We start from the raw sequence: 43,139 nt of genomic DNA, 5'->3' as shown, positions 1-43,139 counted from the left end.
CAGGTAGTAGGCACGCTGATCCCGCAGGACAAGGAAAGCTTCGGCAGCGTTACATCGCACGAAGAAAATGCGATTTTCATTTTCGAGGAGTCTCGCACCCTGCTCTCCAATCAACTTGCACAAGGTGGTTCTTAAAAAAATGACCGGTCGATCCCGTATCAAGTCATGCTGCTTTTTTACCGATGATGAAATGCCATATATCCTCGAATACATTCGCCTGGTTCAAAGCTCGAATAACAACCAGAGTGACGGGTCCGATGATTAATCCGAGGAAACCGAATAACTTGAAACCTACGAATAAAGAGATTAATGTAGCAAGAGGGTCCAATCCTATGCTCGTAGATAGAATCTTAGGTTCCATAATTTGTCGCTGGATGATGACGACACCATATAAGATCGATAATCCGATCGTCAGGGTGAATTCTTCCATGACAAAGGAATAAATGATCCAGGGGACGAAAACGGCTCCCGTTCCAAGGTAAGGCAAGAGATCAACTATACCGATCAGAATAGCAATGGTAATAGCATAATCGACCCGTAAAATAAGAAGTCCTACCAGTACGATCCCCGCGGTTATCGATATAAGTGTCAATTGTGCTTTAATAAATCCGACGAGTGCTTTACGAAGCTCGATATAGACACTCCTGCCGCTTTCAACAGTTCGTTCGGGGGTTTTTCTCTCTAACCAGCCTTTGAACCGATACCAATCCTTACTGATGAAAAACGTAGCAAGTAAAGAAAAAATCATAACCGTTACAACATTAGGCAAGCTAAGTAAAAAGTTCTGCAATCCAATCAACACGGACTGGACAAACGCTTTAACGTTTTCAGTAATATTCTCACCAATTGATTGGATGTTACCGATGACAGTTTCACGTTGAGACGGGTCAAGGCTTTTAAACATTGCTACCAAATCATAGTAGATCGGTAGAATTTGTTGGGTGAAGTATGCTTGACCAAAATGGACTAATGTCTGGGTGTGCTGCGGGATCACTTCCGCAAGATAACCAAATCCGGTAATCATCTCACTGATCAACAAGGTCAAGAAACCGGCGATCAGTCCGATTAGTAGGATCAATATGATCATGACGGCAATTCCCCGAGGCATCTTTCCTTTCCGCTCCAGGAGATTAACGAGCGGATTGATCATCAAGGCTAAGAAAAAGGCAATGATGAATGGGTAGGTGACTTTTGCGGTGAGCAGCAGGGCATAAAAAGCAAAGATGATGATTGCAATGACTAATAGAAATCTTAAAAAGCTATATACATAATGAAGATTCAACTGCATCGATCCTTTCGCCAGGGTGGTAGGGTCGCCCTGTATATTAGTATTATTTTACAATTATAGGCGATAAGATTCAATGATAATCAGAGAGGGAGAAGAGAATGTTCGATCAACCAGCTTTATTTTTGTTAGTATTATTAGGCATTGCGCTTTGGGCAAAGAACAAGTCCTTATTGATTGCCGTTGTTTTTCTGCTCGTCATCAAATGGGTCGGTCTTGGCGATAAAGTCTTTCCAGCCTTTCAAAAAAAAGGGATTGAATGGGGTGTCACGATTATTACTATTGCCGTCCTTGTACCTATCGCCACTGGTGATATCGGCTTCAAACAGTTAGGAGAAGCACTGAAATCATCTTATGCCTGGATTGCTCTGGGATCAGGAATTGCAGTTGCATTAATTGCCGCAAACGGGATCCAGCTCCTTGCAGAGGACCCGCATATCACAACTGCACTTGTCTTTGGAACGATTCTAGCAGTAAGTCTCTTTAATGGTATCGCAGTCGGTCCTTTGATTGGAGCAGGAATTGCATATATGGTCATGAAAGTCGTAAACTACATTTCATGAGGATTTTATTTTGTAAAAGGCTGTTTTCGCAAACTTTGTTGCTCTTGCACTTAAAGAAAGTATAAAATACTTTCTTCAGTATAAGGGCAACTAAGGCTCGACCTACAAAAGGCTTGGTCTCGCCAAGTTTTCATTAAAAGTCGTTGATTTCCGCTCCAAGAGTCTCGCTTTCCGCGGGGCGTCCGGTGAGCCCCCTCGTCGCCTTGCGACCTCAGGAGTCTCCTTTTCAAGGAAGCATTTGTGCTCCTGCGTCTCCAAGAAAGTCCTGTCGAAGCGAGCTTCCTCGTCGCATGCCTTGCGAGGAGATTATTCAGGTAGTAGGCACGCTGATCCCGCAGGACAAGGAAAGCTTCGGCAGCGTTACATCGCACGAAGAAAATGTGATTTTCATTTTCGAGGAGTCTCGCACCTTGCTCTCCAATCAACTTGCACAAGGTGACTGTTTACCAAAATGAGCCAAAAGCAAATCTTTTAGAAAAGAACCTTGTTAAAAGTCGATATACATTTACACGAATTCCAAGACCCGGTAGCGAGGAATCTTGTGGATCGCCTGCTGAAAGTGAGTATATTTCCACGCCATAATATGGAATTGTGAAAAACAAAATCTTGCCTAAAGCAGCCTTTAATAAAGAGATTTGCGTTGATAGATTAAGGTTTTCGAGTCGTAGGCGTTCACAAAGTTCAGAAACTTGTTTATAATTAATATGTATGCGTTTTATCCTTCCTTAATTAATGTGTTTACTTCACGGTAAACATTTTCTTTGATACAAAAAGTTCGTCAAACTTTTTGGGCACGTGCTTTATTGTATTAAGAGAACAGAGAAATCAATTTTATTAAAAGGAGAGAGAGCCATGACCACAACTAGAGGTTTAGAAGGCATTGTAGCTACAACATCCTCGGTAAGTTCGATCATCGATGGTGTACTGACATACCGCGGCTACAATATTGACGATCTTGCAGATTATGCAAGTTTTGAAGAGGTTATTTACTTACTTTGGTATGGTAAACTACCGAACAAAAAAGAATTGGATGAATTCAATTCTGAATTATCCAAGCATTATGCTTTACCACAGCAAGTATTGGATATGATGAAAAGCTTTCCGCTTGATGAAATCCATCCAATGGCGGCGGTAAGAACTGCTGTATCTGCTTTAGGGTTATACGATAGTGAAGCAGATGAAATGAACGAGGAAGTGAATTTCACTAAAGCGATTCGACTACAAGCGAAGCTTGCATCCATCGTGGCAGCATTCTCTCGTTTACGTGATGGACAAGAAGTCATTCAACCAAATACAAAACTCAGCTATGCGGCAAACTTCTTGTACATGCTTAATGGAGAAGAACCTGATGAGATTTCCGAAAAAGCTGTCAATAAAGCATTAGTACTTCATGCTGATCATGAGCTCAACGCTTCAACATTTACAGCCCGCGTTTGTGTGGCGACACTATCCGATATCTATTCCGGTGTAACGGCAGCGATCGGGGCATTGAAAGGACCGCTTCATGGTGGAGCCAACGAAAGAGTAATGAAGATGCTTACTGAGATTGGTGAACCTGAAAACGTAGAATCATATTTGAAAGAAGCACTTGAACGTAAGGAAAAAATCATGGGATTCGGACATCGTGTATATAAAGATGGAGATCCACGTGCCAAGCATTTACGTGAAATGTCCAAGCAATTGACAGATATCACAGGTGAATCCAAATGGTATGAAATGTCTGTGAAGCTGGATGAATTGATGACGAAGGAAAAAGGATTATTACCAAATGTCGACTTCTATTCTGCTTCTGTCTACCACAGTCTAGGTCTCAAGCATGATCTTTTCACACCTATTTTCGCGCTGAGCAGAGTTTCAGGTTGGTTAGCACACATCCTAGAGCAGTATGAAAACAACCGGCTGATCCGTCCTCGTGCAGAATACATTGGACCTGATAAACAAAAGTATGTCTCAATTGAAAATCGCTAAATAAATGAACATGTCGACTCACTGCTAAAGTGTCGGATGAGATTCATCAAGATGGTTGATCCTCATCAGACGCTTTTTATGAGTCATTTGATAAAAAATTTGTTACGATAAAAAACGAAAATATGATTTTACGATCAGGAGGTAATTAACTTGTCAAACGGAGAACGTATTAAAGTTGATAATGGGGTACTGAACGTACCGAACAACCCGGTCATCCCTTATATTGAAGGTGACGGAATTGGACCAGACATTTGGGCTGCAGCATCTAAAGTATTGGAAGCTGCTGTTGAAAAAGCATATAACGGAGAAAAAGGAATTGTATGGAAGGAAGTCCTCGCTGGACAGAAAGCTTATGATCAAACAGGTGAATGGCTCCCAGCTGAAACGCTAGATGTGATTCGTGAATACATACTTGCGATCAAAGGGCCATTGACGACTCCTATTGGTGGCGGTATCCGTTCATTGAACGTAGCATTGCGTCAAGAATTGGACTTGTTTACTTGCTTACGTCCAGTTCGCTATTTCACTGGCGTACCATCTCCTCTTAAAAAGCCGGAAGATACTGATATGGTCATTTTCCGTGAGAACACTGAGGACATCTATGCTGGTATCGAATTTGCAAAAGGTTCTGATGAAGTCAAGAAAGTCATCAAGTTCTTACAAGAAGAAATGGGTGCAAATAAAATCCGTTTCCCTGAAACTTCTGGTATCGGGATCAAGCCTGTTTCAGAGGAAGGAACAAAACGCCTTGTACGTGCCGCAATCGAGTATGCACTGAATGAAGGACGTAAGAGCGTTACACTTGTCCATAAAGGAAACATCATGAAGTTTACAGAAGGTGCTTTCAAGAACTGGGGTTACGAAGTTGCTGAAGAAGAATTCGGAGATAAGGTATTCACTTGGGCTGAGTACGACCGTATCGTCGAAGCGGATGGCAAGGATGCTGCAAACAAAGCACAAGCTGATGCTGAAGCTGCTGGCAAGATCATCATCAAGGATTCGATCGCTGACATCTTCCTTCAACAAATCCTTACACGCCCAGCAGAGTTTGACGTTGTTGCAACAATGAACTTGAACGGTGACTATGTTTCAGATGCACTTGCTGCACAAGTAGGTGGAATCGGAATCGCTCCAGGAGCGAACATCAACTATGAAACTGGACATGCTATCTTTGAAGCAACTCATGGAACTGCTCCGAAATATGCAGGTTTGGATAAAGTTAACCCATCTTCGGTCATTCTTTCAGGGGTATTATTGTTAGAACACATCGGCTGGACCGAAGCAGCTGAATTAGTCATGAAGTCTATGGAAAAGACGATTGCAAGCAAAGTCGTGACATATGACTTCGCACGTCTTATGGACGGTGCCACTGAAGTTAAATGTTCAGAATTCGGTAACGAACTGATCAAAAATATGGCGTAAGGAGTGGTATACATGGGAAACAGACGTAATAAAATTTCTGTAATCGGCGGTGGCTTCACTGGAGCCACTACCGCATTCATCGCAGGTCAAAAAGAACTTGGTGATGTTGTCCTTGTAGATATTCCAGACATGGAAAACCCTACTAAAGGGAAAGCGCTGGATATGCTTGAATCAAGTCCTGTACAAGGATTTGATTCAAAAATTACTGGTACTGCAAACTATGAAGACACAGCAGGTTCTGACATCGTCGTTATCACTGCTGGTATCGCGCGAAAGCCAGGTATGAGCCGTGACGATCTCGTCAATACAAATGCAAAGATCATGAAGAGTGTGACACAGGAAATTGTGAAATACTCTCCAGAATGCACAATCATCGTTTTGACGAACCCGGTAGATGCAATGACTTACACAGTACTTAAAGAATCTGGTTTCCCTAAACACCGCGTGATCGGTCAGTCTGGTATTCTTGATACGGCTCGATTCTGTACATTCGTTGCAGAAGAATTGAACCTTTCAGTCAAGGATATCCGTGGATTTGTGCTTGGCGGCCATGGTGATGATATGGTGCCATTGATCCGCTACTCAAACGCCGGAGGAATTCCTCTAGATAAATTGATCAGCAAAGATCGTCTAGATGCAATCGTAGAGCGGACTCGTAAAGGCGGCGGAGAAATCGTACAGCTATTAGGAAATGGCAGTGCGTACTATGCACCAGCTGCTTCCCTTGTTGAAATGGTTGAAGCGATCCTTAAAGATCAACGCCGTGTCCTTCCTGCAATCGCTTATCTTGAAGGCGAATATGGATACGAAGGAATTTGCTTAGGTGTACCGACTGTCCTTGGTGGAAAAGGTCTTGAGGAAGTCATTGAGCTTGAATTGACAGAGGATGAAAAAGCTCAATTAGACAAATCAGCCGACTCCGTCCGAAATGTCATGAATGTTTTAACTTAATAATGGAACAATGTAGAAGGAGGAATTCGGGAACTTTTCTCGAATTCTTTCTTTACACTCGGCTTAGTTCATTTTTGTTGTTGAGTAATTTATCAACAAATATAACCAGCCTTTACATTAAGGCTCTTTTCTAAAAGATTGATTGTTGCTTTTGAGTTATTTTAAAAAACTCACCTTGTGCAAGTTGATTGGAGAGCAAGGTGCAAGACTCCTGTGGGCTCACCGCACGCCCCGCGGAAAGCGAGCATCCTGGAGCGGAAATCAACGACTTTTAAAGAAAACTTAGCGAGACCAAGCCTTTTGTAGGTCGAGCCTTAGTTGCCCTTATACTGAAGAAAGTATTTTATACTTTCTTTAAGTGCAAGAGCAACAAAGTTTGCGAAAACAGCCTACATTAAAGAGATTTGGCTAACTTAAGAACATATGCAGCCAATTTTCTTTTACACCAGAATGTCAGAATGTTTCTATTCATCTGGCATTTCTTTTTCGCAAATGGTGTAAACGCTTACTTCACGAGGAGGGAACTGACATGTTACTAGGGAAAAAACGAAAACTTGGCAGAAAAATCGATGAGATAAATGTGGGGGAAAAGCTAGAGATCACTGAGACGATCGAGGATAAAGATCTTCTGTTGTATCTTGGATTGACGGATGATAACAATCCCTTATATATCCAACATGATTATGCATCATTGACACCTTTCAATAAACCAGTGGTCCCGCAAATCATGCTGACTGGTTTCATTACTTCTGCTGTGAGTAAATATCTGCCTGGCCCGGGAAGTTCTATATTAAAACAAACAATTTCCTTTCCGAAGCCTGTCTATCACTATGCAACGATCATACTTAAATTTGAAATCACAAATGTCGATACGGAAAAGCATGTTGTGACTGTGATGATCAAGGGTTACGATGAGTCTGAGGCTCTGGTCATCGATGGTGAACTGGAAGTTTGTCCACCATATGCACCACGTTCGATCACGTCACGGACATTTGATAATTTTTAAGCCAGTGTAAAAATTCGGTAACAAAAGAGACGTTTTCGTCTTTTTTGTTTTTTTTTTCGCTTTTATGTGTAAAAATAAAATCAAAATCATGTCCATATAATGAGGTGGCGTTAAGATGAGAGAAAAAATCCTAGTAATCGAAGATGAAGAGTCTATCAATACATTATTGCAATTCAATTTGGAACAAGCAGGTTTTGAAGTGATTACCGCAATGGATGGTGTCACCGGATTAGAACTTGCGCGTGAAGAACAACCCGACTTGATTGTATTGGACTTGATGCTTCCAGAGATGGATGGTTTGGACGTATGTAAAAATCTGCGTCAATCGCAGCTTCTGATCCCGATACTCATGCTGACTGCTAAAGACGATGAGTTCGATAAGGTATTAGGTCTTGAGCTTGGAGCGGATGACTACCTGACAAAACCATTCAGTCCTCGTGAAGTTGTTGCACGTGTCAAAGCAATATTGAGAAGAAGCCAATATGTTACATCTCAAACAACTCAACCTGATGACCTAGAGTCTTTGAAGGTAGGGGAATTGAAAGTCTATCCAGATAATTATGAAGCATTTTTTGAAGGTGAATTGCTTGAACTAACCCCAAAAGAATTCGAACTGCTTGTCTATCTTATCAAAAACCGAGGACGTGTCCTTTCACGTGAGCAATTGCTCAATGCAATCTGGGATTATGATTTTGTCGGCGATACAAGGATCGTCGATGTCCACATCAGTCATTTGCGTGAAAAAATCGAACAGAATACAAGGAAACCGATTTATATCAAAACCATCCGTGGCCTAGGATATAAATTGGATGGACCTCAGTAAATGGTTAACTTTCGCGGCAGGATTTTAAATTCTTTCATCATTTTTGCAAGCGGCATATTCCTGTTGTTAAGTTTCGCTATTGCTAATCTCTCAATCGGCGCTATGGAGCGCGAGCAGTTTGATTCGTATGCCAAACAGCTCCAATTTGTTTCAAAGGCTATTGAACCTGGAAACACTGACCTTCAGGTGACGTTGAATCGCTATGAAGGTAGTACAGATGGAGAAATTTCGTACATTACACAAGATGGAGAGATTGCCGCAACAACATTTGAAAAACCGCCGTTTACGGAACAAGAAAGGTTCACACCATCTGAAAATGTGGAAAAAATCGAGCGTGATGGAAGAGTCGATTTTGTCCTGACCCTTTCACCTGGACAATCACCCTCTGATTATCTCGTCATATCTGCTGAAGAGAAAACACTAACCAATGAAGTGCGCCGCTATTGGATTCCTGTCTTACTTACTATTCTTTTAAGTTACGCATTATTGATTGCAGTTACCTTCCGACTGACTGGAAAGCTGGTAAAACCAGTTGATGATGCAATGCGTGTTGCAAAAGAACTAGCACGCGGTAATTTCAAGGCCAGGACACATGAATACCAGTTAAAAGAGACGGGGCAATTGAATCACTCCCTTAATGTGCTGGCTCGGAATCTCGAACAGATCACCGAGTTGAGAGAGGCAGAGCAAGAACGGATGTCAACGGTGATTGAAAATATGGATAGCGGATTGTTGCTGATCGACTCGAAAGGCTATATCAACTTGATGAACCGTGCCTATAGAACTCTCTTTGAAATTGATTCAGAGAACTGGAAAGAAGCGCTTTACCATGAGGTTATGCCGAACGAGGATGTTATCGAGCTGGTTGATGAAACATTTCTAACCGAAACAACTGTGAAGAAACAAGTTACGTTATCAATTGGCATCGACCGGAAACATTTTCATTTGACATGTGTTCCGATTTTGGGTCAAAAAGACAAGATAAAAGGAATTGTCCTTGTTTTTCATGACATCACAGAACTTAAAAACCTGGAGCAGATGCGAAAAGATTTCGTAGCAAATGTTTCGCATGAATTGCGTACACCTGTTACTTCGTTAAAAGGTTTTGCGGAGACCTTATTGGATGGAGCAATGGAAAGCAAAGAGCTTAGGGAGAAGTTTTTAACGATCATCTGGAAGGAAAGCGATCGGTTGCAAAATTTAATTCAGGACTTGCTAGAGTTTACGAAAATGGAACAATCCAATTTTCAATTGAATTGGCAGACGATCAATCTAGAAACCATTGTGAATGATGTGGTCACATTACTTGAACCACGAGCAGAACAAAAAGATATCGAGGTTTTGGTAGAGATTGAGGGAGACCTCAAAATAGAGGGTGACTCTGCTCGTATGAAACAAATCATGATCAATTTGTTAAATAATGCTTTATCCTACACGCCTAATAGCGGGAACGTATTGATTAAAGGAAAAGTGGTTGACGAAAAAATACAACTAGAAGTAAAGGATACTGGAATTGGAATTACAGAGGATGAAATTCCGCGTGTGTTCGAACGCTTCTACAGAGTTGATAAAGCCCGAAGCCGAAACTCAGGAGGCACTGGTCTTGGACTTGCAATCGTCAAGCATTTGGTCGAAGCCCATAAAGGGTCGGTTAAGGTGACGAGCCAAAAAGAGGTTGGAACGACGTTTACACTAACTTTTTTCAAAACGAGACAAGACTGAAAATTTACACAATATTAACACCTGGGATATTGGTTCTTCATAATCCGTTGCTAAACTGTACTTGAAAATCCTTTTCAAAAGGATCCCCTTATTGATGGCGAGAGTTCTCCTACGGCTCTCGTCTTTTTTTTTTGCGTTTTAAAGGGGCTGAGACAATAGAAGAAAACCCGAACAATTTGTGCGGGTTATCTTTAGAGAGTTAAAATGAAGGGTACCGCTTCGCCAACATCCTTCGCTTTCCGCGGGCACGGCCTCCGCCTCCTCAGAAAGCACAGACCGCTTTCTTCCGGGGTCTTCGACTCGTGCTGTTCCCGCAGGAGTCTACGGATGTAGCCTACGCTTTTCGTCTTTCATTTTATCTATTATATTTTATTGTTCGTCTTTTCTGTTTGTAGTTATAGTTTCGTACCAGCCTCTTCAATGTTGTACGATTCCATTCTAAAGTTGCACAATGGACCCTCAATAGGCTCTTTTCTAAAAGATGGTTGGTATTGAGTCATTTTAATAAAATCATCATGTGCAAGTTGATTGGAGAGCAAGGTGCGAGACTCCTCGAAAATGAAAATCGCATTTTCTTCGTGCGATGTAACGCTGCCGAAGCTTTCCTTGTCCTGCGGGATCAGCGTGCCTACTACCTGAATAATCTCCTCGCAAGGCATGCGACGAGGAAGCTCGCTTCGACAGGACTTTCTTGTAGACGCAGGAGCACAAATGCTTCCTTGATAAGGAGACTCCTGAGGTCGCAAGGCGACGAGTGGGTTCACCGAACGCCCCGTGGAAAGCGAGCACCCTGGAGCGGAAATCAACGACTTTTAAAGAAAACTTGGCGAGACCAAGCCTTTTGTAGGTCGAGCCTTAGTTGCCCTTATACTGAAGAAAGTATTTTATACTTTCTTTAAGTGCAAGAGCAACAAAGTTTGCGAATGCAGCCTCCCAATAAAACCTAAACTTCTTTGAAACCACGTCCATGGCCCTCCGTTTTTCCCTTCTAAATCCAAAGATGATAAAATGAAGCTAGTGTTGAACGAGGAGGAAATCGAATGAGCAAAAAGAAACTCGTTTTAGTAGATGGGAATAGTATTGCATATCGTGCATTTTTTGCGTTGCCCCTTTTAAACAATGATAAAGGTGTGTACACGAATGCAGTGTACGGCTTTACAACAATGTTATTAAAAGTGCTGGAAGAGGAAACGCCAAGTCATATGCTTGTGGCATTTGATGCGGGTAAGACGACATTCCGTCACAAAACCTTTGATGAATATAAAGGTGGCCGGCAGAAGACACCACCAGAACTATCCGAACAATTGCCGTTGATCCGTGAATTGCTAGATGCATTCGGTATCAAACGATATGAACTGGAGCAGTACGAGGCGGATGATATCATCGGTACGTTGTCGAAGCAGGCAGAGTCGAAGGAATGGGATGTCAAAGTCATCACCGGAGACAAGGACTTGCTTCAATTGGTGGACGATCATGTGCACGTCGCACTCACAAAAAAGGGCATTTCAGATGTGGATACATATGACTTGAAGCTAGTCGAGGAACGCTACGGATTGACGCCTGATCAAATCATTGACATGAAAGGACTTATGGGAGACAGCTCCGACAACATCCCAGGGGTTCCAGGTGTCGGTGAAAAGACAGCGATCAAGCTCTTGAAGGAATTTGGAACGATTGAAAAAGTGTTGGACTCAATCGACCAAATTTCAGGGAAAAAACTGAAGGAAAAACTTGAAGACAATAAAGCACAAGCTGAAATGAGTAAAAAGCTTGCAACGATTGAAGTGGAAGCGCCAATTGAAATCAAGCTCGACGGTTGCGAGTACGAAAATGAAATTTCTGAAAAAGTAATCAAACTCTTTAAGGAGCTAGGGTTCAACTCACTATTAGACAGAGTGGACAGCGACGCTGCTGAAGAAGCGGATAAGCCGACTGAAGAAATCAAATATGAAATATTGGAAGAGGTTAAGGAAAACGACTTCGGCCAAAATGCATCAATCGTCATCGAGTGCTTAGCTGAAAACTATCACAACGCTGATATATTAGGTATTGGAATTGTCAGTGATGAAGGGAAATACTTCATCCCGACAGATGTAGCATTGAAATCAGACTCCTTGATCGAGTGGCTTGAGGATGAAAAAGTAGAAAAGTATGCCGCTGATGCAAAGCAAGCTATTGTATCACTTGCTTGGAAAGGCATCCGCTTAAAAGGTATCAAATTCGATGCTCTCATTGCATCTTACTTGTTGAATCCATCCGACTCTTCACACGATATCGCCTCGATTTCAAACAGGCTTGGATTGAAGGGGGTATCAAGCAATGAAACCGTCTACGGTAAAGGCGCAAAGCAGAAAGTACCAGACCAAGAGGCTTTAAGTGAACATATTGTTCGTAAAGCGAATATGCTCCGTGAAGTTGTCCCTCATCTTCAAGAAAGTCTTAAGAAAAATGAACAGGATCAGCTCTTTTACGATTTAGAAATGCCTCTTTCCATCGTGCTCGGCGAGATGGAACAGCAAGGCGTCCAGGTCGATGTGAAACGATTGGAAGAGATGGGTACTGAACTGAACGACCAATTGCAAAAGATCGAAGGGAAAATTTTCGAATTGGCAGGAACGGAATTCAATATCAATTCCCCGAAACAACTTGGTGAAATCCTATTTGAAAAAATGCAGCTCCCTGTCATCAAAAAGACGAAGACAGGCTATTCAACGTCAGCCGATGTTCTGGAAAAACTGAAGGATAAACACGAAATCGTCGAGGAAATCCTTTACTACCGTCAGCTTGGTAAGCTTAACTCCACATATGTAGAAGGGTTATTGAAAGTGGTGAATCGTGATACGGAGAAAATCCATACCCGTTTCAATCAAGCACTTGCCCAGACTGGACGATTGAGTTCGATCGATCCGAACCTGCAAAACATCCCGATTCGTCTGGAGGCAGGCAGAAAAATCCGCCAAGCTTTCATACCATCGGAAAAAGATTGGGTCGTGTTCGCTGCCGACTATTCCCAAATCGAACTTCGTGTTCTGGCCCATATTGCTCAAGACGATAAATTAATTGATGCATTTAATAATGAGCTGGATATCCATACGAAAACAGCGATGGACGTGTTTCATGTTGAAAAAGACGAAGTGACTGCTGATATGCGGAGACAAGCGAAAGCGGTCAACTTTGGAATCGTCTATGGTATCAGTGATTATGGACTGTCACAAAGCCTTGACATTACGCGTAAGGAAGCGGGACAGTTCATCGAGCGTTACCTGGAAAGCTTCCCAGGTGTCAAACAATACATGGAAGATATCAAACAACAAGCGAAACAAGATGGATATGTCACGACGATGTTGAATCGCAGGAGATATCTTCCTGAAATCACAAGCCGTAACTTCAATTTGAGAAGTTTTGCTGAGCGAACAGCAATGAATACACCAATACAAGGGTCAGCTGCCGATATTATCAAAAAAGCGATGGTAGAGATGGCGAAACGTTTGAAAAAAGAAAAGCTGCAAACCCGAATGCTCTTGCAAGTACACGATGAATTGATTTTTGAAGCACCAAAAGACGAAATCGAAAAGCTTGAAAAGATCGTACCAGATGTCATGGAGCATGCTGTTCAATTGGATGTTCCATTGAAAGTGGATTACTCATACGGAAATACGTGGTACGACGCAAAATAATACAAACCAGGTACCCGGTCTTCTGAATACAGAGCCGGGTGCCATTATGATTTTTAGGTAGGGAGATCAGAAATGCCTGAATTACCAGAAGTAGAAACCGTTCGACGCACATTGGAAAACCTCGTGCTAGGAAAAACAATAGAAGATATCACTGTAAAATGGGCAAAAATCATCAAGCACCCAGATGATTTAGCCGAATTCAAATCCTTGTTAGTCGGGCAGACGATCCGTTCAATAGGGAGAAGAGGGAAATTTTTAAAAATAACCCTCGATGATGTTGTCCTGGTTTCTCATTTGAGGATGGAAGGTCGTTATGTTTATGTGGAAAATGGGGAAGAAGCAGATAAACATACGCATGTGATCTTTTCATTCAAGGATGGATCAGAACTTCGTTACCGTGATGTCCGCAAGTTTGGGACCATGCATGTTTATCCGCTTGGAGAGGAAGAGGATCATTTACCGTTATCTCAACTAGGTCCCGAACCTTTCGATCCTTCCTTCGAACCAATTAAACTCTGGAAAAAGCTCCAGAAAACGACTCGTAAAATCAAACCCGTATTATTAGATCAGACTGTATTGGTCGGTCTCGGAAACATCTATGTGGATGAAGCGCTCTTCAAGGTTGGACTTAGCCCTGAAGCTGAGGCCAGATCGTTATCGAAAAAACAAGTGGAAAAGTTACATCAAGCAATTGTCGAAACGTTGATGGAAGCGGTCGAGCAAGGAGGCAGCACGATCCGTTCCTATGTCAATTCTCAGGGAGATATGGGGATGTTCCAGCAAAGGTTATCCGTTTATGCCCGGAAAGGGGAACCTTGTTTGAACTGTGGAACCGAAATCATTCGGATTGTAGTAGGCGGAAGAGGCACACATATTTGTCCGAGCTGCCAAAAGTAATTGGGATAATTTCATGAAAATATCGTACGTCGGATGGGCACCTTCCATATACTATCCTAGCGCTGAAGCAAGGAGGATGTATAGAAGTGACAGGATGGATAGCCCTATTGACTCTGACGATAGCTGTAAGTATGGACAGCTTCGGTGTTGGTGTAACATACGGTGTACGACGCATGAAAATTACGTATTTCTCTATCATTCTGATTGCACTCTGTTCTGCTCTGATGTTACTTGCCGCAATGAATGTAGGAACGATCATCAGTACATTTGTTTCTCCTGCTTTTGCAGGCAAGTTGGGTGGAATCTTGCTCATCGGTTTAGGCATGTATGTGTTATGGCAATTTTTCAAAAGTAGTGATGAACAGGAAGAAGCAGCGCTTAATAAGAATGAATCAGAATACATTTGGAACATGGAAATCCGTTCGTTAGGAATCGTCATCCAAATTCTCCGGACACCTGCAGCGGCAGATATCGACCGTTCCGGAACGATTGCCGGACTGGAAGCTTTATTGCTTGGATTGGCACTTTCCCTGGATTCTTTTGCTGCAGGTCTAGGTGCTTCCTTACTCGGATTTCCGCATTTAATGACGGCGGTTTTTGTATCAACGATGAGCGTGTTGTTCCTTGTCACTGGTATGAAGCTTGGAAGAGTGCTGTCGGCGTTACCGACAATGCGGTTAATCAGCTTCTTGCCTGGACTCATGTTGATCGTTTTAGGTATTTTCAAACTGTGAGGTGTTAGAATTGATTGTTGGTTTGACAGGTGGAATCGCAAGTGGGAAAAGTACCATTTCCGAAATGATCCAGGAGATGAATATTCCTGTCATAGATGCTGATAAGATCGCCCGGGAAGTTGTGCTGCCGGGCGAGCCAGCATACAAGCAAATTGTTGAATTTTTTGGTACAGGAATACTTGAAGAAGACAGTCGTTTGAACCGAAAAAAATTAGGCGCAATCATTTTTAATGATGAAGAGAAACGATTGAAGTTGAACAGCATTGTGCATCCAGCTGTACGTAAAAGAATGTTAGAGCGCAGGGATGAGCTCTTAGAAAAGCATGAAGCAGTCGTCATGGATATCCCATTGCTGTTTGAAAGCAAATTGACCCATATGGTTGATCGTACATTGCTTGTTTATGTGGATAAGGAAACCCAATTAAAAAGATTGATGGGCCGGGATCATTCATCCTCTGAAGAAGCCTTATCACGCATCCGCTCACAAATCCCCTTAGACGAAAAGAAAAAATGGGCAAACGAAGTCATCGATAATAATGGAACGATTGAAGAGAGCCGTCAGCAATTGATACATATATTTACTAAATGGGATATACTCTAAGGGATGTAGGATTCTCATTCGCAAAATTCAAGTATATGTCGAAAATTTGAACTTTAGGGGCCGGGCACGGGCCTCTTTTTTCTATTATTAATAAATTTAGTGTTCCCTTTTACATATAATATGTTATACTAATTTTAGATTTTCAGAAAAAAGTATAGCACTTTATAGATAGTGGAGGGATTCAACATGAAAGCTAGAGTAGCGATTAATGGATTTGGTCGAATTGGACGAATGGTATTCCGTAAAGCGATGAAAAACCAACAATTAGATGTTGTGGCGATAAATGCAAGTTATCCTTCTGAGACACTGGCTCATCTTATCAAGTACGATAGCATTCATGGTACTTACGACCTCGAGGTTGAAGCTAAGGAAAATTCTTTGATCGTAGATGGAAAAGAAATCAAATTATTAAGCGACAGAGATCCGAAACAATTGCCTTGGGCACAACTGAACGTTGATATCGTGATTGAAGCGACTGGAAAGTTCAAATCGAAGGAAACTGCTGGGTATCATCTAGAAGCAGGTGCAAAGAAAGTCATCATCACAGCTCCTGGTAAAGATGAAGATTTAACAGTTGTTATGGGCGTAAATGATGACGCTTACATTCCGGAAGAGCATCATGTTTTATCAAATGCTTCTTGTACGACAAACTGTCTTGCACCTGTCGTAAAAGTTCTTGATGAGCAATTTGGAATTGAAAATGGTGTAATGACGACTGTCCATGCATATACAAATGATCAGAAAAATATCGACAATCCTCATAAGGACTTGAGACGTGCGCGTGCTTGTGGACAATCGATCATCCCGACTTCCACTGGCGCAGCTAAAGCGATTGCAAAAGTCATGCCTCAATTGGAAGGAAAGCTACACGGTATGGCACTGCGAGTTCCAACACCGAACGTATCCCTCGTTGACCTTGTTGTCGATGTGAAGCGTGATGTAACGGTTGAAAAAGTAAATGCAGCACTCGAAACGGCATCTAACGGAACGTTAAGTGGCATTTTAGGATATACGAATGATCCACTTGTATCAATTGACTTCAATGGAAATGAAAATTCTTCAATCATTGATGGAATGTCCACAATGGTCATCGAAGACCGGAAAGTGAAAGTTCTTGCGTGGTATGACAATGAGTGGGGATATTCTTGCCGAGTTGTAGATCTTGCAGAAAAAGTCGGAGAAACACTTGAAGCCTTAACTGACAAGCGCTTGTCAGGAACTGCATAAATAACATGTTAATATGAAATAGGGGATTGGCTTCTAATGGCCAATCCTTTTATTATTTACTCGCAAATTTCGCTTCAATCAAACTAAGTCAGAAATCATTTGTATTATTTAATAAAACCTAAATGAAAGATGACAGACCATAAGATATACCGGACCAAAGAGGGTTCTAAGGGTGTGATGTTACGTAAAAGAGAAAGATCAAGCACTCAGAAGTGGGATCTGAGGGTGTGATGTTGCGTAAAAGAGAAAGATCAAGCATTCAGAAGTAGGTTCTGAGGGTGTGATGTTGCGTAAAAGAGAAAGACCAAGCACTCAGAAGTGGGTTCTGAGGGTTTGATAGTGCGAAAAAAACAAAATCAAGCACTCAGGAAAAATCATGCCAATCATTGTTTGTACAGGTATGAATAAGTATGTTTAGGTGCTCAATCAGTAAGTAAAAAGGCAGGAAAAAATTTTCTTGCAAAAAATAGAGAAAAGCAGTATACTGTTCATCGTGAACTTCAAGTTATAAGCAATATAGGAACTGGATACTACTTAAAGGGTTAGGACCTCTTTGGACTAACTTTCCCCCGTGGTAAAACTCCATTTCCGCATGCTTTTGAAGGCATGATTATTATTGAAGGGGGACTATGCAAATGGATACAATGGGACGTCATGTGATTGCTGAATTATGGGGTTGTGATGCAGAAAAGTTGAACAATATGCCTTATATTGAACAACTATTTGTAGAAGCTGCACTGAAATCTGGTGCAGAAGTGAGAGAAGTAGCCTTTCACAAATTCGCACCTCATGGAGTAAGTGGAGTTGTGATCATATCTGAATCACATCTCACAATTCACAGTTTTCCAGAGCATGGTTATGCAAGTATTGATGTTTATACGTGTGGTGATCTTGATCCTAACGTCGCTGCAAATTATATCGCAGAAGCACTTGGAGCTTCATCCAAAGAGAATGTAGAACTTCCAAGAGGTATGGGTCCAGTTAAAGTCGGCCAGAAAAAAGTCTCAGCATATTAAAAATGACAAAGACTATCAAGGTGTGCAGATGCACACCTTTTTTACATTTAAAGAAAGTATAATTACTTTCTTCAATATAAGAGCAACTAAGCTCAGCCTACGCCAAAGGCTAGGCTTTGCCAAGTTTTCTTTAATGGCGGAAAATCCATGATCACACTTGATCATCTGAAAACATCTTGTCATGGGGTGACCTTTCCACTATCATTATAGTTAAGGATAATATTACAATTCGACTAAATATGACATTATATAAAGCGAAGTTTATCGATATGGGGTTGGTTAAATGCGTTGTCCACATTGTCAACATAACGGAACCAGGGTGTTAGATTCTCGCCCGGTCCATGGCGGACGTTCGATTCGCAGGCGAAGAGAATGCGAAAAATGCAATTACAGGTTCACCACTTTTGAAACAGTGGAAGAAATTCCTCTTGTTGTTGTAAAAAAAGAAGGAACAAGGGAAGAATTCAACCGGGACAAGCTTTTACGTGGATTGATCAAGGCATGTGAAAAGCGGCCGGTACCACTTGAAGTTCTTGAAGAAGTAGTGAATACGGTTGAAAAAGATTTACGAAATGATGGCTCTTCGGAAATCCAAAGTAAAGAAATTGGTGAACGGGTGATGGACCATCTAGCGAAGATTGATGAAGTAGCATATGTCAGATTCGCGTCCGTTTATAGGCAATTCAAGGACATCAACGTATTTATCGATGAACTTAAAGATTTAATAAAACGAGAGAACGAGTAAAGAGCTTACATATACATAAGCTCTTTTTTCACTTACCAATTATGAATGATAAAGGTGAAGTAGATGGATAATCATTGGAAAGAATTACTTCCTGTCGATCGCTTTCAAGTGTATAGCAGTGGACGGATACAAGCTGAAGAATTGAAGATGGTAACACTGTTGTATCAACCATTGGTAGGTGCCAAAGCATACAGTCTATACATGACCCTTTTCAGCGAAAACCTAAATGGAGCAACTTCACACCATACGTTGATGAACCAGACACAAATGAATATGCAGCAGATTTTTGAAGAACGGAAAAAGCTAGAGGCGATCGGCTTATTGAAGACCTATCGGAAAAGGATTGAAGATGATCGTATTTTCATCTATGAACTGCAGCCGATTTTAAAACCAGAGCAGTTTTTCCAGGACGATGTTTTGAGTGTGTATTTATATGGGCGTTTAGGAAAGCAAAGGTATCTTGAAGTTAGGAACCGCTTTATTCTCACAAATGAAACTCAGGATGAATACGAGGATGTTACGGCCAGTTTCAACGATGTATTTTCCTCTTTACATGAATCCGAGATCAGAGCTGCGACAGACTCGGAGATCCACCAGTCCATTTCCCAAAATAACCATGCGGAGAATACGGAAGGGAATGCTCCAAACTTTTCGGAGGATGACTTCGATTTCAATGTGCTTGTGCGGGATCTGAGCAGCTTCATCATACCATCAGAGGTTTTAACGGAAAGCATTCGGGAATCCATTCATCGGCTTGCATTCATTTATCAAATTTCACCGTTGGAAATGAGCAGTATCGTACAACAAGCCTACTTCAGGGATGAACAGCTTACCCCGTACTCATTAAGGCAAGAGGTTCAGCGCTGGTATAAGATTGAAAAACCAGGCCAATTACCACGTCTTAGTGAACGTAGGCAAAAGGGAAATTCGGTCCGTAAAAATGAGGAAGAGTTATCACCCCAAGAAATGATGATAAAGACGTTTGAAACGATATCCCCTCGTGCATTGCTTGAAAAATACAGCGAGGGAGGTCGTGCCGCCAGTGCCGATCTTAAGCTGATCGACTCAATCATGTTCGACCAGAAGCTTTCAGCAGGTGTCATTAATGTCCTGATCGATTATGTGTTGAATACGAATGATATGAAATTGATCCACGCTCATGTCGAAAAAATTGCAAGCCAGTGGAAACGCAAGAAAATTTCATCTGTAAGAGAAGCGATGGAACTTGCCAAGGCAGAACATAAAAGTTATCAATCCTTTAAACAACAGAAATCAAAGGCAGGAAGACCAGTCCAACAAAAGAATGTCAGAAAAGACAAGCTTCCAAAGTGGATGGCCACGCCTAAAACAGATAAAGAAAGTCAACAGGTTTCAGAAACTGATGAAAAATGGCTTGAAGAATATTTGAAAGGACTATAGGGGGTGCACAATGTGAAATCAATATCAGAATCGATGAAAGGTTTTGCTGATCGTCCGAAAGTAGAAAAAGAATTGATCGAAGTGAAGAAAAAGGTATTGGCGCACCCCGATTGGAAAGCATTTCATCGGACTCATCCAGAAATTACGAATCAAATGATTGATAAGAGCCTACCAAGATTGCTGGAGTTTGTGGAAGGATCTAAAAATTGTGAGGGTTGTCTTGACTTGGAGCATTGTCAAAATATGCTTAAAGGGTATGAACCCCAGCTTTTCATCAACGGTCAAATCATCGATGTTACGTATAACCGATGCCATAATAAAATTGCTCACGATGAGCTTGAGAATCTCCAATCGTTGATCAAAAGCTATTTCATTCCGAAAGATATTCTGTCAGCAACATTTGAGCAATTCGATAAGAAAGACACAGAGAGATATCAAGCGACCCTGAAGGCTGCGGAGTTTGTAAAAGCTGTCACCAGTCCAGAAGGTTCATCTCAAGGTCTCTATGTCCATGGACAATTCGGAGTTGGAAAGACCTTCCTCATGGGAGCGATTGCCAACTCTCTCGCGAAGAGGAACATACAGACGATTCTTGTATATACGCCTGATTTTTTCAGAGAAATGAAAACGTCAATCGGAGACCAAACAGTCGATGAAAAGTTGGATGTGATCAAGAAAGCTCCTGTATTGGTCCTTGATGATATTGGTGCGGAAACCATGTCTAGTTGGATCCGGGATGAAGTATTGGGCTCAATTCTCCAATACCGTATGATGGAAAAGCTGCCGACTTGTTATACCTCTAATTACGATTACGAAGAGCTTGAGGAGCATCTTTCCTATTCTCAAAAAGGTGGGATAGAACAGTTGAAGGCCAAACGGATCATGGAACGGATCAAGCACTTTACAACTCCGATCTCACTCGGTGGTGAAAACAGACGAACACAAAAATAGTCTTCGAGGGGCTGTCTTAAAAGAAAAGCGTCAGACACGTTAACAACAGTTCGTATCAACACCACAAAATGTTGTTATGATCGGAGAAATGCTGACTCTTTTGGACAGCCTTCTTTTTTATGCGAATTTTAGCGGACACCAGAGCCGTTATTTGTGCTATTTTGGGTGTTTTAAAAAAGTTAACGGACACCAGAGCCGTTATTTGTGAACAAAGCAGCTGATTTTCCACGATAATTACGAAATAAGGTCTCTCATGTCCGTTAGTTTTGTAAAATCATAGTGTTTTGGCCAAATAAGGTCTCCTGTGTCCGTTACAATTAAGATTCAGTGAAACATGCGGTTAATCCGACGGAATCAGCATGAGTATTCAGTTGCTCAACGAACGTAGAACAAATTTATAAGCCTTTCCTTAGAATAATCTTCCTTGTCGTTCATATATTGTAACAATGATTGTGGACAAGGAGGATTAAGGTTGGTTACGATTCATTTCTTGGATGAAAAGGAAGGCCATTATTTGTTTAAACGAATCACTAAATTACTCAATAATCAAAACATACCCAACCGGTCGACTCCCATAAAGATTCACTATACTGATGAGAATGCGTTGGACATTTATTTAGATCCCAGGGATCCGGTTAGTGACATGTTGAAACCTACAATATTACTTTTTTTAGCGAAACATATTATTCGTACTAGAGAAGATGCTTGGATTTTAAGGATTTTGGAAACCGAATTTTATTTTACAGATGAAGATGAACAGCTTCAAATCTTATCCATCACACAGTCCCTGATTGAAGAAAACACTGAAAACATCCCATTAATTAGGGGTTTCCCACCGAGAGAAGATATGATCGTCAATGCATTAGAGGATTTTTTTGATTCCGAAATGATCTTTTCTTATGAATCATTTTTGCAATTCCGTCTTAAACCATACAGGGAACTCTTAACCAAATATATCGAATGTGCGATAGATGAATTTAAATTCGAACAGGAATATCAAGATTTCATTAATCAATTGAGGCAGTTCGTGAAGTCGAGGGTCTCCTTGTTTTCGACCGTGCATCTGAAGTTTGAGGGAGAACGTTTCAGAATTTATAATGAACATTATTATGAACTGACGGAAGCGGATATGGAACAGCTGGTGAGCGGGAAAGCTAAAGCATATCTAGATGCAATCGCTTCTGATTTACTGAAGGTGTTGATCGAGATTGCGCCAGAAAAAATTTATCTGTATACGGATTCGGATGATGATTCGATGAACCGCACCATTCAGAATGTATTTCAAGAGCGTGTCCGTATCCTTCCGAATCGTAAATTTGCGGTAAAGTGACAAAAATATAAATTTTGGTATTTTTAGGCTTGATTTTCTTTGGTAGACTGCATATAATACTACATAACAATTACCAATACCAAAGTAATGATGAGGATATGAGTCTTTTGATACTGGTTTCCAGAGAGAAGAGAATCTGCTGAAATCTCTTCACCAAGTAAAAAGTACTTACCACCTCTGAACTTCAACGGAGAACTTCTAGTAACCGTTGACGGTAAATGACCGTTAAATGATTCCAAGTGCCGGCATTAGACTGCCGGAACGAGGGTGGAACCGCGAGCAGACACTCGTCCCTTTCCAGGGATGGGTGTTTTTTTAATTCCATTATTAACGGTTACAAGGGTTGTTTCTAGTTTGCGCAAGGCTAGTTAACTTATATTTGTATTTATTAAAGTAGGAGTGTGAATGACCATGTCAAAGGTGAAAATTACTTTTCCAGATGGAGCAGTCAAGGAGTTCGATAGAGGCGTAACAACAGAAGAAATCGCTGCGTCGATCAGTCCTGGATTGAAAAAGAAAGCCATCGCTGGAAAACTCGATGATCAATTGCTTGATCTACGTCAACCGATCGAACAGGACGGAGCCATAACAATTGTCATGCCTGATTCTGAAGAAGGACTTGAAATCATTCGTCATAGTACAGCACATCTTATGGCACAGGCGATCAAACGGGTCTTTTCCGATCAAAAAATCAAGCTTGGTGTAGGTCCGACAATCGAAAATGGATTTTATTATGACATAGATATGGAGCATAGGCTGACTGAAGAAGACTTCCCGAAGATTGAAAAAGAAATGAAGAAAATCGTGGATGAAAACCTTGAAATCACTCGTGAGGAAGTGAGTCGTGAAGAGGCGATCCGTCGCTATGAGGACTTGGGAGATGAACTTAAAGTCGAATTAATCGAGGCAATTCCTGAAGGCGAAAAGATCACATTCTATCACCAAGGTGAATTTTCCGATCTATGCCGGGGTGTCCATGTGCCGCAAACAAGCAAATTAAAGGTATTCAAATTGATGAATATCTCAGGTGCATACTGGAGAGGTGACAGTGACAATCAAATGCTCCAACGAGTTTATGGCACTGCCTTCAATAAAAAATCCGAACTGGAAGAGCATCTGCATTTCCTCGAAGAAGCGAAGGAACGTGACCACCGTAAGCTTGGTAAAGAATTAGAGATTTTCGCGATTTCACAAAAAGTCGGCCAGGGGCTGCCGATCTGGCTTCCGAAAGGTGCGACAATCCGAAGAGTCATCGAACGCTATATCGTAGATACTGAAGTGAAGCTTGGTTACGACCATGTCTACACTCCTCACCTTGGTAGTGTTGAACTTTATAAGACTTCTGGTCACTGGGATCATTATCAGGAAGATATGTATCCACCGATCGAAATGGATAACGAACAGCTTGTACTTCGCCCGATGAACTGTCCGCATCATATGATGATTTATAAAAACGCAATGCATAGTTATCGTGATCTGCCTGTCCGTATTGCTGAGCTCGGCACAATGCACCGCCATGAAATGTCCGGGGCGCTGGCAGGGTTACAGCGTGTACGTTCAATGACATTGAATGACGCCCATATTTTTGTAAGACCAGATCAGTTGAAGGATGAGTTTATCCGGGTCGTTCAGCTTATTCAAAAAGTTTACAAAGACTTCGGGATTAATGACTACAAGTTCCGTCTGTCTTATCGTGATCCTGCTGATAAAGAAAAGTATGTCGATAATGATGAAATGTGGGAGAAAGCCCAAGCTCTCTTGAAAGAGACAATGGAAGATATGGACCTGAATTATGTGGAAGCGGAGGGAGAAGCAGCATTTTATGGACCAAAACTGGATGTCCAGGTAAAGACTGCACTCGGAAAAGAGGAAACACTCTCAACAGTACAGCTTGACTTCCACTTACCGGAGCGCTTTGATTTGACATACAAAGGCAGCGATGGGCAAGATCACCGTCCAGTGGTCATTCACCGAGGAGTCGTATCGACTATGGAACGCTTTGTCGCCTTCTTGATCGAAGAATATAAAGGTGCACTTCCGACTTGGTTGGCACCAGTACAGGCAAAAGTAATCCCCGTTTCTGCAGTCCATATGGATTATGCATATAAAGTACAGGAAGAACTGAAGTCGAATGGTATCCGTGTAGAAGTCGATTCCCGTGAAGAAAAAATCGGTTACAAGATCCGTGAAGCACAAATGCAAAAAGTTCCGTACATGCTCGTAGTCGGTGACCAGGAGATCGAAAAGAATGCTGTCAACGTACGGAAGTACGGTGAACAGGATTCCGAAACTGTATCACTAGAAAGCTTCAAAGATAATCTGAAAACTGAAGTTGAGCATAGCTAATAATAATGAAATGAGTGACCCGAAACATCGATGAAAATTGGTGTCAGGGTCGCTTTTTTTAATATCATATTGTCCAGATGGTGAACGATCGTAATTAGAGGACATCTGTTCCGTTATCTGTGACAAAAAGCGGTATTAAAAAAAAATAGAGGACAACTGTTTCGCTATTCGGGTGAAAAAGGACTTTGTATCAATGGTTTTAGGCGAATAAGGTCTCTGGTGTCCTCTAATAAAGGCATCTTTTAATTCAACCTCATTGTTTTTAATAAGAAGCTGTTGCGTTTTAAAATTAACTCTTGATTTTTCTAGAGAAATCAGGTACGCTATAAAGGTTGAAATGAAGCACTCGAGATGGCTTGACATCAGTGCGACATCGATGATATAATTCTAATGTGATATAATCCTATATTCTTGTAAAACAAGCAGAAGCACCCGCTTCTCACCTGATCGGCGTACAGATGTACAGTTGGCAGGTACAATGAACCAGCTTTCGATGATCAATTAGAGATCAATAGTCGAAAACTTTCTGTGTGGGTGTGGTATGCGCCGACGCTTTTTCTATTTGTTTTTTAATATATCAACAATAGATTTGCTTTACTTACAAGAAAAAGATTAGGTTGTAAAAATCGATGGAGGTGGCTCATTATTAGTAAGGACATGATGGTCAACGACGGCATTCGCGCTCGCGAAGTTCGCCTAATTGGCGCCAATGGAGATCAAATTGGCGTGAAATCTCGTCAAGAAGCACTTGAAATTGCAGCAAATGCAAATCTGGATCTGGTTCTTGTTGCCCCTAATGCGAAACCGCCAGTGTGCAGAATTATGGACTATGGCAAGTATCGCTATGAGCAACAGAAGAAAGACAAAGAAGCGCGTAAGAATCAAAAGACAATTACGACGAAGGAAGTTCGTCTTAGCCCGAATATTGAAGAGCACGATTTCAACACAAAGCTTCGTAACGCGAAAAAGTTCCTTGAGAAAGGGAACAAAGTCAAAGCGTCCATCCGTTTCCGAGGACGTGCGATCACTCACTCCGAATTAGGACGTGACGTGCTCATGCGTATGGCAAAGGAATGTGAGGATCTTGGAACGATCGAATCCAAGCCTAAAATGGAAGGCCGCAGTATGTTCTTGATTCTTGCTCCGATTGAAAGCAAATAACTTTCATATTGGCAACGAACATGAACGGAATTTCTTCGAACAAGTAACCAAAGGAGGAACTTTACTATGCCTAAAATGAAAACTCATAAAGGGACTGCTAAGCGATTCAAGAAAACTGGAACTGGCAAATTGAAGCGTTCACACGCATTCACTAGCCATATGTTCCGTAACAAGTCTCAAAAACAAAAGCGTAAGCTACGTAAATCTGCACTTGTGTCCAGTGGAGACTACAAGCGTATCAAAGACATGATCTAAATCGTCAGTTCAAAAAGCGACTGTTCGCCTGCTTTTTTGAACAATAATAATTTCTGAAAAAAACTGGAGGGATTACAATGCCAAGAGTAAAAGGTGGCTATGTAACACGTCGTCGTCGTAAACGCGTCTTAAAACTTGCTAAAGGTTATTTTGGTGCGAAACATAAATTATTTAAAGTTGCTCAACAACAAGTATTCAAATCACTACGCTATGCATACCGTGACCGTCGTCAAAAGAAACGTGATTTCCGTAAATTATGGATCACACGTATCAACGCTGCAGCTCGTATGAATGGAATTTCTTACAGCCGCATGATGCACGGATTGAAGCAAGCTGGAATCGATGTTAACCGTAAGATGCTAGCTGAACTTGCTGTAACTGATGAAAAAGCATTCGCAGAACTAGCGAACAAAGCTAAAGATAGCCTAAAAGGTTAAATAACAGGGTTGACTATTCGTAGTCAGCCCTTTTTATATATTGGGAATTATGACGTACTTAATAAAACCGTAAATTCTCTTTGACTTGACTCAAAGTAGAGTTTTTGAGTACATGAAAACGCGAAAAACCGAGTTTGATGTACTCATAGCCGGGATTTGAGTACATGAAAACGCAAAAAACCGATTTTGATGTACTCATAGGTAGGTTGTACCTTGATATCGTGAATATGCGGATCTAAAGTACGTTTTTAAGTAGTTACTTATAGAAAGAGTGGAGATTGCATATGGGGCCAACAACTACATGTTGTGAATTGTGCGGCAGACAAGGAGTCACTACGACAGAACATCATCTTGTGCCCCGGGAGTACGGCGGTACATTCGGTGAAACAGCTCATCTATGCATCCCATGCCATAAACAGGTGCACGCTCTTTTTACAAATGAAGAACTTGCTACTCTTTATCCAGATTTGAACTCTCTTCGCAACAATGAAAAGATACACAAATACGTAAAGTGGATCCGGAAGCAGCCTGCAAGTGTGATTCCACTAACGAAAAAATCCAATGAAAAGAAAAGGAAACGAAAACGATGATCATCTACTTAGTCCTATTAATCAATTTCTACGGTCTCATCATCATGTTTATTGATAAACAAAAAGCGAAAAGACAACAATGGAGAGTCTCAGAGGCCCATTTATGGATTGTATCTCTCATAGGTGGTGCTATGGGTATTTTTACAGGCATGCAGTTGTTCCGCCATAAGACGAAACACACGTCCTTTCGCATTGGAATCCCGGTTTTGATTGTTCTGCAGATCGCCCTTTACATCTACTTGTCCGCTAATGGCAAAGGTCTAATGACATTCACCTTCACATAAATTGAGTATGGGAGGGATGTAAATGGAACAGCATGCGATGGAACTCATCCATTGGCTCGGTAAAAGCGGTGCATTTGCCCCAGTCCTATTTATATTCCTGCATATTTTACGGCAATTCTTATTCATTCCAGTCGGATTCATATGTATTTTAGGCGGTGTCGTTTTTGGGGTAGTGTTCGGTACAATTTACTCCATAATCGGTGTAACGTTGGTGAGCGTATATTTTTATGCACTTGTAAAATCATTACCGAAATCATTCAGCAAAGTCATGAACATGAAAGAAAGATGGTTTGGTAAACGGTCTGAATTATCAATCGGACAAATCACCATCTTAAGATTGGTCCCATTTCTTCATTTTCATCTCATTTCATTATGTATCATTGAAATCGCAAGGAACTTTAAAGATTATACGAAGCTGTCATTATATACGAATGTCCCTTTAGCAATCGTCTATACCTCGTTTGGGAGCTGGTTGAACAAATTAACGCTTCATTGGATGATCAGCATCCTTTGTATTCTCGCTGTGTTGTTCTATGTTTTACGTCGGAAAGAATGGGTCTACAAATGGCAGGACTTTTTTGCGGACGCAAGATGAATTTTTCCAAAACGGGTGCCGGAATACTCTATATGAGGATCTCGGCACTTTTTGGTGAACAGAATCCTTAAGGTCCATGTAGATCCTTGGTATACTTGAGTAAGCACAAGGAGAGGGGATACATAATGGACCTGAATTTACAGCAAATGTATAAGATGCAAAATGAACTCGATCGCCGGATTGAATCAGAACGGGGATTGGAAAACGCGGATTTATTGGATAAAAAAATTCTCGCTTTACTCGTGGAAATTGGCGAGCTTGCGAATGAAACCCGATGCTTCAAATTCTGGAGTTCGAAACCACCTTCATCAAAAGATATCATTCTTGAAGAATACGTGGATGGCGTTCATTTCTTGCTATCGATCGGATTGATCCTTCCGTTTGAGGTGCCAGAACGTGTACATGTTCCAGATGACTTTGAGGGAGAAGCAGTTGGTGCCTTCTTGAAGGTATATGAGAGTGTTACAACCTTCAAAAACAATAGTGAAGACGTCAATAATTACAATCAATTAATGGAAGACTATCTGATGATCGGACGAATTTTAGGTTTTACCATTGAAGAGATACAAGACGCTTATTTATCAAAGAACAAGGTGAACCACACACGTCAAGATCAGGGGTATTGAAAACACCACGATTAGACATCAGGAGGTTCTTCATGAAGAATTTAGATGAGACACTCACTATGCTTAAAGAGTTGACGGATGCCAAAGGGATTCCTGGAGATGAATCAGAACCGAGAGAAGTCATGAAAAAATACATCGAACCATACGCGGATGAGGTTTACTGTGATAACCTCGGAAGTTTGGTCGCGAAAAAGAAAGGTTCTAAAAACGGTCCGAGCATCATGCTGGCAGGTCATCTGGATGAAGTTGGGTTCATGATCACACGCATCGATGATAAAGGCTTTTTGCGTTTTCAAACTGTTGGCGGCTGGTGGGGACAGGTGTTACTCGCACAGCGTGTAACGATAAAAACCAAGAATGGTGATGTGGTCGGTGTCGTCGGATCGAAACCGCCTCATATCCTCTCGCCTGAAGCCAGGAAAAAGCCGGTACCTATCAAAGATATGTACATTGATATTGGTGCTTCTGATAAAGAGAATGCCCTGGAAATTGGAGTCAGACCGGGAGATTCTGTTATCCCATATTTTGAATTTACGGTCATGAGCAATCCTAAAATGCTGCTTGCTAAAGCATTTGATAATCGGATTGGTTGTGCAATCGTAGCTGAAACGATGAAACAATTGAAAAAAATCAAGCACCCAAATACGGTTTATGGTGTAGGTACTGTCCAGGAGGAAGTCGGTTTACGTGGAGCGAAGACGACGGCCAATATGATCAAACCAGACATCGCTTTTGCAATCGATACAGGAATTCCAGGGGACACCCCAGGGGTTACCGATCGTGACGCCTTATCTAAGCTTGGTGAAGGCCCTCAGATCATTATTTATGATGCTAAGACCATTTCCCATAAAGGATTACGGGACTTCGTTCTCGAAACAGCTGAAAAAAATAACATACCTTATCAGATTGATACAACACCTGGCGGCGGAACAGATGCCGGGAATATCCATATCACTCATGACGGGGTTCCTGCCATTTCTATTACAATGGCCACTCGCTATTTGCATACGCATGCATCCATGATTCACAGGGATGATTATGACCATACGGTACGGCTGATAGTCGAACTCGTAAAAGGTCTTGATGAAAAAACAGTCCGGCAGATCAAACAATCTTAAAACAAGGCTGTTTTCGCAAACTTTGTTGCTCTTGCACTTAAAGAAAGTATAAACAATACTTTCTTCAGTATAAGGGCAACTAAGGCTCGACCTACAAAAGGCTTGGTCTCGCCAAGTTTTCTTTAAAAGTCGTTGAATTCCGCTCCAGGATGCTCGCTTTCCGCGGGGCGTGCGGTGAGCCCACTCGTCGCCTTGCGACCTCAGGAGTCTCCTTATCAAGGAAGCATTTGTGCTCCTGCGTCTACAAGAAAGTCCTGTCGAAGCGAGCTTCCTCGTCGCATGCCTTGCGAGGAGATTATTCAGGTAGTAGGCACGCTGATCCCGCAGGACAAGGAAAGCTTCGGCAGCGTTACATCGCACGAAGAAAACGATTTTCATTTTCGAGGAGTCTCGCACCTTGCTCTCCAATCAACTTGCACAAGGTGAGCTTTCAAAAATGACTCAAAAGCAACAATCTTTTAGAAAAGAGCCTAAAATAAAAATAGGACCCATGAGGAGTCCTATTTTTGTGGATGACTTCGTATCATTGAAGACCTTCTGCAAGAATTTCGAGGATTTCTTTTTTTTCTGATTCATCTGAGTTCTGCCAGATGACTTCGAAAAGAACACCGAGACCAGGTAACATCTTTTCCTCACCGCTGTTGATCGCTTCCACGATCGTACTTTCTAATTCTTCGTGGTTATTTCCAGAAACGTTTGCTAAAACTGCTTTTCTTAAGTTCAGATCCATTACTTTTCACCTCTGATTTTCATTTAGGAATGATGTACATAGCATTTGTATGTTGATAGTTTTTATCCACTCGAATTGGATTATGTATGAATATCACGTATAATAGCATTATTATTTTCGATTAAGGAATGAACAAGATGAACCGGATTACATCTCCTAAAAACGGACGAGTCAAGGAATGGAAAAAGTTAAAACGAAAAAAGGGAAGAGATAAAGCAGGGGCGTTCATCATTGAAGGCCCACACTTGGTTGAAGAAGCATTGTTACATAACGCTGAAGTTACAGATTTGATCATAGAGGAATCATTTCGAATCCCTTCTGGTTGGCATACAGGGAATGTGACAACGTGGATCGCTGCACCATCTGTCATTGAAGAACTGGCTGATACCGAGTCGCCGCAAGGCATAGTAGCCATTGTCCAAGCATCAACTGAGGATATGCCTATTACGTCTGATGGAACGTATATATTACTTGATGGCATCCAGGACCCTGGTAATTTAGGGACGATCATAAGGACTGCTGACAGTGCAGGCGCTAATGGTGTGATCCTCGGTAATGGAACGGTGGATCTTTATAATAGCAAGGTGCTTCGATCGACTCAGGGATCAGTATTCCACTTGCCAGTTGTAAAAGGAAATATAGCCGAATGGATTCCCCGGTTAAAAGAGAACGGAATCAAGGTATTCGGCACGTCACTCCAAGGTGGTGTACCGTATACTTCCATAAAAGATACGAATGGATATGCACTGCTCATAGGGAATGAGGCGAATGGGGTGCATGAAGACCTTTTAGCCAGTTCTCATCAAAACCTTTATGTGCCAATTTACGGGCAAGCGGAATCGCTAAATGTTGCAGTAGCTGCTGGTATATTGTTATATGGTCTAAAAGAACATAAATAAGGCGATAATAGTTGCAGGAACGTTTTTGATTCCTTATAATACAGTATAGTTAACTAAATATATTGATAAATAACGATGATGGAAAGTAGTACATCAAGGGTCGCCATTCAGGGAGAGGACGCCAGAGACTGGGAGCGTGCTTATGGTAGATATGATGGAATTCACTCCGGAGTTGCCTTTCGAACACTGATCGTTTTTCGATGAGCTAAGATTGTGCCGGGAAACCGTTACATAATGAAGTGAACAGCTATCTGCTTTTGGCTGTTAATTAGGGTGGTAACGCGATACCTTCGTCCCTTTCTGGGACGAAGGTTTTTTTGTTGCATTTAAAGAAAGTATAAAATGTTTTCTTTATTATCGTTGCTGCTGCTACATCGGGTAGATAATTTAACAATGGTATCAAGGTAAGAAGATAAAGGAGGAACCAGTTATGCAAGATCGTTTGATGACCCTGCAAGGGGAAGCTGTAGAAAAGATTGAACAGGCATCTTCTTTAAAAGAATTGCAGGATATTCGTGTTGATTATTTAGGAAAAAAAGGTCCGATTACTGAAGTCTTAAGAGGGATGGGGAAACTCCCGGCAGAAGAACGACCTAAAATGGGGCAGCTTGCTAATGAAGTAAGAGAGGCCATCACGAATAAAGTAGAAGCGAAACAAGAGAAGTTGGAAAGAGAAGAATTGGATCGACAGTTAAGTAACGAGACAATCGATGTAACGTTGCCTGGCCGTCCGGTTCGACAGGGGAATGCACATCCACTTACTGCTGTAATTGAAGAGATTGAAGACCTTTTCATAGGAATGGGTTTCTCTGTTGCTGAGGGACCTGAGGTTGAAACCGATTATTATAACTTCGAAGCGTTAAATCTTCCGAAAAACCACCCTGCAAGAGATATGCAGGACTCATTCTTCATCACGGAAGACTTGTTACTACGAACACAGACGTCTCCGGTTCAAGCACGGACTATGGAAAAACATAAAGGGAAAGGGCCTGTCAAAATCATTAGTCCTGGTAAGGTATACCGCCGTGATACGGATGATGCGACACACTCCCACCAATTCATGCAGATCGAAGGACTTTTAGTTGATAAAAACATCCGGATGAGTGATTTGAAGGGGACATTAACGTTGTTTGCGCAGAAATTGTTTGGAGAAGAACGTGAAATTCGCCTGCGCCCAAGCTTTTTCCCATTCACTGAACCATCAGTCGAAGTCGATGTCTCTTGTTTTAAATGTCACGGCTCAGGCTGTTCAATTTGTAAAAAAACAGGCTGGATCGAAATTTTAGGCTCTGGTATGGTCCACCCGAATGTGCTTGAAATGGCTGGATTCGATCCAAAAGAGTATACAGGTTTCGCATTCGGTATGGGACCAGAACGGATAGCGATGCTGAAATACGGAATTGAAGATATTCGTCATTTTTACTCGAATGATCTTAGGTTCCTGGAACAATTCAAACGAGCATAACAAATAGACACTATTACGAAACAATGATGTTTTCAGAGGGAAATTCGCGACACTCCTGCGGATCGCCCGCGGAAAGGGAGTGGCTTTCCCAGAAATCAATAATGAAGAACAACAGATCCAAAAAATAAGATGTTGATCACGGGGAGTGTAATTCATGTTAGTATCCTATAATTGGTTAAAAGAATATGTGGATCTCGACGGTATTGAACCTGATGAGCTTGCTGATCGTATAACAAAAAGCGGTATCGAAGTGGAAGGTGTCGAGTCTTTAAATCAAGGCATTTCGGGTGTGGTTGTCGGCCATGTTGAAAAGTGTGAACAACATCCTAATGCTGATAAATTGAATGTGTGTCAAGTGAACATTGGAGAAGGGGAACCAGTGCAAATCATTTGCGGTGCTCCGAATGTAGATGCTGGACAAAATGTTCCGGTTGCAACAGTCGGTGCTGTCCTTCCAGGTAATTTCAAAATCAAAAAGGCGAAACTTCGCGGTGAAGTTTCCAACGGTATGATCTGTTCCCTAGAAGAACTAGGTGTCGATGTGAAAATGGTACCTAAAGAATTTGCGGACGGTATTTATGTGATGCAGGAAGAAGCAGAAATCGGGAAGAACGCGCTCTCCTACCTGAATTTAGATGACCATATTTTAGAACTAGGTCTTACACCGAACCGTGCTGATTGTTTGAATATGATCGGTGTTGCATATGAAACTGCCGCTGTCTTTGAAAGAAAACTGACATTGCCAAAGCCGACATTGAATGAAAATAGTGAATCGGCATCTGATTATGTATCAGTCCAGGTTGAAAATTACGAGGACAATCCATATTATGGGGCAAAAATAATCCGCAATATTAAAGTCGGACCATCACCTGAATGGATGCAAAACCGGTTGATTTCAGCTGGAATCCGTCCAATAAATAATGTCGTTGATATTACAAACTATGTCCTGATTGAATACGGCCAACCGCTACATGCATTTGATTATGACCGTTTTGGATCAAAGGAAGTGCTTGTCAGGCGAGCAGCACCTGGGGAAGAAATCAAGACATTAGATGATGAAAATCGGAAGCTTGAGGGACACCATTTAGTTATTACGAACGGTAAACAGCCAGTCGCTGTTGCTGGTGTGATGGGTGGAGCAGATTCAGAGGTTTCAGATGAAACGACGACGATTTTACTGGAAGCTGCTTACTTCAATCCTTCTCTTGTCCGCCAAGCTTCAAAAGACCTTGGACTGCGCAGTGAATCATCTACGCGATTTGAAAAAGGAATTGACCGCAACCGTGTCTATGAAGCAGCCAATCGTGCTGCAGAATTGATGGTCGAATTAGCAGGCGGGGAAGTTCTTCAAGGAATTGTAGAAGCAGGACCGAGATTCTTGGATCCAGAAACAGTGATTGTTCGTGGTGAACGGGCAAATAAAGTATTAGGTACATCAATAGAAACAAATGAAATTCATGAGATCTTTGATCGACTCGGGTTTTCATACGAACACGAAGGGGATGAGTTCAAGGTCGAAGTACCAGCCAGACGTCCAGATATTACGTTGGAAGAAGATCTGATTGAGGAGATCGGACGAATTTATGGCTATGATAAAATCCCTGCAACATTACCTGAAGGTGCGACAACAACTGGAGGTCTGACTCCGGTTCAAACGAAAAGACGTAAAGTACGTGGTTACCTGGAAAGCGTTGGACTTTATCAAGCACTTACGTATTCACTTACTACCAAGGAAAAGGCAAATGCTTATCACGGGTTGGCTACAGATGAGGAACCGGCTTACATTTCAGTATCCATGCCGATGAGTGAAGAGCGTGCAGTTTTGCGTCGTACCATGCTTCCGCAGCTATTGGAAGTAGTGCAATATAACCAGAACCGTCAGTTGAACGATGTTGCCATTTTTGAAGTCGGTTCAACCTATTTATCAAATGAGAAGAACTTGACAAAGCTTCCGAATGAGCATCAGAAGCTTGCTGGCGCATTCTCCGGGTTATGGCATTCGCATCCTTGGCAGCAAGAAAAGAAACCTGTCGATTTTTATGTCGTCAAAGGTGTGCTGGACGGTTTGTTCAAAAAGCTTGGTGTAAGTGAACGAATTGAATATCAACAGGCTAAACGTGATGGGTTCCATCCTGGTCGTACTGCGATCGTCCTGCTTGATGGAAAACAGATCGGGGTTGTCGGACAGTTGCATCCTGCAGACCAAAAAGAGTGGGATATCAAGGAGACATATCTATTCGAGCTTGATTTGGATGTAGTGTTTGATACGGATGTAGAGCCGGTAGTATATTCAGCTTTACCACGCTATCCGTCGATTTCACGAGATATCGCTTTGATCCTTGATCAGGATGTCCGTGCTGGAGATGTCCAATCTGGAATCAAAGCTGCAGGAGGGGAATTATTAAAAGAAGTATCCATCTTCGATCTCTATGAAGGGGAGCACATGGATGAAGGGAAGAAATCAGTCGCATATTCTCTTACCTATTACAATCCTGAAAAAACTCTGACAGATGAAGATGTTGAAAAAGTACACAGTAAAGTCCTCAGTTACGTGAAAGATAAATTCAACGCAACAATGAGAGGCTGATATGAGAAAAGGGTAGACACCTGAATGGCGTCTACCCTTCTTTTCATTTTGGAGATTCATTTTTCATAGGTTGTTATTGAAGAAATAGAATCTGATTAATCTCGGTGCCTCTCTTATGTTATCCGTTGCGCTTTTGATGAGCGAGCTTTATTGCTTTCTGTGTATTGGCGAAATGTGCTTTACTTACCTTTTTCAAACCATCTACGCCATGCTTGAAGATGACCTTTGCCGCTGCTTCATCGACATGTGGACCAGCTCCTTTAGGAAGCGGAAGACCAACTGAATCGGATAAATCATCCATCTTTTTGAGAAAAGCATAGCGGGCGATTATTGAGGCTGCAGCTACAGAGAGGTGGAGCGCTTCTGCTTTCGTTTCAAAATAGATGGGAGGTTTTTTGCTAGGCTGCGAATTCGTGTGTCTGAAATAAATTTCTGGTTCGCAAAATTGATCGATCAAGATCCCTTCTACTGTATCTAGAGGGGATACTTTTTCGAGTACGTTGTTGATCGCCTTCTGATGGAGCTTCGCTTTCATTTTACCTTGTGACATCCCTTTGCTTTGCAGTTCATTGTACTTCGGATTGTCCAGCACCAATAGGCTGTAAGGGATACTTTGAATAAGGTCCTTTGCGATCTCGATGATTTTCGGATCCTTCAAAAGCTTTGAATCCTTCACGCCAAGCTCTTTGACCAGCGGAAGTTGTTCTTTTGAAACGAATACGGCTACGACCGTGATTGGTCCGAAGAAATCCCCTGTCCCGACTTCATCCGAACCGATCAGGGACATTGATCCGACTTGTTCCGGTGGCAGATAGGCATGCTTTTTCCGACCTTTTACCTCATTTGTTTTTATAACAGTTTCACCTTCACTCCACCTGGAGGATTCTTGATCAGCAGCAGGACCCTGAAATAGGATTTTTCCTGATTTGTACGCGGTGATCGTACAGCCTTCCACTTTTGCGACAAATAAACCTCCCTGAGGAACATTCGATTGTATGTATGGGTGATATTCTTTTTTTATTTTTTTGAGTTGTGCTTGATCCAATTTCAATACGGCGTGAGACATTCCATGAGTCACCTTCGTTCCTTTAGAATAGGCTTTGTTATACACTACTGTTGATTTCTTACTATGTTTGATTGAGGTGAAATTTGCTACACTCCTACGGGAAAAGCGAGCCAGGAGAGAGCAAGAATCCATGATTTCAATTAACGGACATCAGAGCCGTTATTTGTGACAAAACCGCTGTTTCTGAAACTTTAACGGACACCACAGCCGTTATGTGTGAACAAAGCTGCTGATTTCCTATGATATTTGCGAAATAAGGTCCCTGATGTCCGTTAAGTTTGTAAAATTCAATAATTATGACCAAATAAGGTCTCCTGTGTCCGTTAACAGATTCGTGCAACCTGGTTTCAGCGAGGATAAAGTGCGAAAGTAAGTTATCGCAGGAAGTGATATTTAGCCAGCGACCTTCGTGACTAAACGAGTCACTTCCGCTTTTTGATTGCCCGCGGAAAGGAGTGAATTTCGCAAAAATCAATAAAGAAAACTTGGGCTTTGACAAGCCTTAACGCTGGCTGAGCCTTAGTTGCTCTTATATTGAAGAAAGTATTTATACTCTCTTTAAATGCAATAGAGTATAACAAAGCCTTGAAATAAATTTACATTGTAGATTTTCGTGCACGTCACTTGATTTCCTCTTAACGATAGGCTCTTTTCTAAATGATTGTTGGTTTTTGAGTCATTTTTAAAAAACCACCTTGTGCAAGTTGATTGGAGAGCAAGGTGCGGGACTCCAGCTCACCGCACGCCCCGCGAAAGCGAGCATCCTGGAGCGGAGATCAACGACTTTCAAAAGCAACAAAGTTTGCGAAAACAGCCTAACAATAAGACCTAACCCAATTATAACGGAGGTGGCAGAGGCTTGCGAATAGAAATAGGTTGAAATCGCATTAACATATTCAGTAAAATGAAATGGAAGGATTATCGTTTTGTAATAATATGTCAAACCGTGGAGTCTCATTATTCCCATTCTCAGTTGTTCGTGTTAAGATAATGATTAGTTATTTTCGAGTTAGGAGGCTTTTGGGTGTCTAACGGTAATCGAACGATTGTACATATTTATGGTCAGCAATACACCATTGTTGGTGAAGAAGATGCAGGACATGTCAACAGAGTAGCATCGATTGTCGATAAGAAAATGAGAGAAATTCGACATCAAAGCAATAATCTTGATGCAAAGCAACTAGCAGTCCTGACAGCCGTTAATATTACGAGTGATTATTTGAAATTACAAGAACGTGTCAGGCAATTAGAGAAACAGAAAGAGGAATAACAAATGATTGATTTGATTTTAATAGGGGTATTGGTGGTAGGTTTTTTCATCGGTCTTAGAAGGGGATTGATCCTGCAGCTTGTCCATTTGACTGGGTTCATTGCTGCATTTATCATTGCTTATCTTTATTTCGATGAATTAGCTCCAAAACTGAGACTGTGGATTCCATATCCAACCGTGTCAGAGGAAAGCAGTCTCGCAATTTTCATGAATGCTGGGTTTTTAGAGGATGCGTATTATCGTGCTATTGCCTTCGCGATGTTGTTCTTTGCTACAAAGATCCTTTTGCAAATTTTAGGTTCGATGTTGGACTTCCTGGCGGATCTTCCTATATTGAGGACGATTAATGGCTGGTTGGGAGGCGTGTTAGGTTTTGTAGAGGTGTATTTGGTCATCTTCCTTTTCCTATACATTGCTGCCCTCGTTCCGCTTACCTCGGTCCAGTCAGCTATGGGGGATTCTGTTATTGCAAAAGCGATGGTAGAGCATACACCGGTATTTTCTGAAAAAATAAAGAGCATGTGGATTGCTGAAATCAATACGAAGATCTAACAGATAAAGGGGCTGACACTTATAAGTCATGCCCTTTTTCTACATGCACAACCTTTTGAACAATTTCTGAGAGGGAGGGGTCATCTGATGAACAAAAAGCAAATTATAAGGATTTTGGAGCAGATTGCTCTATACCTGGAGATAAAAGGTGAAAACAGCTTTAAGGTTTCAGCTTATCGAAGAGCCGCACAGGCATTGGAAAGTGATTCGAGGACCATTTCTGAAATGGACGACCTTTCAAAAATAAAAGGCATCGGTAAAGGGACATTATCCGTCATCGAAGAAATTTTAGAAACCGGGGAGTCCTCTATGCTGGAAGAGTTGAAAGAAGATTTGCCAGCAGGGTTGCTCAGTTTGATCCATCTGCCTGGGCTCGGTGGTAAAAAAATCGCGAAGCTTTATAATGAGCTTGGCGTAACAGACATCCAATCATTGAAAGAAGTTTGTGAACAAAATAAAGTACAATCAATGCAAGGATTTGGTAAGAAAACAGAAGAGAAGATCCTTGCTGCTATCGAAGATTTCGGGAAGCGGCCTGAACGTCTTCCAATCGCGATGATGTTACCGATTACGGACCGAATTGAAGAACAACTTGAATCGCTTGAAGGTGTGGAGCGTTATTCCAGGGCAGGAAGTGTACGCCGTTATAGTGAAACGATCAAGGATATCGATTTTATCATCGGTACCAATGCTGCAGAGGAAGTCGCTCCGCAGCTTGAAAAGCTTGAGAACGTAACGGAGGCCATCGCTTCAGGGACGACAAAGGTATCTGTAGTAGTCACCTATGATTATGATATTTCGGTCGATTTCCGTCTTGTTAAACCTGAAGAATTTGCGTCTACACTGCATCATTTTACAGGCTCGAAAGAACACAATGTGAAGATGAGACAGCTTGCGAAAGAGCGCTCTGAAAAAATAAGTGAATATGGTGTTGAAGATACAGAAACAGGAAAGATCAAGACTTTCGAAAGTGAAGAAGCATTTTTCAACCACTTTGGATTGGAATTCATACCTCCTCAAGTCCGACAGGGAAAAGACGAACTTGAACTTTTTAAAAACAAAGTCGATTATATGAAACTAGAAGATATTAAGAGTGATCTCCACATGCATACGACGTGGAGTGATGGGGCAAATTCCATCGAAGAGATGGCTGAAGCTGCTCGGAATAGAGGGTACAGCCATATCGTCATCACAGACCACTCTCAATTTTTGCGTGTCGCTAATGGTCTGACACCGGAACGGATCAAAGAACAGCAACAAGAAATCCGAAGAGTAAATGAGAAATGGGATGATTTCACGATATTTTCCGGAATTGAGATGGATATATTACCTGATGGATCATTGGATTATGACGATTCACTATTAGCAGAGTTGGATTTTGTCATTGCCTCGATCCATTCATCCTTCTCACAAAGTGAAGAAAAAATTATGAAACGTTTGGAAACGGCATTCAATAATCCTCATGTGGACCTTATTGCACATCCAACTGGAAGGATCATTGGACGTCGGGATGGGTATCCTGTGGATTTCGACCGTTTGATCCATATGGCTGCTGAAACAAATACCGCGCTGGAATTGAATGCGAATCCGAACCGGTTGGATCTGGCCCCGAAATGGCTTGAAAAAGCTCAGGATCATGGGGTTAAGCTGTCAATCAATACCGATGCGCACGTCAGGGATACCTTGGATCATATGGAGATCGGTGTATGTGTCGGTCAACAGGCGCTGCTGAAAAAAGAAAATGTCCTGAACGCTTATCGTTTAGAAGAATTCAAGACTTTCTTAAACAGGCATAAGTAAGTGAATTGTTAACAGGGGGCTTCTAAGTGAACGAACGAATTTTAAGAGTTTTAGAATATAACAAAATCAAAGAACAGTTACTCGAGCACGTCTCATCCTCATTAGGAAAAGAAAAGATCAATGATTTGGTCCCTTGGACGGATTTCGAAAATGTTTCCCATCAACAGAGCAGCACAGATGAAGGCGTACAAGTCCATCGCTTGAAAGGGCATGTTCCATTAGGTGGGATTCGTGACATACGAGCCTCTCTCAAAAGAAGTGAAATCGGAGGAATCCTCAATCCTGAGGAATTGGTCGATATTTCAACAACAATTTTTGGAGGGAGAAGGTTCAAAAGGTTTATAGAAGGTATGCTAGAAGATGAAATTGACCTCCCGATCCTCCAAGGTCTTGTGGAGCAGATCGATCCATTGTTGGAGGTCGAAACTAAAATCAAAGACTGCATCGACGATCAAGGTCATGTGATGGATTCTGCAAGCTCAGCATTGAGAACGATCCGTCAGCAGTTGAGAAGCTATGAGTCTCGTATACGTGAAAAGCTCGAATCGATCATACGCTCCTCAAAATCTCAAAAGATGCTGTCCGATGCTCTTGTTACGATCCGTAACGATCGCTATGTCATTCCGGTCAAACAGGAGTATCGTTCTGCTTTCGGCGGAATGGTCCACGATCAATCAGCCTCGGGTGCTACATTGTTCATCGAACCGCAGGCTGTCGTAACGATCAATAACCAGTTGAAAGAGGCTAAAAGTAAAGAAAATCAAGAGATCCAACGGATATTGAAAGCTTTGACAGAGCTTGTTGCTGAAGTTTCAAGCTTTCTAAGCCATAACGTCAAAGTCCTCGCGGAAATTGATTTCATTTTTGCGAAAGCCCGTTATGCCCATTCAATCAAGGCTACAAAACCGATTTTGAATGACAAAGAATCTATCCATTTGAAGCGTGCTCGACACCCATTGATTCCAGCTGAGGAAGTCGTACCGATTAATGTCGAGTTAGGAGGAGAATATAATTCCCTCGTCATTACTGGACCGAATACAGGAGGGAAGACGGTCACTCTGAAGACGATTGGTCTGTTGTCTTTGATGGCTCAGTCGGGATTACAGATCCCTACCGAAGAGGAGTCCGAGGTAACAGTGTTCGAGGCGATCTATGCAGATATCGGGGACGAACAATCCATTGAACAGAATTTAAGTACGTTTTCTTCCCATATGACCAACATTGTGAACATTTTGGATAAAGTCAACTTCAAGTCGTTGGTGCTTTTTGATGAATTAGGTGCAGGAACGGATCCAACCGAGGGTGCTGCACTTGCGATTTCAATTCTCGATTACGTAAATGAACGTGGGGCAAAGGTCGTAGCGACGACCCACTATAGTGAATTGAAGGCTTATGCCTACAATCGGACAGGTGTCAAGAATGCGAGTGTGGAATTTGATGTAGAAACATTACGTCCTACGTATCGTTTATTGATCGGGGTGCCAGGACGAAGTAATGCCTTTGAAATTTCAAAGCGCATCGGATTGAATGAGAAGATCATCGAAAATGCACGAGCTCATATCAGTGCAGATAACAACAAAATCGATGTTATGATCGCATCGTTAGAAGATGCTCAGAAAAAAGCGGAACGTGAACGATCGGAAGCGACAGACCTTCATGAAGAAGCAGAAGCATTGAAACAAGATTTAGAGAAAAAATTGCTTGAATTCGAGCAGTTCAAAGAAAAGCTTTATGAAAAGGCCGAAAAAGAGGCGCAGCAATCAGTTGAAAAGGCACGAAAAGAAGCCGATGTTATATTAAAGGAGCTTCGTACGTATCAAAAAGAAGATGGGAATGTAAAAGAGCACAAGCTGATTGAAGCGCAAAAACGTTTAGACGAGGCCACTCCGGATTTTGATTCGAAATTGAAAAAGAAAGTGAAACAAACGAACAAAACACCAGAAAATCTGAAACCAGGGCAAGAAGTGAAAGTATTGACTGTAAACCAAAAGGGTCATATCGTAGAAAAAGTCGGCACTAATGAATATCAAGTTCAAATCGGAATCATGAAGATGACGGTTAAAGCGAATGAGCTTGAACCGATCAAGGCCGAAAAGAAACGTGAACCGAAACCATTCGTTAAAGTTGAAGGGACATCTGTTACAAAGCCAGAACTTGACTTGAGAGGCGAACGTTATGAAAATGCGTTACGCGCTGTTGATAAATTTTTGGATGAATCCTTACTGGCTGGATATCCACAAGTATCCATCATCCACGGAAAAGGGACAGGCGCTCTTCGGAAGGGTGTCCAATCTTTATTGAAAGACCATCCAAATGTAAAATCAACTCGACTTGGTTCAGCAGGTGAAGGCGGAAGCGGCGTGACGATCGTTGGTTTGAAATAGAAAGCGGGGGCGGAAATGAGCAGTTGGTTGACGAATCCTTACATTGAAACCGTAGCAAATTATAGTGTAGTAGTTTTAAGTCTAGTTGTTTTCTTGGCTGTCTTTGAAATTGTCACAAAGTATAAGAATTGGGAAGAAATCAGTAAAGGGAATCTTTCGGTCGCAATGGCGACTGGAGGAAAAATATTCGGAATAGCCAACATTTTCCGTTACTCGATTGAGCATAACGATACGATCCTCGATATGATGGTCTGGGGTGTGTATGGATTCCTATTGATGTTGATCGGTTATTTCATGTTCGAATTCCTGACACCCCGTTTCCGTATTGATGAAGAAATTCAAAAGGATAATAGAGCTGTCGGTCTGATCTCGATGATTATCTCGATCGGGTTATCATTTGTGATCGGCAGTGGAATTGGATAGGTGAAAAAATATGGAAACATTGTGGAAGGTCCTGCTGGTTTGTTGTGGGTTGTTTATTCTGGCAGGAGTCATTTACCTCTTTTTTTAAGGCTGTTTTCGCAAACTTTGTTGCTCTTGCACTTAAAGAAAGTATAAAATACTTTCTTCAGTATAAGGGCAACTAAGGCTCGACCTACAAAAGGCATGGTCTCGCCAAGTTTTCTTTAAAAGTCGT

The 43,139-nt window shown here is 41.7% G+C and carries 40 protein-coding genes and 2 other annotated features; of the genes, 36 read left to right on the top strand and 4 right to left on the bottom strand.

From position 1 onward, the window contains the following. Window positions 1–163: 163 nt before the first annotated feature. On the bottom strand, window positions 164–1,282 hold the full coding sequence (gene ytvI, locus ACTWQL_RS22725; RefSeq protein ID WP_443144650.1) for a sporulation integral membrane protein YtvI: 1,119 nt from the start codon (window positions 1,280–1,282) through the stop codon (window positions 164–166). Window positions 1,283–1,386: 104 nt separating this feature from the next. On the opposite strand from ytvI, the gene ACTWQL_RS22720 reads away from it, so the two are divergent. From ACTWQL_RS22720 to pnpS, 8 genes are all read left to right on the top strand, one after another. Beyond that, window positions 1,387–1,848 (top strand): DUF441 domain-containing protein, encoded by a 462-nt coding sequence (locus ACTWQL_RS22720; protein ID WP_443144649.1) that lies wholly within the window; start codon window positions 1,387–1,389, stop codon window positions 1,846–1,848. Between the two features lie 290 nt (window positions 1,849–2,138). Next, the gene (locus ACTWQL_RS22715) at window positions 2,139–2,303 is read left to right on the top strand and encodes a hypothetical protein (protein WP_443144648.1); all 165 of its coding nucleotides are present in this window, start codon (window positions 2,139–2,141) and stop codon (window positions 2,301–2,303) included. 397 nt (window positions 2,304–2,700) lie between these two features. Further along, complete coding sequence (gene citZ / locus ACTWQL_RS22710) at window positions 2,701–3,816, top strand: citrate synthase (protein WP_443144647.1); 1,116 nt, start codon at window positions 2,701–2,703, stop codon at window positions 3,814–3,816. 144 nt (window positions 3,817–3,960) lie between these two features. After that, window positions 3,961–5,238: an NADP-dependent isocitrate dehydrogenase gene (gene icd, locus ACTWQL_RS22705; protein ID WP_443144651.1), complete on the top strand. Its 1,278-nt coding sequence runs from the start codon at window positions 3,961–3,963 to the stop codon at window positions 5,236–5,238. Window positions 5,239–5,250: 12 nt separating this feature from the next. After that, window positions 5,251–6,189, top strand: a complete 939-nt coding sequence (gene mdh, locus ACTWQL_RS22700) for a malate dehydrogenase (RefSeq protein WP_443144646.1) — start codon at window positions 5,251–5,253, stop codon at window positions 6,187–6,189. A gap of 529 nt (window positions 6,190–6,718) precedes the next feature. Then, window positions 6,719–7,195: a MaoC/PaaZ C-terminal domain-containing protein gene (locus tag ACTWQL_RS22695; protein WP_443144645.1), complete on the top strand. Its 477-nt coding sequence runs from the start codon at window positions 6,719–6,721 to the stop codon at window positions 7,193–7,195. A 115-nt stretch (window positions 7,196–7,310) separates the two neighbouring features. Next, on the top strand, window positions 7,311–8,018 hold the full coding sequence (locus ACTWQL_RS22690) for a response regulator transcription factor (protein ID WP_443144644.1): 708 nt from the start codon (window positions 7,311–7,313) through the stop codon (window positions 8,016–8,018). Further along, window positions 8,019–9,740, top strand: coding sequence for a two-component system histidine kinase PnpS (pnpS, locus tag ACTWQL_RS22685; protein ID WP_443144643.1), 1,722 nt, complete (start codon window positions 8,019–8,021; stop codon window positions 9,738–9,740). It abuts the gene before it with no gap. 395 nt (window positions 9,741–10,135) lie between these two features. Here the strand turns inward: pnpS and ACTWQL_RS22680 are convergent, their stop codons facing one another. Beyond that, window positions 10,136–10,399 carry a hypothetical protein gene (locus tag ACTWQL_RS22680; RefSeq protein ID WP_443144642.1) on the bottom strand — a complete coding sequence of 88 codons (264 nt, stop codon included), beginning with the start codon at window positions 10,397–10,399 and terminating at the stop codon, window positions 10,136–10,138. A gap of 381 nt (window positions 10,400–10,780) precedes the next feature. Between ACTWQL_RS22680 and polA the strand changes: the two genes are divergently transcribed. The 20 genes from polA (at window position 10,781) to ACTWQL_RS22580 (ending at window position 30,175) form a co-directional block, all read left to right on the top strand. Next, window positions 10,781–13,417, top strand: coding sequence for a DNA polymerase I (polA, locus tag ACTWQL_RS22675; RefSeq protein WP_443144641.1), 2,637 nt, complete (start codon window positions 10,781–10,783; stop codon window positions 13,415–13,417). A 72-nt stretch (window positions 13,418–13,489) separates the two neighbouring features. Beyond that, a complete protein-coding gene (gene mutM, locus ACTWQL_RS22670; RefSeq protein WP_443144640.1) occupies window positions 13,490–14,314 on the top strand; it encodes a DNA-formamidopyrimidine glycosylase in 825 nt (274 codons plus the stop codon). Between the two features lie 86 nt (window positions 14,315–14,400). Next, window positions 14,401–15,048 (top strand): sporulation membrane protein YtaF, encoded by a 648-nt coding sequence (gene ytaF, locus ACTWQL_RS22665; RefSeq protein WP_443144639.1) that lies wholly within the window; start codon window positions 14,401–14,403, stop codon window positions 15,046–15,048. Between the two features lies 1 nt (window position 15,049). After that, entirely contained in the window at window positions 15,050–15,649 is a 600-nt protein-coding gene (gene coaE / locus ACTWQL_RS22660) for a dephospho-CoA kinase (RefSeq protein ID WP_443144638.1), read from the top strand. Between the two features lie 186 nt (window positions 15,650–15,835). Continuing rightward, complete coding sequence (locus ACTWQL_RS22655; protein WP_443144637.1) at window positions 15,836–16,876, top strand: glyceraldehyde-3-phosphate dehydrogenase; 1,041 nt, start codon at window positions 15,836–15,838, stop codon at window positions 16,874–16,876. 635 nt (window positions 16,877–17,511) lie between these two features. Next, window positions 17,512–17,892: an adenosylmethionine decarboxylase gene (gene speD, locus ACTWQL_RS22650; protein ID WP_443144636.1), complete on the top strand. Its 381-nt coding sequence runs from the start codon at window positions 17,512–17,514 to the stop codon at window positions 17,890–17,892. 283 nt (window positions 17,893–18,175) lie between these two features. Next, window positions 18,176–18,637 (top strand): transcriptional regulator NrdR, encoded by a 462-nt coding sequence (gene nrdR / locus ACTWQL_RS22645; protein WP_221566360.1) that lies wholly within the window; start codon window positions 18,176–18,178, stop codon window positions 18,635–18,637. 63 nt (window positions 18,638–18,700) lie between these two features. Beyond that, window positions 18,701–20,056 (top strand): replication initiation and membrane attachment family protein, encoded by a 1,356-nt coding sequence (locus ACTWQL_RS22640; protein WP_443144635.1) that lies wholly within the window; start codon window positions 18,701–18,703, stop codon window positions 20,054–20,056. Window positions 20,057–20,068: 12 nt separating this feature from the next. Then, window positions 20,069–21,007, top strand: coding sequence for a primosomal protein DnaI (dnaI, locus tag ACTWQL_RS22635; protein ID WP_443144634.1), 939 nt, complete (start codon window positions 20,069–20,071; stop codon window positions 21,005–21,007). A 472-nt stretch (window positions 21,008–21,479) separates the two neighbouring features. Continuing rightward, entirely contained in the window at window positions 21,480–22,337 is an 858-nt protein-coding gene (gene ytxC, locus ACTWQL_RS22630; protein WP_443144633.1) for a sporulation protein YtxC, read from the top strand. Window positions 22,338–22,415: 78 nt separating this feature from the next. Continuing rightward, window positions 22,416–22,635 (top strand) — a binding site (T-box leader). 113 nt (window positions 22,636–22,748) lie between these two features. After that, window positions 22,749–24,683: a threonine--tRNA ligase gene (gene thrS, locus ACTWQL_RS22625; protein WP_443144632.1), complete on the top strand. Its 1,935-nt coding sequence runs from the start codon at window positions 22,749–22,751 to the stop codon at window positions 24,681–24,683. Between the two features lie 657 nt (window positions 24,684–25,340). Beyond that, the gene (gene infC, locus ACTWQL_RS22620) at window positions 25,341–25,844 is read left to right on the top strand and encodes a translation initiation factor IF-3 (RefSeq protein WP_443144631.1); all 504 of its coding nucleotides are present in this window, start codon (window positions 25,341–25,343) and stop codon (window positions 25,842–25,844) included. 66 nt (window positions 25,845–25,910) lie between these two features. Further along, complete coding sequence (gene rpmI, locus ACTWQL_RS22615; protein WP_221566354.1) at window positions 25,911–26,099, top strand: 50S ribosomal protein L35; 189 nt, start codon at window positions 25,911–25,913, stop codon at window positions 26,097–26,099. Between the two features lie 77 nt (window positions 26,100–26,176). After that, window positions 26,177–26,536, top strand: coding sequence for a 50S ribosomal protein L20 (rplT, locus tag ACTWQL_RS22610; RefSeq protein ID WP_221566353.1), 360 nt, complete (start codon window positions 26,177–26,179; stop codon window positions 26,534–26,536). A 284-nt stretch (window positions 26,537–26,820) separates the two neighbouring features. Next, a complete protein-coding gene (locus tag ACTWQL_RS22605) occupies window positions 26,821–27,126 on the top strand; it encodes an HNH endonuclease (RefSeq protein WP_443144630.1) in 306 nt (101 codons plus the stop codon). Further along, window positions 27,123–27,410, top strand: a complete 288-nt coding sequence (locus ACTWQL_RS22600) for a DUF1294 domain-containing protein (protein ID WP_443144629.1) — start codon at window positions 27,123–27,125, stop codon at window positions 27,408–27,410. Before ACTWQL_RS22605 ends, ACTWQL_RS22600 begins: the two co-directional genes overlap by 4 nt. Before the next feature lie 22 nt (window positions 27,411–27,432). Next, the gene (locus ACTWQL_RS22595) at window positions 27,433–28,005 is read left to right on the top strand and encodes a TVP38/TMEM64 family protein (RefSeq protein WP_443144628.1); all 573 of its coding nucleotides are present in this window, start codon (window positions 27,433–27,435) and stop codon (window positions 28,003–28,005) included. A 125-nt stretch (window positions 28,006–28,130) separates the two neighbouring features. Further along, window positions 28,131–28,631 carry a dUTP diphosphatase gene (locus ACTWQL_RS22590; protein WP_443144627.1) on the top strand — a complete coding sequence of 167 codons (501 nt, stop codon included), beginning with the start codon at window positions 28,131–28,133 and terminating at the stop codon, window positions 28,629–28,631. Window positions 28,632–28,663: 32 nt separating this feature from the next. Then, window positions 28,664–29,749 (top strand): M42 family metallopeptidase, encoded by a 1,086-nt coding sequence (locus ACTWQL_RS22585; protein WP_443144626.1) that lies wholly within the window; start codon window positions 28,664–28,666, stop codon window positions 29,747–29,749. 279 nt (window positions 29,750–30,028) lie between these two features. Then, on the top strand, window positions 30,029–30,175 hold the full coding sequence (locus ACTWQL_RS22580) for a hypothetical protein (protein ID WP_443144625.1): 147 nt from the start codon (window positions 30,029–30,031) through the stop codon (window positions 30,173–30,175). Between the two features lie 97 nt (window positions 30,176–30,272). Here ACTWQL_RS22580 and sspI read toward each other — a convergent pair whose 3' ends face one another. After that, entirely contained in the window at window positions 30,273–30,479 is a 207-nt protein-coding gene (gene sspI, locus ACTWQL_RS22575; protein WP_443144624.1) for a small acid-soluble spore protein SspI, read from the bottom strand. 137 nt (window positions 30,480–30,616) lie between these two features. Between sspI and ACTWQL_RS22570 the strand changes: the two genes are divergently transcribed. From ACTWQL_RS22570 to pheT, 3 genes are all read left to right on the top strand, one after another. Continuing rightward, the gene (locus ACTWQL_RS22570) at window positions 30,617–31,378 is read left to right on the top strand and encodes a TrmH family RNA methyltransferase (protein WP_443144623.1); all 762 of its coding nucleotides are present in this window, start codon (window positions 30,617–30,619) and stop codon (window positions 31,376–31,378) included. A gap of 66 nt (window positions 31,379–31,444) precedes the next feature. Further along, window positions 31,445–31,679: a binding site (T-box leader), on the top strand. A gap of 129 nt (window positions 31,680–31,808) precedes the next feature. After that, window positions 31,809–32,843: a phenylalanine--tRNA ligase subunit alpha gene (gene pheS, locus ACTWQL_RS22565; protein WP_443144622.1), complete on the top strand. Its 1,035-nt coding sequence runs from the start codon at window positions 31,809–31,811 to the stop codon at window positions 32,841–32,843. A 154-nt stretch (window positions 32,844–32,997) separates the two neighbouring features. After that, on the top strand, window positions 32,998–35,430 hold the full coding sequence (gene pheT, locus ACTWQL_RS22560; protein ID WP_443144621.1) for a phenylalanine--tRNA ligase subunit beta: 2,433 nt from the start codon (window positions 32,998–33,000) through the stop codon (window positions 35,428–35,430). Window positions 35,431–35,548: 118 nt separating this feature from the next. Here pheT and rnhC read toward each other — a convergent pair whose 3' ends face one another. Continuing rightward, complete coding sequence (gene rnhC, locus ACTWQL_RS22555; protein WP_443144620.1) at window positions 35,549–36,496, bottom strand: ribonuclease HIII; 948 nt, start codon at window positions 36,494–36,496, stop codon at window positions 35,549–35,551. Window positions 36,497–37,520: 1,024 nt separating this feature from the next. Between rnhC and zapA the strand changes: the two genes are divergently transcribed. The 5 genes from zapA to ACTWQL_RS22530 all read left to right on the top strand — a co-directional run bounded on the left by zapA (window position 37,521) and on the right by ACTWQL_RS22530 (window position 42,925). After that, a complete protein-coding gene (zapA, locus tag ACTWQL_RS22550) occupies window positions 37,521–37,766 on the top strand; it encodes a cell division protein ZapA (protein WP_221566345.1) in 246 nt (81 codons plus the stop codon). A gap of 3 nt (window positions 37,767–37,769) precedes the next feature. After that, window positions 37,770–38,318 carry a CvpA family protein gene (locus ACTWQL_RS22545; RefSeq protein WP_221566344.1) on the top strand — a complete coding sequence of 183 codons (549 nt, stop codon included), beginning with the start codon at window positions 37,770–37,772 and terminating at the stop codon, window positions 38,316–38,318. Window positions 38,319–38,405: 87 nt separating this feature from the next. Next, the gene (gene polX / locus ACTWQL_RS22540) at window positions 38,406–40,118 is read left to right on the top strand and encodes a DNA polymerase/3'-5' exonuclease PolX (protein WP_443144619.1); all 1,713 of its coding nucleotides are present in this window, start codon (window positions 38,406–38,408) and stop codon (window positions 40,116–40,118) included. A gap of 26 nt (window positions 40,119–40,144) precedes the next feature. Next, a complete protein-coding gene (locus ACTWQL_RS22535; RefSeq protein ID WP_443144618.1) occupies window positions 40,145–42,502 on the top strand; it encodes an endonuclease MutS2 in 2,358 nt (785 codons plus the stop codon). A gap of 15 nt (window positions 42,503–42,517) precedes the next feature. Next, window positions 42,518–42,925 carry a DUF350 domain-containing protein gene (locus tag ACTWQL_RS22530; protein WP_443144617.1) on the top strand — a complete coding sequence of 136 codons (408 nt, stop codon included), beginning with the start codon at window positions 42,518–42,520 and terminating at the stop codon, window positions 42,923–42,925. Window positions 42,926–43,139: the final 214 nt, after the last annotated feature.

The organism is Pseudalkalibacillus sp. R45, from assembly GCF_052246725.1.
Classification (GTDB): Bacteria; Bacillota; Bacilli; order Bacillales; family Fictibacillaceae; genus Pseudalkalibacillus.
This window is presented reverse-complemented; position numbering and strand designations above follow the sequence as displayed.

Bases quoted from the DNA above. Each gene is read 5' to 3' on its own strand.
- ACTWQL_RS22720 (WP_443144649.1), top strand. From the start codon at position 1,387: ATGTTCGATCAACCAGCTTTATTTTTGTTAGTATTATTAGGCATTGCG.
- ACTWQL_RS22715 (WP_443144648.1), top strand. From the start codon at position 2,139: ATGCCTTGCGAGGAGATTATTCAGGTAGTAGGCACGCTGATCCCGCAG.
- citZ (WP_443144647.1), top strand. From the start codon at position 2,701: ATGACCACAACTAGAGGTTTAGAAGGCATTGTAGCTACAACATCCTCG.
- mdh (WP_443144646.1), top strand. From the start codon at position 5,251: ATGGGAAACAGACGTAATAAAATTTCTGTAATCGGCGGTGGCTTCACT.
- ACTWQL_RS22695 (WP_443144645.1), top strand. From the start codon at position 6,719: ATGTTACTAGGGAAAAAACGAAAACTTGGCAGAAAAATCGATGAGATA.
- ACTWQL_RS22690 (WP_443144644.1), top strand. From the start codon at position 7,311: ATGAGAGAAAAAATCCTAGTAATCGAAGATGAAGAGTCTATCAATACA.
- pnpS (WP_443144643.1), top strand. From the start codon at position 8,019: ATGGTTAACTTTCGCGGCAGGATTTTAAATTCTTTCATCATTTTTGCA.
- ACTWQL_RS22680 (WP_443144642.1), bottom strand. From the start codon at position 10,399: ATGCCTTGCGAGGAGATTATTCAGGTAGTAGGCACGCTGATCCCGCAG.
- polA (WP_443144641.1), top strand. From the start codon at position 10,781: ATGAGCAAAAAGAAACTCGTTTTAGTAGATGGGAATAGTATTGCATAT.
- mutM (WP_443144640.1), top strand. From the start codon at position 13,490: ATGCCTGAATTACCAGAAGTAGAAACCGTTCGACGCACATTGGAAAAC.
- ACTWQL_RS22655 (WP_443144637.1), top strand. From the start codon at position 15,836: ATGAAAGCTAGAGTAGCGATTAATGGATTTGGTCGAATTGGACGAATG.
- speD (WP_443144636.1), top strand. From the start codon at position 17,512: ATGGATACAATGGGACGTCATGTGATTGCTGAATTATGGGGTTGTGAT.
- nrdR (WP_221566360.1), top strand. From the start codon at position 18,176: ATGCGTTGTCCACATTGTCAACATAACGGAACCAGGGTGTTAGATTCT.
- ACTWQL_RS22640 (WP_443144635.1), top strand. From the start codon at position 18,701: ATGGATAATCATTGGAAAGAATTACTTCCTGTCGATCGCTTTCAAGTG.
- thrS (WP_443144632.1), top strand. From the start codon at position 22,749: ATGTCAAAGGTGAAAATTACTTTTCCAGATGGAGCAGTCAAGGAGTTC.
- infC (WP_443144631.1), top strand. From the start codon at position 25,341: ATGATGGTCAACGACGGCATTCGCGCTCGCGAAGTTCGCCTAATTGGC.
- rpmI (WP_221566354.1), top strand. From the start codon at position 25,911: ATGCCTAAAATGAAAACTCATAAAGGGACTGCTAAGCGATTCAAGAAA.
- rplT (WP_221566353.1), top strand. From the start codon at position 26,177: ATGCCAAGAGTAAAAGGTGGCTATGTAACACGTCGTCGTCGTAAACGC.
- ACTWQL_RS22605 (WP_443144630.1), top strand. From the start codon at position 26,821: ATGGGGCCAACAACTACATGTTGTGAATTGTGCGGCAGACAAGGAGTC.
- ACTWQL_RS22600 (WP_443144629.1), top strand. From the start codon at position 27,123: ATGATCATCTACTTAGTCCTATTAATCAATTTCTACGGTCTCATCATC.
- ACTWQL_RS22595 (WP_443144628.1), top strand. From the start codon at position 27,433: ATGGAACAGCATGCGATGGAACTCATCCATTGGCTCGGTAAAAGCGGT.
- ACTWQL_RS22590 (WP_443144627.1), top strand. From the start codon at position 28,131: ATGGACCTGAATTTACAGCAAATGTATAAGATGCAAAATGAACTCGAT.
- ACTWQL_RS22585 (WP_443144626.1), top strand. From the start codon at position 28,664: ATGAAGAATTTAGATGAGACACTCACTATGCTTAAAGAGTTGACGGAT.
- ACTWQL_RS22580 (WP_443144625.1), top strand. From the start codon at position 30,029: ATGCCTTGCGAGGAGATTATTCAGGTAGTAGGCACGCTGATCCCGCAG.
- sspI (WP_443144624.1), bottom strand. From the start codon at position 30,479: ATGGATCTGAACTTAAGAAAAGCAGTTTTAGCAAACGTTTCTGGAAAT.
- ACTWQL_RS22570 (WP_443144623.1), top strand. From the start codon at position 30,617: ATGAACCGGATTACATCTCCTAAAAACGGACGAGTCAAGGAATGGAAA.
- pheS (WP_443144622.1), top strand. From the start codon at position 31,809: ATGCAAGATCGTTTGATGACCCTGCAAGGGGAAGCTGTAGAAAAGATT.
- pheT (WP_443144621.1), top strand. From the start codon at position 32,998: ATGTTAGTATCCTATAATTGGTTAAAAGAATATGTGGATCTCGACGGT.
- rnhC (WP_443144620.1), bottom strand. From the start codon at position 36,496: ATGTCTCACGCCGTATTGAAATTGGATCAAGCACAACTCAAAAAAATA.
- ACTWQL_RS22545 (WP_221566344.1), top strand. From the start codon at position 37,770: ATGATTGATTTGATTTTAATAGGGGTATTGGTGGTAGGTTTTTTCATC.
- polX (WP_443144619.1), top strand. From the start codon at position 38,406: ATGAACAAAAAGCAAATTATAAGGATTTTGGAGCAGATTGCTCTATAC.
- ACTWQL_RS22530 (WP_443144617.1), top strand. From the start codon at position 42,518: ATGAGCAGTTGGTTGACGAATCCTTACATTGAAACCGTAGCAAATTAT.